This window comes from Stenotrophomonas sp. SMYL89, assembly GCF_036319985.1.
Taxonomy (GTDB): Bacteria; Pseudomonadota; Gammaproteobacteria; order Xanthomonadales; family Xanthomonadaceae; genus Stenotrophomonas; species Stenotrophomonas maltophilia_Q.
Genome location: NZ_JAWIRW010000007.1, coordinates 122217 through 178954 on the forward strand (window position 1 = coordinate 122217; position 56738 = coordinate 178954).

51 protein-coding genes, 1 other RNA gene, 2 pseudogenes and 1 riboswitch (1 of these 55 only partly in view) are annotated in these 56738 nt (G+C 66.1%); of the genes and pseudogenes, 17 read left to right on the plus strand and 37 right to left on the minus strand.

The features are described 5' to 3' along the window. Positions 1-95 precede the first annotated feature (95 nt). Positions 96-2807: a phosphoenolpyruvate carboxylase gene (ppc, locus tag V3B41_RS11095; protein WP_049428884.1), complete on the minus strand. Its 2712-nt coding sequence runs from the start codon at positions 2805-2807 to the stop codon at positions 96-98. A gap of 237 nt (positions 2808-3044) precedes the next feature. Beyond that, positions 3045-5561, minus strand: a complete 2517-nt coding sequence (locus V3B41_RS11100) for a prolyl oligopeptidase family serine peptidase (protein ID WP_329861067.1) — start codon at positions 5559-5561, stop codon at positions 3045-3047. A 120-nt stretch (positions 5562-5681) separates the two neighbouring features. Continuing rightward, positions 5682-5765: riboswitch (S-adenosyl-L-homocysteine riboswitch) on the plus strand. A 36-nt stretch (positions 5766-5801) separates the two neighbouring features. On the opposite strand from V3B41_RS11100, the gene ahcY reads away from it, so the two are divergent. The 3 genes from ahcY (at position 5802) to V3B41_RS11115 (ending at position 8385) form a co-directional block, all read left to right on the plus strand. Next, positions 5802-7247, plus strand: a complete 1446-nt coding sequence (gene ahcY, locus V3B41_RS11105) for an adenosylhomocysteinase (protein WP_197619766.1) — start codon at positions 5802-5804, stop codon at positions 7245-7247. Positions 7248-7420: 173 nt separating this feature from the next. Next, positions 7421-7894, plus strand: coding sequence for a Cys-tRNA(Pro) deacylase (ybaK, locus tag V3B41_RS11110; RefSeq protein WP_049428887.1), 474 nt, complete (start codon positions 7421-7423; stop codon positions 7892-7894). Beyond that, positions 7894-8385, plus strand: coding sequence for a hypothetical protein (locus V3B41_RS11115; RefSeq protein WP_049428888.1), 492 nt, complete (start codon positions 7894-7896; stop codon positions 8383-8385). The genes ybaK and V3B41_RS11115 overlap by 1 nt, the downstream gene beginning before the upstream one ends. 58 nt (positions 8386-8443) lie before the next feature. On the opposite strand, the gene V3B41_RS11120 is transcribed toward V3B41_RS11115, so the two are convergent. Then, complete coding sequence (locus V3B41_RS11120) at positions 8444-9001, minus strand: DUF3228 family protein (protein ID WP_100443767.1); 558 nt, start codon at positions 8999-9001, stop codon at positions 8444-8446. A gap of 136 nt (positions 9002-9137) precedes the next feature. Here V3B41_RS11120 and V3B41_RS11125 point away from each other — a divergent pair, with 136 nt between their 5' ends. After that, on the plus strand, positions 9138-10655 hold the full coding sequence (locus tag V3B41_RS11125) for an amidohydrolase family protein (protein WP_329861073.1): 1518 nt from the start codon (positions 9138-9140) through the stop codon (positions 10653-10655). A gap of 6 nt (positions 10656-10661) precedes the next feature. On the opposite strand, the gene V3B41_RS11130 is transcribed toward V3B41_RS11125, so the two are convergent. The 3 genes from V3B41_RS11130 to V3B41_RS11140 are packed head-to-tail and all read right to left on the minus strand — an operon-like array spanning position 10662 to position 13387. Continuing rightward, positions 10662-11393 (minus strand): LytTR family DNA-binding domain-containing protein, encoded by a 732-nt coding sequence (locus tag V3B41_RS11130; RefSeq protein WP_049428891.1) that lies wholly within the window; start codon positions 11391-11393, stop codon positions 10662-10664. Next, the gene (locus V3B41_RS11135) at positions 11390-12436 is read right to left on the minus strand and encodes a histidine kinase (RefSeq protein WP_049428921.1); all 1047 of its coding nucleotides are present in this window, start codon (positions 12434-12436) and stop codon (positions 11390-11392) included. Before V3B41_RS11135 ends, V3B41_RS11130 begins: the two co-directional genes overlap by 4 nt. A 24-nt stretch (positions 12437-12460) precedes the next feature. Further along, positions 12461-13387, minus strand: coding sequence for an alpha/beta hydrolase (locus tag V3B41_RS11140; protein ID WP_049428892.1), 927 nt, complete (start codon positions 13385-13387; stop codon positions 12461-12463). Between the two features lie 203 nt (positions 13388-13590). Here V3B41_RS11140 and metF point away from each other — a divergent pair, with 203 nt between their 5' ends. Next, positions 13591-14418, plus strand: a complete 828-nt coding sequence (gene metF, locus V3B41_RS11145; RefSeq protein ID WP_106549225.1) for a methylenetetrahydrofolate reductase [NAD(P)H] — start codon at positions 13591-13593, stop codon at positions 14416-14418. A gap of 40 nt (positions 14419-14458) precedes the next feature. Beyond that, a complete protein-coding gene (locus V3B41_RS11150; RefSeq protein ID WP_049428894.1) occupies positions 14459-15043 on the plus strand; it encodes a DUF4124 domain-containing protein in 585 nt (194 codons plus the stop codon). 103 nt (positions 15044-15146) lie between these two features. Here the strand turns inward: V3B41_RS11150 and V3B41_RS11155 are convergent, their stop codons facing one another. The 6 genes from V3B41_RS11155 to V3B41_RS11180 form a co-directional block, all read right to left on the minus strand. Continuing rightward, positions 15147-16103: a Nudix family hydrolase gene (locus tag V3B41_RS11155; protein WP_049428895.1), complete on the minus strand. Its 957-nt coding sequence runs from the start codon at positions 16101-16103 to the stop codon at positions 15147-15149. 97 nt (positions 16104-16200) lie between these two features. Continuing rightward, positions 16201-17025, minus strand: a complete 825-nt coding sequence (locus tag V3B41_RS11160) for a hypothetical protein (RefSeq protein WP_329861078.1) — start codon at positions 17023-17025, stop codon at positions 16201-16203. Next, positions 17022-17672: a HEAT repeat domain-containing protein gene (locus tag V3B41_RS11165; RefSeq protein ID WP_329861080.1), complete on the minus strand. Its 651-nt coding sequence runs from the start codon at positions 17670-17672 to the stop codon at positions 17022-17024. The genes V3B41_RS11160 and V3B41_RS11165 overlap by 4 nt, the downstream gene beginning before the upstream one ends. Before the next feature lie 224 nt (positions 17673-17896). After that, a complete protein-coding gene (locus V3B41_RS11170; RefSeq protein ID WP_329861082.1) occupies positions 17897-18022 on the minus strand; it encodes a hypothetical protein in 126 nt (41 codons plus the stop codon). A 641-nt stretch (positions 18023-18663) separates the two neighbouring features. Next, positions 18664-21396, minus strand: a complete 2733-nt coding sequence (gene secA, locus V3B41_RS11175) for a preprotein translocase subunit SecA (RefSeq protein ID WP_329861084.1) — start codon at positions 21394-21396, stop codon at positions 18664-18666. 250 nt (positions 21397-21646) lie between these two features. Then, positions 21647-22603 (minus strand): M23 family metallopeptidase, encoded by a 957-nt coding sequence (locus V3B41_RS11180; protein WP_005408087.1) that lies wholly within the window; start codon positions 22601-22603, stop codon positions 21647-21649. Between the two features lie 12 nt (positions 22604-22615). On the opposite strand from V3B41_RS11180, the gene V3B41_RS11185 reads away from it, so the two are divergent. After that, positions 22616-23065 (plus strand): DUF721 domain-containing protein, encoded by a 450-nt coding sequence (locus tag V3B41_RS11185; protein ID WP_197619757.1) that lies wholly within the window; start codon positions 22616-22618, stop codon positions 23063-23065. 282 nt (positions 23066-23347) lie between these two features. On the opposite strand, the gene lpxC is transcribed toward V3B41_RS11185, so the two are convergent. From lpxC to mraZ, 15 genes and pseudogenes are all read right to left on the minus strand, one after another. Further along, positions 23348-24259 (minus strand): UDP-3-O-acyl-N-acetylglucosamine deacetylase, encoded by a 912-nt coding sequence (lpxC, locus tag V3B41_RS11190; RefSeq protein WP_004143722.1) that lies wholly within the window; start codon positions 24257-24259, stop codon positions 23348-23350. Positions 24260-24451: 192 nt separating this feature from the next. Then, a complete protein-coding gene (gene ftsZ / locus V3B41_RS11195) occupies positions 24452-25687 on the minus strand; it encodes a cell division protein FtsZ (protein ID WP_049428898.1) in 1236 nt (411 codons plus the stop codon). 161 nt (positions 25688-25848) lie between these two features. Next, entirely contained in the window at positions 25849-27084 is a 1236-nt protein-coding gene (ftsA, locus tag V3B41_RS11200; RefSeq protein WP_005408083.1) for a cell division protein FtsA, read from the minus strand. Between the two features lie 71 nt (positions 27085-27155). After that, positions 27156-27830: pseudogene (locus tag V3B41_RS11205) on the minus strand (cell division protein FtsQ/DivIB); the annotation flags it as partial. Continuing rightward, a complete protein-coding gene (locus V3B41_RS11210) occupies positions 27827-28789 on the minus strand; it encodes a D-alanine--D-alanine ligase (protein WP_049428900.1) in 963 nt (320 codons plus the stop codon). The gene V3B41_RS11210 and the pseudogene V3B41_RS11205, both read right to left, overlap by 4 nt. Next, positions 28786-30222: a UDP-N-acetylmuramate--L-alanine ligase gene (gene murC, locus V3B41_RS11215; RefSeq protein ID WP_049428901.1), complete on the minus strand. Its 1437-nt coding sequence runs from the start codon at positions 30220-30222 to the stop codon at positions 28786-28788. The genes V3B41_RS11210 and murC overlap by 4 nt, the downstream gene beginning before the upstream one ends. Before the next feature lie 40 nt (positions 30223-30262). Then, a complete protein-coding gene (murG, locus tag V3B41_RS11220; RefSeq protein ID WP_049428902.1) occupies positions 30263-31348 on the minus strand; it encodes an undecaprenyldiphospho-muramoylpentapeptide beta-N-acetylglucosaminyltransferase in 1086 nt (361 codons plus the stop codon). Then, positions 31345-32664 (minus strand): putative lipid II flippase FtsW, encoded by a 1320-nt coding sequence (ftsW, locus tag V3B41_RS11225; protein WP_049428903.1) that lies wholly within the window; start codon positions 32662-32664, stop codon positions 31345-31347. The genes murG and ftsW overlap by 4 nt, the downstream gene beginning before the upstream one ends. Before the next feature lies 1 nt (position 32665). Next, on the minus strand, positions 32666-33751 hold the full coding sequence (mraY, locus tag V3B41_RS11230) for a phospho-N-acetylmuramoyl-pentapeptide-transferase (protein WP_049428904.1): 1086 nt from the start codon (positions 33749-33751) through the stop codon (positions 32666-32668). After that, positions 33741-35135, minus strand: a complete 1395-nt coding sequence (gene murF / locus V3B41_RS11235; protein ID WP_049428905.1) for a UDP-N-acetylmuramoyl-tripeptide--D-alanyl-D-alanine ligase — start codon at positions 35133-35135, stop codon at positions 33741-33743. Before murF ends, mraY begins: the two co-directional genes overlap by 11 nt. Continuing rightward, positions 35132-36640, minus strand: a complete 1509-nt coding sequence (locus V3B41_RS11240; protein WP_049428906.1) for a UDP-N-acetylmuramoyl-L-alanyl-D-glutamate--2,6-diaminopimelate ligase — start codon at positions 36638-36640, stop codon at positions 35132-35134. Before V3B41_RS11240 ends, murF begins: the two co-directional genes overlap by 4 nt. Next, positions 36637-38481 carry a penicillin-binding protein 2 gene (locus V3B41_RS11245; protein WP_049428907.1) on the minus strand — a complete coding sequence of 615 codons (1845 nt, stop codon included), beginning with the start codon at positions 38479-38481 and terminating at the stop codon, positions 36637-36639. Before V3B41_RS11245 ends, V3B41_RS11240 begins: the two co-directional genes overlap by 4 nt. Then, complete coding sequence (ftsL, locus tag V3B41_RS11250; RefSeq protein ID WP_005408074.1) at positions 38478-38741, minus strand: cell division protein FtsL; 264 nt, start codon at positions 38739-38741, stop codon at positions 38478-38480. Before ftsL ends, V3B41_RS11245 begins: the two co-directional genes overlap by 4 nt. Further along, positions 38738-39706, minus strand: coding sequence for a 16S rRNA (cytosine(1402)-N(4))-methyltransferase RsmH (gene rsmH / locus V3B41_RS11255; RefSeq protein ID WP_010481940.1), 969 nt, complete (start codon positions 39704-39706; stop codon positions 38738-38740). The genes ftsL and rsmH overlap by 4 nt, the downstream gene beginning before the upstream one ends. 14 nt (positions 39707-39720) lie before the next feature. Then, positions 39721-40167 (minus strand): division/cell wall cluster transcriptional repressor MraZ, encoded by a 447-nt coding sequence (gene mraZ, locus V3B41_RS11260; RefSeq protein ID WP_004143635.1) that lies wholly within the window; start codon positions 40165-40167, stop codon positions 39721-39723. A gap of 323 nt (positions 40168-40490) precedes the next feature. Between mraZ and V3B41_RS11265 the strand changes: the two genes are divergently transcribed. Next, complete coding sequence (locus tag V3B41_RS11265; RefSeq protein WP_329861123.1) at positions 40491-41267, plus strand: NRDE family protein; 777 nt, start codon at positions 40491-40493, stop codon at positions 41265-41267. Between the two features lie 101 nt (positions 41268-41368). Next, complete coding sequence (locus tag V3B41_RS11270; protein ID WP_049428908.1) at positions 41369-41848, plus strand: DM13 domain-containing protein; 480 nt, start codon at positions 41369-41371, stop codon at positions 41846-41848. Between the two features lie 89 nt (positions 41849-41937). On the opposite strand, the gene rnpB is transcribed toward V3B41_RS11270, so the two are convergent. Both rnpB and V3B41_RS11280 read right to left on the minus strand, forming a co-directional pair. Further along, an RNA gene (gene rnpB / locus V3B41_RS11275) (RNase P RNA component class A) lies at positions 41938-42289 on the minus strand. Between the two features lie 13 nt (positions 42290-42302). Beyond that, positions 42303-42461 (minus strand): hypothetical protein, encoded by a 159-nt coding sequence (locus V3B41_RS11280; RefSeq protein WP_157804763.1) that lies wholly within the window; start codon positions 42459-42461, stop codon positions 42303-42305. Between V3B41_RS11280 and V3B41_RS11285 the strand changes: the two genes are divergently transcribed. Both V3B41_RS11285 and V3B41_RS11290 read left to right on the plus strand, forming a co-directional pair. After that, positions 42460-43062 (plus strand): type IV toxin-antitoxin system AbiEi family antitoxin domain-containing protein, encoded by a 603-nt coding sequence (locus V3B41_RS11285; RefSeq protein WP_049428909.1) that lies wholly within the window; start codon positions 42460-42462, stop codon positions 43060-43062. The two genes, V3B41_RS11280 and V3B41_RS11285, sit on opposite strands and share 2 nt — an antisense overlap. 89 nt (positions 43063-43151) lie before the next feature. Beyond that, positions 43152-43829, plus strand: a pseudogene (locus V3B41_RS11290) (nucleotidyl transferase AbiEii/AbiGii toxin family protein); the annotation flags it as partial. A gap of 221 nt (positions 43830-44050) precedes the next feature. Here V3B41_RS11290 and rsmI read toward each other — a convergent pair. Next, positions 44051-44869, minus strand: coding sequence for a 16S rRNA (cytidine(1402)-2'-O)-methyltransferase (gene rsmI, locus V3B41_RS11295; protein WP_005408070.1), 819 nt, complete (start codon positions 44867-44869; stop codon positions 44051-44053). Between the two features lie 81 nt (positions 44870-44950). Here rsmI and V3B41_RS11300 point away from each other — a divergent pair, with 81 nt between their 5' ends. The 5 genes from V3B41_RS11300 to V3B41_RS11320 all read left to right on the plus strand — a co-directional run bounded on the left by V3B41_RS11300 (position 44951) and on the right by V3B41_RS11320 (position 50186). After that, positions 44951-46672 (plus strand): penicillin-binding protein activator, encoded by a 1722-nt coding sequence (locus V3B41_RS11300; RefSeq protein WP_197619745.1) that lies wholly within the window; start codon positions 44951-44953, stop codon positions 46670-46672. Then, positions 46662-47030 (plus strand): YraN family protein, encoded by a 369-nt coding sequence (locus V3B41_RS11305; RefSeq protein WP_180848833.1) that lies wholly within the window; start codon positions 46662-46664, stop codon positions 47028-47030. The genes V3B41_RS11300 and V3B41_RS11305 overlap by 11 nt, the downstream gene beginning before the upstream one ends. A gap of 110 nt (positions 47031-47140) precedes the next feature. Beyond that, on the plus strand, positions 47141-47749 hold the full coding sequence (locus V3B41_RS11310; RefSeq protein WP_049428913.1) for a metal-dependent hydrolase: 609 nt from the start codon (positions 47141-47143) through the stop codon (positions 47747-47749). Then, on the plus strand, positions 47746-49131 hold the full coding sequence (locus V3B41_RS11315) for an FAD-linked oxidase C-terminal domain-containing protein (protein ID WP_329861091.1): 1386 nt from the start codon (positions 47746-47748) through the stop codon (positions 49129-49131). Before V3B41_RS11310 ends, V3B41_RS11315 begins: the two co-directional genes overlap by 4 nt. Before the next feature lie 641 nt (positions 49132-49772). Further along, entirely contained in the window at positions 49773-50186 is a 414-nt protein-coding gene (locus V3B41_RS11320) for a hypothetical protein (protein ID WP_049428915.1), read from the plus strand. A gap of 164 nt (positions 50187-50350) precedes the next feature. On the opposite strand, the gene V3B41_RS11325 is transcribed toward V3B41_RS11320, so the two are convergent. The 3 genes from V3B41_RS11325 to V3B41_RS11335 all read right to left on the minus strand — a co-directional run bounded on the left by V3B41_RS11325 (position 50351) and on the right by V3B41_RS11335 (position 52695). Then, the gene (locus tag V3B41_RS11325) at positions 50351-51286 is read right to left on the minus strand and encodes a fimbrial protein (RefSeq protein WP_295546745.1); all 936 of its coding nucleotides are present in this window, start codon (positions 51284-51286) and stop codon (positions 50351-50353) included. Positions 51287-51536: 250 nt separating this feature from the next. Then, positions 51537-52001: a fimbrial protein gene (locus tag V3B41_RS11330; RefSeq protein ID WP_100443766.1), complete on the minus strand. Its 465-nt coding sequence runs from the start codon at positions 51999-52001 to the stop codon at positions 51537-51539. Between the two features lie 85 nt (positions 52002-52086). Continuing rightward, positions 52087-52695, minus strand: a complete 609-nt coding sequence (locus V3B41_RS11335) for a fimbria/pilus outer membrane usher protein (protein ID WP_238378676.1) — start codon at positions 52693-52695, stop codon at positions 52087-52089. On the opposite strand from V3B41_RS11335, the gene V3B41_RS11340 reads away from it, so the two are divergent. Beyond that, positions 52675-53691, plus strand: coding sequence for an IS30 family transposase (locus tag V3B41_RS11340; protein WP_197650621.1), 1017 nt, complete (start codon positions 52675-52677; stop codon positions 53689-53691). The genes V3B41_RS11335 and V3B41_RS11340 overlap by 21 nt on opposite strands. A gap of 48 nt (positions 53692-53739) precedes the next feature. On the opposite strand, the gene V3B41_RS11345 is transcribed toward V3B41_RS11340, so the two are convergent. From V3B41_RS11345 to V3B41_RS11360, 4 genes are all read right to left on the minus strand, one after another. Continuing rightward, the gene (locus V3B41_RS11345; RefSeq protein ID WP_238378675.1) at positions 53740-54426 is read right to left on the minus strand and encodes an SGNH hydrolase domain-containing protein; all 687 of its coding nucleotides are present in this window, start codon (positions 54424-54426) and stop codon (positions 53740-53742) included. A gap of 171 nt (positions 54427-54597) precedes the next feature. Beyond that, complete coding sequence (locus tag V3B41_RS11350) at positions 54598-55086, minus strand: acyltransferase (RefSeq protein WP_295546771.1); 489 nt, start codon at positions 55084-55086, stop codon at positions 54598-54600. Continuing rightward, positions 55037-55642, minus strand: coding sequence for an acyltransferase (locus tag V3B41_RS11355; protein WP_329861126.1), 606 nt, complete (start codon positions 55640-55642; stop codon positions 55037-55039). The genes V3B41_RS11350 and V3B41_RS11355 overlap by 50 nt, the downstream gene beginning before the upstream one ends. A gap of 217 nt (positions 55643-55859) precedes the next feature. Further along, positions 55860-56738, minus strand: partial view of a fimbrial protein gene (locus V3B41_RS11360; protein ID WP_238378674.1) — the 3' portion only. It continues 252 nt past the right edge of the window; only the last 879 of its 1131 coding nucleotides appear in the window; the start codon falls outside the window, past its right edge; the stop codon is at positions 55860-55862.

Genomic DNA, 56738 nt, shown 5'->3' on the forward strand with positions numbered 1-56738 from the left:
CAGCCGGGGGCGCCGGCCGCCCCCCCCCCCCCCCCCGGGGCCCCCCCCCCCCCCCCCCCGGGGCCCCCCCCCCCCCCGCCACTACCAACGTCAGGTCACCCCGTGTTCTGCACGCCCTGCGAAACGCCGTTCACGCACGCCACCAGCGCGCGCAGCAGGTCATCGTCTTCGCGCCCGCTGGCCCGCCAACGTTGCAGCAGGTCCACCTGCAGCACGCTGATCGGATCGACGTAGGGATTGCGCAGGCGGATCGACAGCGCCAATCGCGCATCGTGGTCCAGCAGCGTCTTCTGGTCCATCAACGCCAGCAGCCAGTGCCGGGTGAGTTCCAGTTCGCGCTGCACCTGCGGGAAGAAGCGCCCGTGCAGTTCACCCGACAACAGCGAGAACTGCTCGGCAATGGTGATATCACCCTTGGACAGCACCATCGCGATGTCGTCCAGGAACGTGCGGAAGAACGGCCAGTCACGCGCCATATCGCGCAGGGTCTGTTCGTGGCCGGCATCAACCGCCGCCTGCAGGCCACTGCCCACGCCGTACCAGCCGGGGATGACCGCGCGCGCCTGGCTCCAGGCAAATACCCAGGGAATCGCGCGCAGGTTGCCCAGCGCCGCGTCCTGGCCGAGCCGGCGCGACGGCCGCGAGCCCAGTGTCATCCGCTCGATCACATCAATCGGCGTGGCGGTGCGGAAGTAGTCCATGAAGCCGGCCTGGCCGACGAAGCCACGGTAGACCTCGCTGCTGGCCGCAGCCACCACGTCCATCACCGGTCGCCACTCATCCTCGCGCGGCTCGGCGGCACGCGGGCGAAGGCTGGCGCGCAGCACTGCACCGGTGGCCTGTTCCAGCGAGCGCAGGGCCAGCGCACGGATACCGTACTTGCGGTGGATCACCTCGCCCTGTTCGGTCACCCGCAGGCGACCATCGATGCTGCCGCGCGGCGATGCATCGACCGCGTGCGTGGTCTTGCCACCACCACGGCTGATCGAGCCGCCACGGCCATGGAAGAAGGTCAATCGGATGCCAGCTTCGGCCGCCACCTCCAGCAGTTCCACCTGCGCACGCTGCAGGCCCCAGCGCGAAGCGGCAATGCCACCATCCTTGCTGCTGTCCGAATAGCCCAGCATCACCATCTGCACTTCGTCGCGTGCTTGCAGGTGCGCGCGATAGATCGGGTCGGCCAGCAGGTCACGCAGGGTCGCGGTGCCGCGCTTGAGGTCATCCACGGTCTCGAACAGTGGGGCGATGTCCAACGGCACCGCCCCACTCTCTTCCACCAGGCCGCCACGGCGTGCCAGCGCAAGCACGGCCAATACATCGCTGCGGTCGTGTGCCATCGAGATGATGTAGCTGCCCAATGCGTCCCCACCATGCCGCGCACGGGCATCGGCCAGTGCGGCGAACACCGCATCCAGCCGCTGGTTGCCCTCGTCGCCGCCGTTGGGCAATGCCGCTTCACCGCTGGCATGCGGGCCCAGCAGCCGCGCACGGCCCACCGCATCCAGCGCCTGCCAGGCCTCCTCGCCGCCCAGCACGGCGGCAAGCGCGCGCGCATGCACGCTCGACTCCTGGCGCACATCCAGCCGTGCCAGATGGAAGCCGAAGGTCTTCACCCGCCACAGCAGGCGCTGCACGGCGAAGCCGCCGGCATGTTCGCCACGGTTCGCACGCAAGCTGTCGAGGATCAGCTGCAGATCCTCGATCAGCTCGTCCGGGCCAGCGTAGTTGCCTTCGCCATCATCCAGCGTGGCCTGAAGGCGCGCGCGCATGCGGTCGTTGAGCAGGCGGTACGGCATGTCGGCATGGCGTGGCCGCGACTGCACCTGCGGCAGCAGCTGCTGGTAATGCGTCACGCGTGCCTGCAGCGCATCACTGACACCCACCCGCTCGGTGGACTGGCTGAGCAGGCTGGCCAGCTGCAGCAGTTCCTTCTGGTAGCGCCCCAGCACGGCCTGCCGCTGCGCATCCAGCGTGTTGCGGATGGTGTGGGCATCCACATTCGGATTGCCGTCCATGTCGCCGCCCACCCACGTACCGAAACGCAGCAGGCGCGGCAACGGCAGTTCTTCCCCATAGGTATCGCGCAGCGCCTGCTGCAGCGATTCGTACAGCACCGGGATCACCCGGTACAGCACCTGCACCAGATAGAACCCGACGTGCTCGCGTTCGTCGTCGACGGTGGGCCGCACCGGCGAGGAATCAGTGGTCTGCCACGAGGCGGTCAGCGCCATGCGGAAGCGCGCGGCATCGGCGGCGGCCTCACCCGGCGTGCGCTGGCCGTCGAGGTTGTCGACCAGGCTGGCCACCATCAACTGCTCTTTCTCCAGCAGCGCGCGGCGCACCGCTTCGGTCGGGTGCGCGGTGAACACCGGTTCGATGTCGATGCGCGGCAACCATTGCGCCAGCTCGTCCAGTCCCACGCCCTGCGCCTTCAGGTGCTGCAGCGCATCCTGCAGGCCATCGGGCTGTGCCCCTGCGGTACCGGCACGCTGGTAGTCGCGGCGGCGGCGGATGCGATGCACGCGCTCGGCGATGTTGACCACCTGGAAGTAGGTGCTGAATGCACGCACCATGGTCTCGGCCTGCTGAGGAGTGCGCCCGGCCAGGCCTTCCGCCAGTTCGGACAGCGGCGCCTGGTTCTCGCGGCGGGCGATGGCGCGGGTGCGCACGTCCTCGACGTCATCAAGAAACGCGGCCGACACCTGTTCGACCAACAGGTCACCGACCAGCGCGCCAAGCCGGCGCACGTCATCGCGAAGGGGAAGATCGGGGGAAGCGAATTCGATGCTGCTGCGGTACTCGTTCATCGGCGACGCACGGGCCTCGGTCAACGGATCCTGACCCCAAGCCTATCCCAGATCGGGCCTCGTGCTGCGATGCAAAAATGGTTTCATCTGCACGTATCCACGGCAGACGCAGCCGAGCATGGGCTCGGCTCTACAACCATCATGGCGCGTGACCCCGTGTAGCGCCCGAGCCCATGCTCGTGCGGCGGCGCAGCCGCACAGGCGGCCCCCGTTGCAGGGGCCGCCCTCATGCAGGTATCAGCGCTTCTTCTTAGCCGTGCCCTGCTCGGCCGGGCCGATGGTCTGCTCCAGCCAGCGCTCGCTTTCGGCCAGCATCGTCATGATCGATTCGCGTGCGCGGTAGGCGTGCGATTCGTTGGGCAGCATCACCAGCCGCGCGGTGCCACCCAGGCCCTTCACCGCGGCAAACATGCGCTCGCTCTGGATCGGGAAGGTGCCGGAGTTGTTGTCGTCCACGCCGTGGATGAAAAGGATCGGATCCTTGATCTTGTCGGCGTAGTTGAACGGGGCCATCTTCTGGTAGACATCCTGCGCCTGCCAGTAGTTGCGTTCCTCGGCCTGGAAACCGAACGGAGTGAGCGTGCGGTTGTAGGCGCCACTGCGCGCGATGCCGGCCTTGAACAGGCGCGTGTGCGCCAGCAGGTTGGCGGTCATGAACGCACCGTAGGAATGGCCACCGATGGCGATGCGCTCGCGATCGGTCACGCCACGGCGCACCACTTCATCCACCGCCGCCTGTGCATTGGCCACCAGCTGTTCGATGTAGGTGTCGTTCGGCTCCTTGTCGCCCTCGCCGATGATCGGCATCGACGGGCTGGCCAGCACCACGTAGCCCTTGGCCAGGAACGCCTGCGGGCCCCAATAGCTGACCGCGTTGAAGCGATACGGCGAATCGGTCACCTGGCTGGCCGCGGCCGCGCTCTTGAACTCGCCCGGGTAGGCCCACATCAGCAGCGGCCGCGGCCCGTCGCGCTTGGGGTCGTAACCCGGAGGCAGCAGCAGGGTCGCGGTCAGGTCGACGCCGTCCTTGCGCTTGTAGCGGATCTGCTCCTTCTGCACGCCCTTCAGCTGCGGCAGCGGATGGGCGAAATGGGTCAGTGCGCGCGGCGCGGTGCTGGCATCGGCCAGCGACTGCACGTAGAAATTGGCCGGCTCGTCCGGGCTCTCACGGCTCAGCAGCAGCGAGCTGCCCTGGTCGTCCAGCAGCGCCACCGGCAGCGAGTAGCTCGGCGCCTGCGAGTGGAACAGGCGGGTGGCCTTGCCACTGGCAATGTCGAAGCGGTCGACGAACGGGCGGTCACCCTCCGGCGAAGCACCGGCACCGGCCAGGTACAGGCTGCTGCCATCCGGGCTGGTCTGCAGCAGCGAGCGGCCGCGCTCGTCGCTGGCCAGCAGCGCCCGACCCGGGTCGGCATAGCGGTCCTGCGCATCGCGGTCCCACAGCAGGCGCGGTTCGGCGCTGGCGTTGTCCGGGGCGATCAGCCAGGTCCTGGTCTTGCGGGTCTTCCACCACGATTCGGTCAGCAGGGCCAGGTCGCCACGGCCCCAGCTGATGCTGGCCAGGCGGCTGCCGAGCTGGGCCAGGGTCACCGGCGGCTTGTCGAACGGCGCGGCCTGCATCAGCACCGCATCGCGCACCTTGGCCTCCTTGTTCGGGTCGCCGCCGTCCTGCGCTTCAGCCCAGACCAGGGTGGCATCGGCATCGCCGCGCCAGCGGATGTCACGCACGCCGGTTACTTCGGCATCGTTGCCGGTTGGCAGGCCTTCCACCAGCGGGCGCACGGCCACGGTGTGCACCAGCTTGCCGCTGGCACGGTCGATCACTTCAATGCGGCGCGGGAAGCTGTCCACCGGCACCACGTAGGAGTACGGGCGCTGCACCGGCTGGCGCAGCACGAAGCGGCCATCCGGCGACACCGAGAAGCCCATGAAGATGCCGGCTGCGCCGATCGCGCGGGTCTTGCCATCCAGAGTGACTTCCATCGGCTGGGTGGTGGCGTAGTAATCGAACTGACGCGCGTCGGCCTCGTTCTTCAGCAGGTCCTGGTAGGTGCGGATCGACACCACGCCGCCGCCCTGGCTGGTCTGCTGCACGGCCGGGCCGGTCGGGATGCCGTCGGCGGCCGGCGCCGCGCCCAGGTTGGCCGGGCGGGTGAACACCACCAGTCCGCGGCTGTCCGGCAGCCACTGGTAGCCGCTGCCGATCACCGTGTTCAGGCCGGCGACCAGGCGGCGCGCACTGCTACCGGCCACATCCACCAGCCACAGTTCATTGGCCCCGCTGGCGGCGTCGACCTGGTTGAAGACCAGCCACTTCTGGTCCGGCGACCACATCACACTGGCGATCGACAGCGTGGCCGGCAGGCCACTGATCTGCCGTTCCTTGCCATCGGCCACGTTCATCAGCCACAGCTTCTCGCCGAAGCTGAAGCGGCTGTCGGAGAACGTGCGCGGGTTGATGCGCAGGCCGGCCAGCTTCAGTTCCGGCTGCGCCACCACCTGGATCGACGGCAGCGACGGCATCTGCATCATCGCGGCCACGTCGCGGCGCGGCGACAGGAACAGCGACGGCGCGCGCGGGGCGTCGACCACCGCCTGCAGTGCGGCCGATGGCAGTTCGTAGCCATTGACGCCCTGCGCCTGCGCCGTAGCTGGCTGCGAGGCGGCCGCCCAGGCCAGCGGGGCCACCGCCAGCAGCCCCATCGACAGGACCAGGCCGGTCCAGCGCCGTGTGCGGCGCGCGTGCATGCTCATCGTTCCACCTGTGTGATGCGTGAAAACACCGACCTTAACAGGCCGTGCACGTGGCCCCATCTGCCGATGGTTGGGTCATGCCGATGTCACGCTGGGGCCGCGATATAATGGGGGTTCTCCCCTGCCGAGGGGCGCTGCGACCGGATCCCACGAGGCCCGGCCAGGCTCGGTAAGGTGGCTTTGTAACAACGGCGCCCGGCTAGATGCGAGCATCCGCTCGCCCACAACCGGAGCACACGAATGAACGCTGTTGCCAAGACCTTCTCCACCGAAGGTGATTACAAGATCCGCGACATCACGCTGGCCGACTGGGGCCGCAAGGAACTGGACATCGCCGAGCACGAAATGCCGGGCCTGATGTCGATCCGTCGCAAGCACGCCGCCAGCCTGCCGCTGAAGGGCGTGCGCGTGACCGGCTCGCTGCACATGACCATCCAGACCGCCGTGCTGATCGAGACCCTGAAGGACATCGGCGCCGACGTGCGCTGGGCCTCGTGCAACATCTTCTCGACCCAGGACCACGCTGCCGCGGCCATCGCCGCCACCGGCACGCCGGTTTTCGCCTGGAAGGGCGAGACCCTGGAAGAGTACTGGGACTGCACCCTGGACGCGCTGACCTTCACCCTGGCCGACGGCACCCTGACCGGCCCGGAGCTGGTGGTCGACGACGGCGGTGACGTGACCCTGCTGATCCACAAGGGCTACGAGCTGGAAAACGGCAGCGACTGGGTCAACAGCGCATCGTCCTCGCACGAAGAACAGGTCATCAAGAACCTGCTCAAGCGCGTCGCCAAGGAACGCCCGGGTTACTGGGGCCGCGTGGTCAAGGACTGGAAGGGCGTCTCCGAAGAGACCACCACCGGCGTGCACCGCCTGTACCAGCTGGCCCAGGCCGGCACCCTGCTGATCCCGGCGATCAACGTCAACGACTCGGTCACCAAGAGCAAGTTCGACAACCTGTACGGCTGCCGCGAGTCGCTGGCCGACGGCCTGAAGCGCGCGATGGACGTGATGCTGGCCGGCAAGGTGGCCGTGGTCTGCGGCTACGGTGACGTGGGCAAGGGCTGCGCCGCCTCGCTGCGTGCCTATGGCGCGCGCGTGATCGTCACCGAGATCGACCCGATCTGCGCCCTGCAGGCGGCGATGGAAGGCTATGAAGTCAACACCATCGAATCGACCCTGGGCCGTGCCGACCTGTACGTCACCACCACCGGCAACAAGGACATCATCCGCATCGAGCACCTCAGCGCGATGAAGGACCAGGCCATCGTCTGCAACATCGGCCACTTCGACAACGAGATCCAGGTCGATGCGCTGGTGTCGTTCACCGGCATCAAGCACGTCAACATCAAGCCGCAGGTGGACAAGTACATCTTCCCGAACGGCAATGCGATCTTCCTGCTGGCCGAAGGCCGCCTGGTGAACCTGGGCTGCGCCACCGGCCACCCGAGCTTCGTGATGTCCAACAGCTTCGCCAACCAGACCCTGGCACAGATCGACCTGTGGGCGAACAAGGACAGCTACGAGAAGAAGGTCTATCTGCTGCCGAAGAAGCTGGACGAAGAAGTGGCCCGCCTGCACCTGGAAAAGATCGGCGTGAAGCTGACCACCCTGAGCCAGGAACAGGCCGACTACATCGGCGTGCCGGTGGAAGGCCCGTTCAAGCCGGACCACTACCGCTACTGATCGTGCCGGGGTCGGATCCCTTTCAGCAGGAAAGGGCTCTGACCCCAGCAACGGATGCACAAGGAACGGGCGCCTTCGGGCGCCCGTTCTGCGTTGGCGTGCCACCGCATATCACCCATCCACCCAGTAGCCTCGGTCAAGGCACCGCGTTCCGCACGCGCTACGATGCGCCCATGACCCCGGCCATCAACCTCCTCAAGCGCGAGAAGATCGCCCACACCGTGCGCAGCTATGTGCACGACGCCCACGCCGAATCGTATGGCGGCGAAGCCGTCGACAAGCTCGGCCTCGACCCGGCCCAGGTGTTCAAGACCCTGCTGGCCAGCACCGAGGCGCACGAACTGCTGGTGGCGATCGTGCCGGTAGCCGGTCAGCTGGACCTGAAGGCATTGGCCGAAGCGGCCGGCTGCAAGAAGTGCGAGATGGCCGCCGCCGATGCCGCACAGCGCGCGACCGGTTACCTGGTCGGTGGCATCAGCCCACTGGGGCAGAAGAAGCGCCTGCGCACGTTCCTGGATGCCAGTGCCGAAGCGCTGCCCGCACTGCATGTCAGCGCCGGACGCCGTGGGCTGGAAGTCGAACTGGCACCCACCGATCTGCTGCGGCTGACCGCCGGCCACTACGCGGCAATCGGAAAGGTGCGTTGATGCGCTGGCCGTGGTCCGCAACGCCGTCGCTCCGGCTTGAGGATGCCCAGGCTGACGTGTTGCTGCAGGACCTGCTGTCGCGCGACGGCAAGCGCATCACCGATGCCGCCCGTACGGTCGCACGGCTGTTCACCGCGTCCTCGCTGGATGCATTGGCCGCGCATACGGACCTGATCGAACAGCACTGCCAAGGTATCGCGCTCGGCGGCATGCTGATCAGCAACCAGGCCCACCTCAAGGCCGCACTGCAACGATTGCGCTACTGGCAGGCACGCGAGGGCTGCCTGTGTGTGCTCAATCCCGGCTACCCGTTCTTCGATCCGCGTCGCCTGATCGAACAAGGGCAGGTGCAGCTGATCTCGTTGCAGGAGGCCGAGGATGGTTGGGGCGATTGCCATACCGTTGCCTGCACCCAGTGCGGCCAGCACTGGCAGGCCATCGACCGCGAGTATCACTACCCGTGGTGGGAGTGGAAGACCAGCGGCCGGTGAAGCAGCCACGCATGGCGTGGCTCTACTGACCCTCCGCGTGGATGTGCATCCCCCGCAATCACGGCCGCCAGTTGGCGTTGCTCTCCCAGAACGCGACCGAGCGCCGGTAGGCCTCGCGGTCCAGCGGCACGCCGGATCCGCCCTCCTCCACGCCCAGCGCGTTACGCATCATCGTGATCGGCGCCATCGGCACCTCTTCCGGTTCCGCGGTGTAGATGCAGCCGACAATGCCCCAGTCGGCTTCGATCGGTGAACCTTCCTTCGCCAGCTGCTCGGCGCTGTACAGGATCACCACCAGATAGTTTGCACGCGGGGACTCCACGCCTTCGAACCAGCGCACCAGCACCGGCAGCTCGTCACGATTGCGCGCCTCGTAGCCACTGCGCAGCTGGTGGCGGTTGGCCTCGGTGATCGGCACCGTCAGGCAGCGCGTGCTGGTCCAGTTCTCGTAGACGAACAGCTTGCAGAAGGGTGCGTAGCCATCGAGCACCTTCAGCGGCGCATGCGCGTTGAGGTGGGCTTCGAACTGCTCGGCAGTGCAGTCCTGGATGGTGTTGCCGCGCGGCACGCGCGGGAACAGGCGGGGACGGGCGAAGTCGGTGAGGACGATGGACATGGCAGGGCGTGATCAGGGGTTCCACCGCACAGGGTAACCGCCACGGAGGCAGGCCGGGCCGGATGCCGATGGTCACTGGCGCCCGCGTCCAGCTTGCAGCACCCTGCGGACGACCCATTACAAGGATCGCCGGCTCATGGATGCAGCACGCGCGTTGCCCCGTTCCGCCCGCCGTCGGCGGTGGCCGATCGTACTGGCCATCCTCCTGCTGGCGCCGCCATTGCTGTTCGCCTCTGCCCTGCTCTGGCCACTGTCGGCACCGCCGCTACCCGAACCCGGCAACAGCCGCGTGATCGTCAACGTACGGGTGGTGGACGTGCACAACGGCATTGCCGGCGAGCCGACCAGCGTCACCCTGCGCAACGGCATCATCACCGCCATCGGCAATGATGCACACGACACGACGCTGCCTATCCTCGATGCCGGCGGCCGCTGGCTGGTGCCGGGCTTCTGGGACATGCATACCCATGCACTGCAGCTGTCACCGCAACTGCAGTTCCCGCTGATGCTGGCCAATGGCATTACCGGCACCCGCGACATGATGGACTGCCCGCAGGCTACCGACCCGCTGATCGCCTGCGTGGCCGACAAGCGCCGCTGGACCGGGCAGGCCATCGCAGGGCAACAGGCCGCACCACGCTTCGTACAGGTCGCCAGCTTCTATTTCGAGGACCCGTCGCTCTCGCCGGAGGCTGCCGCGTTGCGGGCACGCACGTACAGCGCGCGTGGTGTCCACGCGCTGAAGGTCTACAACCGGCTGCGTGCGGATACCTACCAGCGGCTGGCCACCGAAGCACGGCAGCTTCACCGTCCACTGGTTGGTCACCTGCCAAGGGCGGTGCCTCTGGAAGACGCGGTACAGGCAGGCCAGCGCAGCTTCGAACATGCCCATCTGTTCGTGCGGCATTGCTTCGACCATGCAGCCGCCTGGCGTGGTGGCACCCTCGACGGCGACGACCCGACCGCTCTGGCCGAACGGATGGTCAGTGGTCATCAGCCCGCGCTCTGCGACGAAGCGTTCGGCCTGATGCAGGCCAGCGGCGCAGCATTCGTGCCGACCCATGTCACCCGGGAGGAGGATGCGCGCGCACGCGATCCCGCCTTCATCAACGATCCACGCCTGGCCTACCTGGATCCACTGTCACGCTGGGCCTGGCGTGACGACCTGGAGGCAACCGCAAGTCGCTACCCCGGGTTGCGCGGCGAAGACGCGCTGAAGGCCTACTTCGCGCATGGCTTGGCGCTCACCGGCGCCGCGCATCGTGCCGGCGTCACCGTGCTGGTCGGCACCGATACCGGACTGGGCGGCTTCCGCTACCACGATGAACTGCAGTGGCTGCGGCACGCCGGCATGAGCCGGGCTGACGTACTGCGTGCGGCCACGCTGCAGGCCGCGCGCCATCTGCAGCTGCAGGCATCACATGGCAGCGTCGAGGTCGGCAAGGCCGCCGACCTGGTGCTCCTCGATGGCGACCCGCTGCAGGACACCGCAAACACCCGTCGCATCCACGCGGTGCTGCTGGCCGGCCACCTGTACGATCGCCCGCGGCTGGATGCTCTCCTGGCCTATGCGCGTTCACAGGCACGCTCGCCAGCGGTGATGGCGCGCCTGCTGTGGGGCTTCCTCACCAGCCCGGTCAGCGCCGAGCTGTAGCGACCGCTACAACGCCATCCGCTCGCGCAGTTCCCGCGCCTGCCGCCGCGACACGTCCACTTCACTGCCGTCGTCCAGCGTCAGGTCGTAGCCATCGGCAATGCTTGGCGTTACGCCACGAATGCGGCGCAGGTTGACCAAGGTGTTGCGGTTGGCACGGAAGAACAGATCCTGCGGCAGGCGTGCTTCCAGCGCGCTCAGGCTGCGGGTCAGCAAGGCGTTCTGGTCACGGAACCACAGCCGCGTGTAGTTGCCATCCACCACCAGCCGGCGGATCTCAGAGACCGCGACGAACCAGCAGCGTTCGCCCTCGCGCACGAACACCTGGTCCTGCGCGCCCAGCGTGCCGCGCGACTCTGGCGCCTCGGCTGAAGCCACTTCGCGCTGACGTGCCCGCTCCAGCGCCTCGAGCAACCGCGGCGCCTCCACCGGCTTCACCAGGTAGTCCAGCGCGTTGGCCTGGAACGCGCGCACGGCATAGGTGTCGTAAGCGGTGACGAACACCACCGCCGGCACCGTTTCCAGACCGTCCAGCACATCGAAACCGCTGCCGGAGGGCATCTGCACGTCCAGCAGCACCAGGTCCGGCGCCAGCGTGGCGATCGCCTCGCGCGCGGCGGGCACATCGTCGGCTTCGCCCACGCACTGCACCCAGGGCAACGCCGACAACAGCGTGCGAAGCTCCTGCCGCGCCAACCGTGCATCATCGACGATCAACACGCGCAGTACGCGACTCATTGCGGAATCTCCAGCAGGGCCTGCATGCGGTCGCCGACCGGCTGCAGGGTGAAACGGCCACGCGAACCGAGCTGCGCACGCAGATAGGCCAGACCCACACCATGCCCGTGGGTGGGCTCGCTGGCGTTGCCCAGCGGGTTGTCCACCTGAAGGCGCAACACGTCGTCGTCCAACGTGGCCCGGATCTCTATCCCGCCACCGCCGGGACGACTGGCGATGCCGTGCTTGATCGCATTTTCCACCAGCAACTGCAGCGCCATCGCCGGCAACTGCGCCTGCAGGGCGTCGGCATCGATGTGCCGAGCTACCTGCAGGCGCTGCTCGAAGTGGATGCCCTCGATCGCCAGATAGTCATCCACCACCGCCAGTTCTTCGGCCAGCGTGACCTGCTCGCTGCGATTGTGCGCCAGCGCCTGGCGCAGCGTCCGCGACAACCGCGTGACCATGTCGCGCGCACGTTCGGGATCCTCCAGGATCAGCGCGCGCAGATTGTTCAGCGCATTGAACATGAAGTGCGGATTGAGCCGCGCACGCAGCGCATCACGTTCCAGCGCACTGCGTTCGGCTTCGGCACGCAGGCGCGCCAGTTCGGCACCGCGAATGCGGCGAAGGCTGTGCAGGCTCGCCCAGAGTGCGGTCCACAGTGCCAGCATCACCGCCGTGGTGTACCAGTAGAGCAGCAGCGCCTTGGGGCTGAAGTCGGCCACCTGGCGCCCGATGCCTACCCATCCCCAAGCCAGCGCTGCGTGCAGCGCGATGTTCACCAACGCCTGCGCCAGCGCGGCCCCCACGGCCACTGACAGCGCCAGTCGCAGCAGCAACCCGACGGTACCGCGCGACCACCAGCCGGCGCGCAGGGCCAAGGCGCGGATGCCGCCGCTGCACCCGAACAGGGTCACCGCCAGGCCGACCGTGATCAGTACACCGGCACTTCCGGCGTCGGCGAGATAGGCATGCCGCAAGCCAAGGCCCGCAGCGCCGTAGAGCGCCCACACCAGTGCATTGAGCAGCCAGAAGCGTACCGACGAAGAGGAATCCCGCATGTCCATTCCGAGACGTGTTGAAACTCAGGGGTGGCGGTCGAGGAAGGCCTGCACCTGCTCCTGCAGCCAGCGCGGATCATCCCACATCAGGAAGTGGAACCCCTGCGCGCTCATCGCGACCTGCACGCCCTGCAGTTTCGCGTACTGGGCCTGGAATACGGCGCGGGTGCTTTCCTCGGTACCCCCCATCGGCTGGTAGCCGGCCCAGCTGCCCAGCACCAGCGTCGGCGCGCTGATCGAGGCGATGCTGTCACGCAGGTCGGTGGTCATCACCGCGTGCATGGCGTCGGCGGTGGTCTGGCGATCACTGCTCTCGCCCCAGCCGCCCAGCTCGGCCTGCCGCTGCGGATCGCGGGTCATGCCCGGCAGGCCCGCCTTCAACTGTGCCTGCCATTGCGCGGCGTCGGCGGCGAGCATGCCCTTGCGCAGCTGGTCGGCCATCGGCCGCACGCTGTTCGCGGTGGCGTTCGGGTCGCGCGCCGCCGGTAGGAACGGCAATGCATCAACCACCACCAGGGCGCTGACCGCCTTCGGCTGGGCCTGCGCCATCTGCAGGCCCAGCAGGCCGCCCAGGCTGTGCCCGACCACCACCACCGGGCCCAGCTGCCGGTCATGCAGGTAGGCCAGCAGCTGCCCACGCATCGCCGGCAGGAAGTCGGCCGGGCGCGGGTCGGCGGGCGTAGCGCCGGCAAAGCCCGGCAGCTGCGCCAGATGGCACTGCACGTCCTTCAGCGCCAGGCAGGTCTCGCGCCAGACCTCGGCGCTGCTGTTGAGACCGGGAATCATCAGCAGCGGACGGCCCTTGCCGACCACCTCGACCTGCACCTTGCCGGTGCCTGTGGCGGCCGCCGCATGGGCCGAACCGGAGCCAAGCACGGCCATCGCCATGCCGATCATCGCCAACCGGGCCAGCGCCTTCATTGCGTACCATAGTGCCAGGAAGATCTTCATCGTCTGCTCCTTCATCGGGTGGGTGTTGCCGGGATGGGAGCAGCGTGGGCCCGGCCGACACATACCGGTTGCGATTTCGGAGCAGCGGCCGGACGGCGGGGCGAACGGTCGCAGGCTGGGGATGGCGGGCCCTCACACGATCTTCAAACATCCATCTTGATGAAGAGATATACTGTTCCGCACCGACCGCCGCCGCCCGCGCCATGACCGCCATCAGCTTCGAGTTCTATCCGCCCAAGACCGACGAACAGCGCAGCCAGCTGGACCGTGCCGCGGCCAAGCTGAAGGACTACGCCCCCGAGTACGTGTCGTGTACCTTCGGCGCCGGTGGCTCAACCCTGAGCTATACCTCCGAGACCGTGCGCCACCTCAACCAGCACCACGGGTTCGACGCTGCGCCGCACCTGTCCTGCGTCGGTGGCACCCGCCAGGAGATCCGCGAACTGCTCAAGCTGTACCGCGCCATCGGCTGCCGCCGCCTGGTCGCGCTGCGCGGTGACCTGCCCTCGGGCATGGGCTTCCCCGGCGACATGCGCTATGCCGCCGAACTGATCGACTTCATCCGCGCCGAGCACGGCGATGCGTTCCATATCGAAGTGGGCGCGTACCCCGAAACGCATCCGCAGGCCTCCGATGCACTGGCCGACCTGAAGCACTTCAAGGCCAAGATCGATGCCGGTGCCGATGCGGCGATCACCCAGTACTTCTTCAACCCGGATGCCTACTTCCACTTCGTCGATGAAGTGCGCCGGCTCGGCGTGCAGGTGCCGATCACGCCGGGCATCATGCCGATCGCCAACTTCAGCCAGCTGCGCCGCTTCTCCGAACAGTGCGGCGCGGAAATTCCGCGCTGGATCAGCCGCAAGATGCAGGCCTACGGCGATGACGCCGAATCGGTGCGTGCATTCGGCACCGAAGTGGTGGCCCGGCTGTGCCAGCGCCTGATCGAAGGCGGCGCACCCGGCCTGCATTTCTACACCTTGAACTTGGCCAAGCCGACCACTTCAGTGCTGAAACTGCTGCGGGGCTGAAAGCACGCCATGCGGACCTGATCAGCGCTACCCTTTCTGGATGATCCGCCTTTCCCTCCTGCTGGTGCTGTTGCCGCTGTGCGCGATGGCCCCTGTTGCCCATGCGCAGTCCCCGCGCCTGAACCGCTGCACCGATGTGCAGGGCCAGAGCGTCTACACCGACCGCCCCTGTGACAGCGTGGGCGCACGGTCACGGCTGCCGCCGCCCGCCCCCACCGGCAACACCGCACCGCGCGACACATTGGGTGCGCGCTGCCCACGCCGGCTGAGCGAGCTCGTGGACGCATTGCGCAACGGCATCCTCAGCAACGATGTGAACCGGCTCTCTTCGCTGTACCTGTGGGGTGCGGTGTCCGACGCGGGGGCGCAGCGCATTCTCGGCCAACTGGAATCGCTGGCACGGCGGCCGCTGGTGGACGTGGTGCCGGTGTATCCGCGGCAGGACCAGATCGCAGTGCCGGAGGAGGGTCAGAGCCCTGCTGCGCAGGGGTCCGACCCTGAGCCGCCGGCCGCGCGGCATCCGGTCGGCCTGCGCCTGGAGCAGACGTTGCCGGGCAGCGTTGCGCGCGCCTCGACGGTGCTGGGATTGCGGCGGCAGTACGGGTGTTTCTGGATCACGTTGTGATCGGGAGGGGTCGGATCCCTTTCCAGTGGAAAGGGCTCTGACCCCGGATTGCCGCGATGGGGTCAGAGCCCTGCTGCGCAGGGATCCGACCCCGCGTGCCGGTTCACGCCGGCCACAACCCACGAATGGCGGCGATGCCCTGCGCGCCGTGGCGACGTGCTTCGGTGATGTGGCCGCTGCCCATGCCGCCCAGGGCGTAGATCGGCAGCGATACCTGCGCGCGCAGTTCGGCAAAGGCATCCCAACCCAGCGGCGAGGCATCGGGATGGCTGGCGGTGGCCTGCACCGGGCCAAGCACCGCGAAGTCGCAGCCCAGCTGCTGTGCGGCCTGCAGCTGCTGCAGGTCGTGGCAGGATGCGGCCACCAGCTGGCCACCGGGGAGTGGACGCTGCGACAGTTCCAGCAGCTGTTCGCTGCCCAGGTGTACGCCCACGCCCAACGCACGCGCCAGTTCGATATCGCGGTTGAGCAGCCACTGCACGCCGCTGCGGCGATGCACACGCACAGCCTGCTCGACCATCGCCTGCCGCTGCGGATGCGCCGGCGGCAGGCGCAGCTGGATGCGCTGCTGGCCACCCGCTACCGCACGCTGCAGCTGCTCATGCCAGTGCTGCACGCCGCCATCATTGTCGGCAGGCGCCGGGGTGATCAGGTAGCGGTCGGGCTGGCGCAGGGCGGCCACCACCGGCAGATCAGCCGGCGGCATCGAATAGCGGCCCAGCTTGTCCGGTGCCACCCAGGTGATCGCCTGGCCCTCGCGCCCGCGTGGCGTGCCCTTCCAGCTGCGCACATGGCGCACTTCCAGGGTCAGGTGCTTGTCCGGGTAGCGCTGCGGCACGTCCATCAGCCACTCGCCGACATCGGCCTCGATGCCCAGTTCTTCGCGCAGCTCGCGCACCAGCGCCTGTTCGGAGGTCTCCCCGGATTCGCGCTTGCCGCCCGGGAACTCCCACAGGCCGGCCATGTCGCGGTTCTCGGTTCGGCGGTTGAGCAGCACGCGGCCACGCGCGTCGGTGATGACAGCGGCCACGACGTGGATCGATCGGGTGGGGGAAGGCATGGGGGAAGCATGCCGAACAACACCAAATCGATGCAACATCTGCCAAGCGAGAGTTCAATGCCTTCCTGATGAATGAGTTTCGCGATCAAATGGACGGTTAAAGGACCATTGCACGAACATAGATGCTCTCATCCTTCAGGGCCGATAGCCGATACTTCGAATCCATCGCGACAAGCGCTTTGAAAGCCACTGCTCGCTCATACTCGCCACCGGTCGAAGCAATCTCCTCGACATACTTCACACCCTCGCCACCCAGCGCGCAGGCAGCGCGTACCAACAACGATACTGGATTCACGTTTATTACCCTTCGAATCTGGGAGAAGTCACGATCAAATTCGTACTGCCTTCTCCTGATTCCAAATGCGTTAATGTCCTGAAGGACATTGAAACTGATGGATAGAGAACTGGGAGGCATTTGACAGTGGATGTCTTTCCCTCCTTCGTAGAAAACAACCCTCTGCTCCTTCAGCAGCCATCGCTCGTTACCATCGGTGCTAACGCCTTCGCCGGGTAATCCAACAACGCTGGAGTGATCGTAGTGTTTCACTACAGTTTCATAACCCGGCCCGTAATAGCCGAGGGTGAAGAAGGAGAAGTCATGGTCATGAGGGAGCTCGTAGAGGAAAATCTCCTCACCCGGCAGGCCTTGAGGCGCCTCCCAGAGAACCACCCTGAGCGTAAAGTACTTTGAGCGATGCATGACAAATACTTGCGACGAGTAGTCATTCCCCCCGGGATGACAAATCAACACCTTCTGAAGAAAACTGCTAATGAAATCACGATCATCGAAGAGCCCCCGAAGAACTTCGGCGGTAGAATCCAGATCTTCATGAAAAAGTCTGTCACCCATACTTTCCAGGTATCTGACAGCATCGCCAAATCTTACTAAACCAGCCCTCTCGATATCCCAAATCAATGTCATTGGTTCGCCTCACATAGCTTTAGGTTTTGAAGGCAAGCATTTTGGACATGCCTGTGCGGGTCACACTGAGAGCGCTCCCGGAGCAGTTCAAGCATGTTCCTGTATCCCATGCCAAACAAAGACCTAATAGCCTCCATTCGAACAAAGTGGAACTCATGCTCCCGGGCGATTTGGCAGAGCACTTCAATAGAGCCGTCTTGACAGAGCGCTCCCAACGCTCGACAAGCCAGCTGATCACGTGTAGCGGCGACAGACGCTGATGAAACTGCACAAGCCCGTCGCGTTTCAAGGTCAAATGTCCAGATAAGCCGCTGTGATTGGCGCATCGAAACCTGCAGGACGTACGTTCCCTCAGCAGGAGCATCGATCAACAAACATTCAGTGCCCGGCACGATCCTTAATGTATACCCCAAATCACAAGTACTAGCGCCCAGCGAGTGAATCATCGCATCCTTCGCAAACAAATCCATATTGCTCACGCCGCTCAATGAGAATCTCGTATACGTGATCGCACCTCCCGCAAATGGCAGCAATACAGATGAAACTGGTGAAGTGGCTACTTTTGAAATCTTTGATTGACCATTTTTTCCGGGACACAGCCAGCGCAGATGAATGACAACAAACTCATCTTCAAACACGACAACCACGTGCTCATCTCCCGCTCCGCCTCGTACCGGGAGACCATCTCCGCGAGTGAAGTTCCGCAACCAGAGTGCCAACGATGCAGCCAGTCCTCCTGACCTGTAGAAATTCCTCAACCAATCATCGTAAGCATCTAACCTTGAGCTTCTTATCTTTCCAACATTATCCAAAACCGCCCCCGCTTGCTTAAGAGAGGGAGGGACGGCGGTCCCTCCCCCTTTGCCAAATGTCAGGAAGCCGAGTAAACCCAGATCGCCGCAAGTAGCACTACCGCAGGGAGCCCTGCCTGCATATCAATATTCTGCGTGTAGCCAACTTCCTGCTCCATGCCAACAAATTCCTGCTTGATGTTCATTCATTAATTACCGTGTTAGCCATCGAGTCATGGCTTAACCAAACTATTCAGACCACAGCATCCAATCCGTGACATAAATCTCACATTCAAAGGAAACGACGCCAATCTGCACATATTTCAGAATATTCTTAGGTTTTACTGGGCTTTTGCCTACATCCCCATAAACATCCATGCACATTTCGCCAGCACGAATTCAAAACTCCTCACCAGAACTGGGCAATTCCGACAATTAAGGCTGGAGTGGTAGGGGCGTCATACGGCCAATCTGATCCGGCCTTGATCTCCAATTTCAGAGAAATCAATTTTCTTCCTGCGTCCGCCAAGCACATAGCTCCGTCGCTTAAGCCGTCAGGGAAGATTTTTGCAATCGCCTCAAGGCTCTGCAGTCCGGCGCAGCCCACTTTGCGATGGTGGACACAAGTAGCTGTCCGCACTGGGCTCCCGATCAAATGCCGAACTCAATGGACTGCAGATGGCGTCACTACGACTACCCAGAGTGACCGCCCTGCCTAGGCACTCGCCAGCATTTGCCTTGGATAGCTTTGATCCAGGCAACATGAGCCTCTTTCCTAAGATTAGAGAAGAGCAAAAAAATGCCCCGCATTGGGCGGGGCATTGTCAGGACTAGAGCTCGCGACTTTTCAGCTCAACTGGCCGTGGCAGTGCTTGTACTTCTTGCCACTGCCGCACGGGCACGGATCATTGCGGCCGATCTTCGGCTCGTCGCGCTGCAGCTGCGCCACGCCCTGCTGGGCGGCCTGTGCCTGCGCGGCTTCCTCGTCGGCGCTGTAGCCACCCATGTCCTGGTGCTGGAACTGCGACTGGCGCAGGCGAGCTTCCACCTGCTGGCGTTCGGCCGCTTCCAGCGCCTGCACTTCCTCGTCGCTGCGGATGCGCACGCGCGACAGCAGGGTCACCACTTCGCGCTTAACGTTTTCCAGCATGTCCGAGAACAGCTCGAAGGCTTCCTTCTTGTATTCCTGCTTCGGCTGCTTCTGCGCATAACCACGCAGGTAGATACCCTGGCGCAGGTAATCCATGCGGGCCAGGTGCTCCTTCCAGCTCTGGTCCAGCACGGTCAGCATCACGTGCTTCTCCAGCGCACGCATGGTCTCTTCGCCCACGCCGGCTTCCTTCTCGGCGAAGTGCTGGTTCACGCGTTCCTGCACCTTGGCGGCGATGGCTTCGGCGTCCAGTTCCTCGTGTTCCTTGACCAGGCCGGTCAGCGACATCTGCAGGCCGAAGTCCGACTCCAGGGTCGCTTCCAGGCCGCGCAGGTCCCACTGCTCGTCGATCGAGTTCGGCGGCACGAAGCGGGCGACCACATCGAAGATCACGTCATCGCGGATGCCGTCGACGTTGTCCTTCACCGACTCGGCATCCAGCAGTTCGTCGCGCTGGGCGTAGATCACCTTGCGCTGGTCGTTGTTGACGTCGTCGAAGTCCAGCAGGTTCTTGCGGATGTCGAAGTTGTGGGCCTCGACCTTGCGCTGCGATTTCTCGATCATTCGAGTGACCAATCGATCCTCAATGACGTCCTCTTCCTTCATGCCCATCATGCGCATCATCTTCTGCACACGCTCTCCCCCGAACACCCGGAGAAGATTGTCTTCCAATGCAAGGTAGAAGCGCGACGAACCCGGGTCACCCTGGCGGCCCGAACGGCCACGCAGCTGGTTGTCGATACGGCGCGACTCGTGGCGCTCGGTACCGACGATGTGCAGGCCGCCAGCAGCCTTCACCGCATCGTGGCGCTTCTGCCATTCGGCCTTGACCGCGGCCTTCTGCTCGTCGGTCGCGTCCTCGCCCAGGGCGTGGATCTCGGCTTCCAGCGAACCACCCAGCACGATGTCGGTACCACGACCGGCCATGTTGGTGGCGATGGTCACGGCGGCCGGACGACCGGCATTGGCGACAATGGTCGCTTCGCGGTCGTGCTGCTTGGCGTTGAGCACCTCGTGCTTCACGCCGGCCTTGCTCAGGTGCTCGGACAGCATTTCCGAGGTTTCGATCGAGGTGGTACCCACCAGCACCGGCTGGCCGCGCTTGGCGCACTCTTCGATGTCGGCCAGCACCGCGTTGAACTTGCCCTTGCGGTTGAGGAAGACCTGGTCCGGGCTGTCCTTGCGGATGGTCGGGCGGTTGGTCGGGATCACCACCACTTCCAGGCCGTAGATGCTCTGGAATTCGAACGCTTCGGTATCGGCCGTACCGGTCATGCCGGACAGCTTCTTGTACATGCGGAACAGGTTCTGGAAGGTGATGCTGGCCAGCGTCTGGTTCTCGCGCTGGACCGGCACGCCTTCCTTCGCTTCCACCGCCTGGTGCAGGCCGTCGGACCAGCGGCGGCCGGCCAGGGTACGGCCGGTGAATTCGTCGACGATGACCACTTCGCCGTCGCGCACGATGTAGTCCACGTCACGCTGGTAGATGGCGTGCGCGCGCAGCGCGGCATTGAGGTGGTGCACGACGGTCAGGTTCTGCGCCGCGTACAGGCCTTCGGTCTCGCCATCGAGGATGCCGGCTTCGACCAGCAGCTGCTCGGCGTGCTCCATGCCTGCTTCGGACAGGTGCACCTGCTTGCCCTTCTCGTCGACCCAGAAGTCGCCTTCGCCGTCTTCCGCTTCCTGCTTGACCAGGTTCGGCACGACGCGGTTCACACGGATGTACAGCTCCGGGGAGTCATCGGCCGGACCGGAGATGATCAGCGGAGTACGCGCTTCGTCGATCAGGATGGAGTCGACTTCGTCGACGATGGCGTAGTGCAGGCCGCGCTGGTAGCGGTCGGCCTTGGACAGCGCCATGTTGTCGCGCAGGTAGTCGAAACCGAATTCGTTGTTGGTGCCGTAGGTGATGTCGGCGGCATAGGCTTCGCGCTTGTCGCTGTGCGGCATGCCCGGGTACACCACGCCCACGCTCAGGCCCAGCCAGTTGTACAGCTTGCCCATCTGCGCGGCGTCGCGGCGGGCCAGGTAGTCGTTCACGGTGACCACATGCACGCCCTTGCCTTCCAGCGCGTTGAGGTACACCGGCAGGGTCGCCACCAGGGTCTTGCCTTCACCGGTGCGCATTTCTGCGATCTTGCCCAGGTGAAGCACCATGCCGCCGATCAGCTGCACGTCGTAGTGGCGCATGCCCAGCACGCGGCGGCCGGCTTCGCGGCAGACCGCGAAGGCTTCCGGCAGCACCTTGTCCAGGGCTTCACCGTCGGCGATGCGCTGCTTGAACTCCGGCGTCTTGGCCTGAAGCTGCTCGTCGGAAAGCTTCTCGATCTCCGGCTCCAGCGCATTGATCTTGGCGACGATGCGGTTGAGCTGGCGCAGCTGTCGTTCGTTACGACTGCCAAATACGCGGGTAAGCAGGCTGTTGATCATTGAAGGAACCGGGTTGGATGGACACGACGCCCGGCCTCCCCCTTGGGATCCGTCCGCCGCAAACGAAACAGGGCGCCTGGCGCCCTGTCGATGGCAACACCCATTGTAGCTTGGGACGGGCGGCTGAGGTTTCAACCCTTTGGCGATGGGGTCAGGGCCCTTCCGCGCTGCGGAAGGGATCCGACCCCGTGCGGGATCGGGGTCGGATCCCATTCGCCATGGCGAATGGGCTCTGACCCCAGGCCTGGGATCAACCGCGGCTGATGCGCCCGACCGGCGTGTTGCCGCCGTCGCCGAGGAACTTGCGCGGGTTGACCACGTTGCCGTTCTCCCACACCTCGAAGTGCACGTGGGCGCCGGTCGAACGGCCGGTGGAACCGGCCTTGGCCACTTCCTGGCCCGCACGGACCAGGTCACCGGCCTTCACCACCAGGCGCGAATTGTGCGCGTAGCGGGTGACGTAGCCATTACCGTGGTCGACGTCGACCACGTTGCCGTAGCCGCCCTTCACACCGGCGAAGCTGACCACGCCCTCGGCCACGGCCATCACCGGGTCACCGACCTTGGCGTGGAAATCCATGCCCTTGTGGGTGGCGGCACCGCGGCCGAACGGGTCGGCACGGGTGCCGAAGCCGGAGGTCACGTAGCTGTTGCGGATCGGCATGCGCGAGGGCACGGCGTTCTGCTGCAGCTGGTGGTCGAACATCAGCGATTCCATCACCGACAACTGGCGGCCTGAAGCAGCGAAGCGCTGCTCCAGCACCTGTAAGTCGGCGTTGACGTCCTTGACCGGGATGTCGCTGGTCGGGCCGCCGGCATCGCCATCACCGAGGCCGGGGGTCTCGTTGAAGTCGAATTCGCCGTCTTCCAGCTTGCCCATCTGGGTCAGCCGTTCGCCAAGGGCGTTCAGGCGGGTGGCCTGCGCCTGCAGCTCGCCGAGGCGGGCCGCCAGTGCGTTGACCTGGGTCTGCGCATCGCGCTTGACCTTGGCCAGTTCCGCATCCTGGCGCTCGACCTTGGCCTGCAGCCGGGAATCATTCAGCGCGCTGGCGCCAATGCCGCCAGCAAGGCCGATAATGCAGCCTACCCCGAGCACGCTGCCCAGCAGGGCACGGGGGCGGTCCTCGAAATAGAACCGCAAACGCGCGATCGGCGACGACTTGGCCTGTCCTTCACGCGTTTTGATTACGATCTTTTTGAATGCCATCAGTGAGTTTTCATGTCTGAGCCGAAATCCAGCGTTCGCCCCGCGTCAGTGCCGAAGCCGGCGCTGGATGCGGTGATGGCGGACAAAAGCGGGAACCCGCTGCGGCGTGCCTTGTGGCTCGACGCGCTGGACCGTCAGTTGCGCCCCCAGTTGCCGCCAGCTCTGCGCAGCCGTTGCCGGCTGGCCAATGTGGACGGGGAACACCTCGTTTTTCTCGTCGAGTCCCCGGTCTGGCATGCCAAGTTGCGGCTTGCCGAAGCCCAGTTGCTCGACGCGGCCCGTTCCATCGGGCTGAAGGCCACCAGGGTGACCATCAAGACTGCGTCCACCACTCCCTCACGCTCCCCAGCGATCGACAACCGGAATGGCCCCCACGCAGTTTCAGCCGCCACGCACAAAGGGCTACGCGACGCCTTGGCTTGCCTGCAGGACGTTCCTTCGAAGCCGAAGAAGCGGTCCTGACGGCAACGGAGCATCCGGCTCCGCTCCCCGTCGCGCGTGTCACCACGGCGTGAAACATTTCGGGGGCCGGGTCGCATCCTAGCTGCCATCCGGGGGCCTGTCGTTAGATTGTTGTTAAAACAACGTTAAATTCAGGCTTCCGATCCAACAGGTTCACAAAACCGTGATCTCGAACCGACCTTGATGGCCGTCAAGCATGCTGAATGCGATACGGGCCGCGGAAACGACAACGCCGCCCTTCCGGGCGGCGCTTTTGTCTTTAAATTCACCAGCCTGCAGGAATCAGGCGTAGGCCGGCGTGGCGTATTCCACCGGATCCGGCGTCGCCGGCGAGTCGAAGCTGACCCATTCCCAGGCGGTGGCGTCGGCCATCAGTGCCCGCACCAGCTTGTTGTTGAGCGCGTGGCCGGACTTGAAGCCCTCGTAGGCACCCAGCACCTGGCCACCGGCCAGATAGAGGTCGCCGATCGCGTCGAGGATCTTGTGGCGCACGAATTCGTCGGCGTAGCGCAGGCCGTCTTCGTTGAGCACGCGGAACTCGTCCAGCACGATGGCGTTGTCCATCGAACCGCCCAGGCCCAGGTTGCGCTCGCGCATGTATTCCAGGTCGCGCATGAAGCCGAAGGTGCGCGCGCGGGAGATTTCCTTGGTGTAGGCCAGCGTCGAGAACTCGATTTCCTGGCGCGACTGCTTGGCCGGGATCATCGGGTGGTCGAACTGGATGGTGAAGCCCAGCTTGTAGCCCTCATAGGGGGTGAAGCGAGCCACCTTGTCGCCCTCGGTCACTTCCACGGTCTTCAGCACGCGGATGAAGCGCTTGGGCGCATCCTGTTCCACGATGCCCGCCGACTGCAGCAGGAACACGAACGGGCCGGCCGAACCGTCCATGATCGGCAGCTCGGCCGAGGACAGTTCGACGATGATGTTGTCCACACCCAGGCCGGCCAGCGCCGACATCAGGTGTTCGACGGTCTGGATCTTGGCGTCGTTGCAGGTCAGGCCGGTGCACAGGGTCACTTCGGTGACCAGCTCGGCCTTGGCGGGCACTTCCACGACCGGGTCCAGGTCCACGCGGCGGAACACGATGCCATGGTTGACCGGTGCCGGGCGCAGGGTCATGTAGACCTTGTCACCGCTGTGCAGGCCAACGCCAGTGGCGCGGATCGTGTTCTTGAGGGTGCGTTGCTGGATCATGGGGGATGGACCGGAAGTGACACATTAGATTAACACGCACGGTCCCCTACCCCGGCTGAAAGGCAGGCAGGACACACCGGCGCGCCAATGGGACGCACATGAAGCGGGGCGGCCGGGCCCATCCTGGCCCGGCGCCCGCGTTTTCAGGACATGGTGGCGCAACCCGGGGAGGACAACCCCGGGCCGCCCCGCTTAGTCCGCCTGGCGGCGCAGGAACGCCGGGATGTCCAGGTAATCGTTGGGCAGTTCAGCGGCCGCCGGAGCCGAAGCGGCCGGAGCCGACGGCGCAGAAGCGGAAGCGGTGTCGCTGCTGGCACGACGCAGGCCCAGGCCCATGCCGCCCACGGCCTTGGACACGGCGTCGCCGCCGTTGTCGAAGTCGCCGAATTCCGGCTGGCCGGTGGTGGCGTTGCGCACCAGCTTGATCGGCGCACGTTCGCCCGGACGCTGGGTCTTGCTGGCCGACACGCGGTTCAGGCCGGTGGCAACCACGGTCACGCGCACTTCGTCCTGCATGTCCGGGTCGAGCACGGTGCCGACCACGACGGTGGCGTCTTCCGAAGCAAAGCCGTCGATGGTGCGGCCGATCTCGTCGAACTCGGCCATGGTGAAGTCGGCGCCAGCGGTGATGTTGACCAGGATGCCGTTGGCACCGGCCAGGTTCACATCGTCCAGCAGCGGGTTCTGGATGGCCGATTCGGCCGCGGCCTGGGCGCGGTCATCGCCACGGGCGGTGCCGGTACCCATCATCGCCAGGCCCATTTCGGACATGACGGTGCGCACGTCGGCGAAGTCGACGTTGATCAGGCCCGGACGCACGATCAGGTCGGCGATGCCCTGCACGGCGCCCTGCAGCACGTCGTTGGCGGCACGGAAGGCCTGGATCATGGTCGCGTTGCGGCCCAGCACGGTGATCAGCTTCTCGTTCGGGATGGTGATCAGCGAGTCGCAGTGCTGGCTCAGTTCCTCGATGCCCTTCAGCGCCACCTGCATGCGGCGACGGCCTTCGAACGGGAACGGCTTGGTGACCACGGCCACGGTCAGGATGCCCATTTCCTTGGCCAGCTGCGCCACCACCGGTGCAGCACCGGTGCCGGTGCCGCCGCCCATGCCGGCGGTGATGAACACCATGTCCGCACCCTGCAGGGCGTCCATGATGCGCTCACGGTCTTCCAGCGCGGCCTGGCGGCCGACTTCCGGGTTCGCGCCTGCGCCCAGGCCCTTGGTCACGTTGGTACCCAGCTGCAGCTGCAGCTTGGCACCGCAATTCTTGATGGCCTGCGAGTCGGTGTTGGCGGTGATGAATTCCACGCCATCCACTGCCGAGTTGACCATGTGCGCCACGGCATTGCCGCCGCCGCCGCCCACGCCAACCACCTTGATCACCGCATTGGGTGCCATCTTTTCGATCAGTTCAAAATGCGCCATGTCCGTGTCCTCGTTGTATCCGCTTGTCGGTGGCATGGACGGTCGGGCCTCCTGCCTTCGCGTGTCATGTTGCCGATGCGGCTGTGTGGGTTGTGTGTTGCGTTGTTACCGTCTATTGCAGGTACTGCGGCCGGGCATGCCCGGGTGTTGCAGGTTCGGCGTCAGAACTCGCCGCGGAACCAGGTCTTGAGTTTCTTGAACATGCTTCCGGCGCGCCCGGTCGGCAGCGACGGCCGCCGCGGGTGCTCGATCTGGCTGCCCATCAACAGCAGGCCCACGCCGGTGGCATGCACCGGGTTGCCCACCACTTCGCCCAGCCCGGTGACGTGCTGCGGGATGCCCACGCGCACCGGCATCTGCAGCATTTCCTCGGCCAGCTCGACCACGCCTTCCATCTTCGAAGCGCCACCGGTCAGCACCATGCCGGCACGCACCAGTTCCTCGAAGCCGGAGCGGCGCAGTTCGGCCTGCACCATCTCGAAGATTTCCTCGTAACGGCCCTGCACCGCCTGCGCCAGCGAATGGCGCGGCATGCGGCGCGGCGGGCGGTCGCCCACCGACGGCACCTGGATGCTTTCCTCGGCGGTAGCCAGCTGGGCCAGGGCGCAGGCGTAGCGCACCTTGATCTGCTCGGCTTCCGGGGTCGGCGTGCGCAGCATGTGCGCGATGTCGTTGGTCACGTGGTCGCCAGCGATCGGCAGCGAGGCGGTGTGGCAGATCGCGCCCTGCACGAACACGGCGATATCGGTGGTGCCGGCGCCCATGTCGACCAGCACCACGCCCAGCTCGCGCTCGTCGGCGGTCAGCACCGCCACGCTTGAGGCCAGCGAGGACAGCACCAGGTCGTCCACCTGCAGGCCGCAGCGCTGCACGCACTTGCTGATGTTCGCCGCGGCCGACTGTGCGCACACCACCAGGTGCGCATGCACCTCCAGGCGCACGCCGGTCATGCCGACCGGGTTGCGGATGCCTTCCTGCGAGTCGTCCAGCACGTACTCGCGCGGGATCGCATGCAGGATCTTCTGGTCGGCCGGGATCGCCACCGCCTTGGCCGCATCGAGCACGCGATCCAGGTCGCCCCAGGTCACTTCCCCGTCGCGGATCGGCACGATGCCCGGCGAGTTCTTGCACTGCACGTGGTTGCCGGAGATCGAGGCGTACACCGAGCGGATCTCGCAGCCGGCCATCAGCTCGGCTTCTTCCACCGCGCGCTGGATCGACTGCACGGTCGATTCGATGTCCACCACCACGCCGCGCTTCAAACCGCGCGACTCGTGCGAGCCGATGCCGATCACTTCGATCGGGTTGCCCGGCGAATACTCACCCACCAGCGCCACCACCTTGGAGGTGCCGATGTCCAGGCCAACGATCAGCGATTTGTCACCCTTGCGATTCATGTCCTTTCCTGCGTCCTGCTGGCCGGGGTCGCCGGCGTTTTCGCCGGCGTGGCCGGGGTACCCCAGCTCAGCGTGAAACCATTGGTGTAACGGAGGTCGGCGCGCTCGATCGGCGCGTCCTGGCGGTTCAGCTGCGGCAGCACCTTGACGAAGCGCTGCATGCGCGAGCGCGCGTCGTCACGGCCCACCACCACTTCGGTGCCGTTGCTCAGCACCAGCGACCAGCTGCCGCGTGCATCCATCGTCACCCGGCGCACATCGACGCCGGCGGGTGCGAACAATGCACGCGAGTCGCTGTACAGCTTCATCACTTCTTCGGTCTGGCTGTCCGGACCGTCCAGTTCCGGCAGCGCCAGGTCGGCCAGCTTCTTCGGCGTGGGGAACAGCTTGCCCTGCTCGGAGACCAGGCGATCGCTGCCCCAGCGCGCGAATGGCTTGTGCTCGACCAGGGTCACTTCCAGCACATCCGGCCACTGCTTGCGTACCCGCGCGCTTTCCACCCACGGCAGCTTTTCCAGTGCGTCCTGGGCATCCTGCAGCTTGACCGCGAAGAACCCGGCGCGCGCATACGGCAGCAGTACCTGCTGCAGCTGCTCGGCCGGTACACGCTTGAACTCACCATGCACGCGCAGCTTCGCCAGCGGCCAGCGCTCGGCGCCGACCCAGCCATTGACCACGGCCACCACCGGCAGTGCAACCACCGACAGCGCCAACAGCCAGACGAAGATGCGCAGCACCGCGTTCATGCGTGCGAGGCCTCCAGGGTCTGTTCCAGCACGCGCCACACCAGCTCTTCGAAGCTGATGCCGGCCTGGCCGGCCGCCTTGGGTACCAGCGAATGGCTGGTCATGCCCGGCGCGGTGTTCACTTCCAGCAGGAAGAAGCGGCCGCTGCTGCGATCACGCATGACATCCACGCGGCCCCAGCCACGGCAACCGGCAGCGCGGAACGCGGCCAGCGCGATGCGCCGGATTTCTTCTTCGTCCTCACCGTCCAGGCCCGGGCACAGGTACTGGGTGTCCTCGGCGATGTACTTGGCGTTGTAGTCGTACCACTGGCCCTTGGGCACGATGCGGATCGACGGCAGCGCGACGTCGCCGAGGATGGCAACGGTCAGTTCGTCGCCGACCACCATCTGCTCCATCAGCAACTGGCCGTCGTAGCGCGCGGCCAGCGCCACGGCCTCATCCAGACCGGCATCATCGGTCACCCGGCTGATGCCTACGCTTGAACCTTCGTTGGCCGGCTTCACCACCACCGGCAGGCCCAGTTCGGCCGCCAGCCGATGCACGTTGGACGCGTCGACCTTCCGGTACTGCGGGGTCGGCAGGCCCAGCGACAGCCACACCTGCTTGGTGCGGATCTTGTCCATGCTCAGCGCCGAGCCCAGCACGTCCGAACCGGTGTACGGCACGCCGAAGGCGTCCATCAGGCCCTGCACGATGCCGTCCTCACCGCCACCGTTGTGGCCGTGCAGGATGTTGAACACGCGGTCGATGCCGCCAGCGGCCAGCGCCTTGGCCAGCGCCGGGATGCCGTCCACGGCGAACGCATCGATGCCGCGCGACTGCAGCGCTTCCAACACGTTGCGGCCGGAGTCCAACGACACTTCGCGCTCGCTGGAACTGCCGCCCAGCAGCACGGCGACGCGGCCGAACACGGCCGGGTCGGTCACGCGCAGCGGCGGGAAGGTCAGCGTGCTCACGCTTCACCCTCCGCCTTGAAACCTTCCACGGCGATATGGCTCGCGACGGCACCAATATCGCCCGCCCCCATCATCAGCAGCAGGTCACCGTCCTGCAGCACGTCCGGCAGCACGCTGGCCAGTTCGGCAGCCTTGCCCACCACCACCGGCTCGCTGCGGCCGCGCGCGCGGATGGCACGGGCCAGCGCGTGCGAATCGGCACCGGCAATCGGTTCCTCACCGGCCGGGTAGACCTCGCTCAGCACCAGTGCATCGACGCTGGACAGCACGGCGGCGAACTTGTCGAACTGGTCGCGGGTACGGCTGTAGCGGTGCGGCTGGAAGGCCACCACCAGGCGCTTGTCGGCCCAGCCTCCACGGGCGGCGGCGAACACCGCTTCCAGCTCGCTCGGGTGATGACCGTAGTCATCGATGATGCGGACCTTGGCACCGCTGGCGGTGGTTACTTCGCCCAGATCGTTGAAGCGACGGCCGACACCGGCAAATGCTTCCAGCGCGCGTGCGATGGCATCCGGGGCCACGCCCAGCTGCCAGCCCACTGCGGCGGCGGCCAGTGCGTTCAGCACGTTGTGCCTGCCCGGCAGCGCCAGCACCACTTCCTGGCTGGTGCCCTGCGGCAGGCGCAGGGTGAAGCGCATGCGCGAGCCTTCCTGCACCACGTTCTCCGCGCGCACATCCGCCTGCGGGCTCATGCCGTAGCTCATCACGTGGCGCGGGGTCTTGGCGGCCAGTGCGGCCACTTCCGGGTCGTCGATGCACAGCACCGCCAGGCCGTAGAACGGCAGGCGCTGCAGGAACTCGGCGAACGCGGCCTGCACGCGGGCGAAGTCGTTGCCGTAGTTCTCCAGATGATCCGCATCGATGTTGGTGATGATCGACATCAGCGGGTTCAGGCGCAGGAAGCTGCCATCGCTTTCGTCGGCCTCGGCCACCAGCCACTGCCCACCGCCCAGCTTGGCGTTGGCACCGGCGGCCAGCAACTGGCCACCGATCACGAAGGTCGGGTCCAGGCCCCCTTCGCTCAGCACCGCAGCGGTCAGGCTGGTGGTGGTGGTCTTGCCATGGGTACCGGCCACGGCGATGCCACGGCGGAAACGCATCAGCTCGGCCAGCATCGCTGCGCGCGGCATGATCGGAATGCGCTGGCTGCGCGCTTCCATCAGTTCCGGGTTGTCTTCGCGGATGGCGCTGGAGACCACCACGCAGTCGGTGCCCAGCACGTTGGCCGCCGAGTGGCCGCGCATGATGCGCGCACCCAGGCTGGCCAGGCGGCGGGTCGCCACGTTGTCGGCGTTGTCCGAGCCGGACACTTCATAGCCCAGCGTCAGCATCACTTCGGCGATACCGCTCATGCCGGTGCCGCCGATGCCGACGAAATGCACGCGCGGGAATGCGCGCACCAGGTCGTTGGTGTCGTGCAGGCGGCGGATCATGCGCGGCCTCGCGCAGGGCAGGCGCGGTGGCATGCCTTCTTCATACAGCTTCCTCAAGAATGATATCGGCGATGCGCTCGGCGGCATCGACCTTGGCCAGGGCACGCGCGGCTTGCGCCATCTGCATGCGGCGGGCGGGATTTTCGGACAGATCGCGCAGCAGTGCGGCAATGCCGTCGGCCAGCGTTCCGTCCTGCTTCAGCAATACCGCCGCACCGCGCTCGACCAGGTACTCCGCATTGCGGGTCTGGTGATCGTCGACGGCAGCGGGGAATGGCACCAGCACGCTGCCGACACCGACCGCGCACAGCTCGGCCAGCGTGGACGCGCCGGAGCGGCATACGACCAGGTCGGCCCAGGCGAAGGCCTCGGCCATGTCAGCGATGAACGGCGTGATTTCAGCCTGCACGCCGGCCTTGGCATACGCCTCGACCGCCTCGGCATGCATCTTCTCGCCGCTCTGATGGCGCACCTGCACCGGCACGCCGGCGCCCAGCGCGGCAATCGCCTGCGGCACGCCGGCATTGAGTGCACGTGCACCCTGGCTGCCACCCACCACCAGCACGCGCAGCGGGCCGTGGCGGTGGGCGAAGCGTTGTTCCGGCGGTGCGATGGCGGCGATTTCCGCACGCACCGGATTGCCGACGAACTCCTCGCGCGCGGCGAAGGTGCCCGGGAAACCGGTCAGCAGGCGGCGCGCATAGCGCGACAGGATGCGATTGGTCAGGCCCGGTGCGCGGTTCTGCTCATGCACGATCAACGGCAGGCCATGCAGGCGCGTGGCCATGCCACCGGGGCCGGAGGCAAAGCCACCGAAGGCCACTACTGCACGCGGCTGGCGCTTGCGGATGATCATGCCGGCCGCACGCAGCGCACGCATCAGCCGCCACGGCGCAGCCAGCAACGCCAGCTTGCCCTTGCCGCGCAGGCCGGTGATGGCCAGCGTGTCGATCGCGATGTCGTGCTGCGGCACCAGGCGGGTTTCCATCGCGCCTTCGGCGCCCATCCAGGTAACCGGCACGCCACGCTCGCGCAGCACGCGGGCCACGGCCAGGCCGGGGAAGATATGACCGCCGGTACCTCCGGCCAGGATCATCACCGGGCGGGCGCTGGAAGCGCTGCTCATGACAGCCTCCCGAAGGTCGGTTCGATGCGCGACTGCAGGCGGCTGGTGCCACGCGCAGCGTTCGGCGCAGCGGCAGCCACCGGCTCGGCGCTCATCGGGACGCTTGCGGCCACCGGCGCGGCCGGCTCGTCGCTCGGCTCGGCAGCAACGTCTTCGGCGCCACCGATGCGCACGGCCTGGCGGCGCTCGGCGCGCTTGAGTTCATAGGACACGCGCAGCAGCAGGCCCATCGCGACGCAGGTCATCAGCACCGACGAGCCGCCGGAGGAGATCAACGGCAGGGTGAGGCCCTTGGTCGGCAGGATGCCCAGGTTCACGCCGATCGAAACAAAGGTCTGCATGCTGATCCACAGGCCGATGCCGAAGGCGATGTAGCCGGAGAAGTGGCGCTTCATTTCCACGCAGCGCATGCCCAGCCAGAAGGTGCGGCCGACCAGCAGCGCGTACAGGGCCACGATCACGCAGGTGCCCAGGAAGCCGAATTCCTCGGCGGTGACCGAGAAGATGAAGTCGGTGTGCGCTTCGGGCAGGTAGTACAGCTTCTGCACCGAATTGCCCAGGCCGACGCCGGTCCACTCGCCACGGCCCACGGCCATCAGCGCGTTGGACAGCTGGTAGCCGTCGCCCTGCTGGTCGGCCCACGGGTCCAGGAAGGAGGTGATGCGGCGCATGCGGTACGGCTCGATGATCGCCAGCGCGCTCATGCCGACCAGGCCGATGATCACCGGCATCGACATGCGCGGCATGTTCACCCCGCCCAGCACCAGCATGCCGGCGGTGATCGCCAGCAGCAGGGTGGACGAACCGAAGTCGGGCTGCAGCAGCAGCAGTACCACCAGCGCACCGGCCACGCCCAACGGCTTGAGCATCGCCGGCCAGGTCGCGTTGACCTCGTCGCGGAAACGCACCAGGTAGCTGGACAGCCACACGATGTAGAGCACCTTCACCGCTTCGACCGTCTGGAACTTGGAGATGCCCAGGTTGATCCAGCGGCGCGCACCGTTGACGGTGCTGCCCAGGCCGGGCATGAACACTGCCAGCAGCAGCACGAAGCAGCCCAGCAGCAGCATCTGGTTGTACTGCTCGATGGACTTCAGCTCGGTGCGGGCGGCGATGACCGCCAGCACGATACCCACCGCCAGGAAGATCAGATGGCGGTTGAGGTAGTAGAACGGACTGCTCATCAGCGCGATCGAGCTGGACGCCACCATCACCACGCCCACGCCGGTGAGCGCGATGATCGCGCCCAGCAGCCACTTGTCGTAGCTGCCTTCGATGGCTTCAAGGCGCGTTGCCTGGCGGGACAGGTCGTTCATCTCAGCGCACCTTCAACGTGGCCAGGCCGATCAGCACGAGCACGACGGAGATGATCCAGAAGCGCACGATCACGCGCGGCTCCGGCCAGCCCTTCAGTTCGAAATGGTGGTGGATCGGCGCCATGCGGAACACGCGCTTGCCGGTCAGCTTGAACGAGGCGACCTGGATCATCACCGACAGCGTTTCGATGACGAACACGCCGCCCATGATCACCAGCACCAGTTCCTGGCGGGTGATCACCGCGATCGTGCCCAGCACCGCGCCCAGCGCCAGCGCACCGATGTCGCCCATGAAGACCATGGCCGGATAGGTGTTGAACCAGAGGAAGCCCAGGCCCGCACCGGCAATGGCCGCGCAGATGATGACCAGCTCGCCGGCACCCGGAATCTGCGGGATCTGCAGGTAGTTGGCGAACACCGCGTTGCCCGAGGCATAGGCGAACACGCCCAGCGCGCAGGCCACCAGCACGGTGGGCATGATCGCCAGGCCGTCCAGGCCGTCGGTCAGGTTCACCGCGTTGGAGAAGCCGACGATCCAGAAGTAGGCGATAGCCACAAAGCCGATGCCGGCCAGCGGCAGCGCGATCGACTTGAACATCGGGATGTAGAAGGTCAGCGCTGCCGGTACATCTGCCGTGTAGAACAGGAACAGGCCCGCGGCCAGGCCGAAGATCGACTGCAGCAGGTACTTCCAGCGCGACTTCAGGCCGTTCGGATCGCGACGGACGATCTTGATCCAGTCGTCATACCAGCCGATGGCACCGAAGCACAGCATCACCGCCAGCACCAGCCACACGTAGCGGTTGCGCAGGTCGGCCCACATCAGCACCGACAGGGTGATGGTGAGCAGGATCAGCGAACCGCCCATGGTCGGCGTACCGGCCTTGGAGAAATGGGTCTGCGGACCGTCCTTGCGGATCGGCTGGCCGCCCTTGAACTGGGCAAGCTTGCGGATCATCGCCGGGCCGAGCCACAGCGACAGGAACAGCGCCGTCAACGCGGCAAGGATGGCGCGGAACGTCTGGTAGTTGAACAGCCCGAACAGGCTCTCCAACTGCTGCAACCATCGAGCCAGTTCATACAACATGCGGGGATTCCTCTCCTTGCGCCAGCAGCGCTTTGACGATCAGGTCCATGGCACTGCCACGGGAACCCTTGACCAGGCAGCGCACACCAGCGTGCAACTCATCCTGCAGCGCCTGTGACAGCGCACCATGGGTAGCGAAATGGCGACCACCTTCACCGAAGGCGGCCGCAGCGGCGGCACTGAGCGGACCCAGCGCATACAGCCGCTTCAACCCGGCAGCGCGTGCGCGGATGCCCGCCTGCGCATGCAGCGCCTCGGCATCCGGGCCCAGCTCGCGCATGTCGCCCAGCACCAGCCAGCCCTCTTCCGGGGCGGCGGCCAGGGCATCGATGGCCGCAGCCAGCGAGCCGGGATTGGCGTTGTAGCTGTCATCCACCAGCACCGCGCCGTTGCGCAGCTGATGGGCGATCTGGCGGCCCGGCACCGGCTGCGCTTCGGCCAGGCCGGCGGCAATCAGCGCCAGGTCGACGCCCGCGGCCAGCGCCAGGCTGGCCGCGGCCAGCGCGTTGCTGACGTTGTGGCGGCCCGGCAGGCCGAGCACCACGCGGGCTTCGCCGGCTGGCGAAACCAGGGTGAACTGGCTGCCCTGCGCGCCGGCGCGAATGTCGCGCGCGGTCACGTCGGCGGTATGTTCCAGGCCGTAGCGCAGCACGCGGCAACGCGGCGGGGTGCCGACGAAATGCTGTTCGAACCAGCGGCCGTAGGCATCGTCGACATTGATCACCGCCACGCCATCAGCCGGCAGTGCGGCATAGATTGCCCCCTTGGTCACTGCCACGCCGAGCAGGCTGCCCATGCGTTCCAGGTGTGCCGGGGCGATGTTGTTGACCAGCGCATAGCGCGGGCGGGCGATGTCGGTGAGGTAGGCGATGTCGCCCGGCTTGCCGGCGCCCATCTCGTAGACGGCGTAGTCGGCATCTTCCGGCGCATCGATCACCGCCAGCGGCAGGCCGATCTCGTTGTTGCGGTTGCCCGGGTTGGCGTAGACCACCTTGTGCGCGTGCTGTGCCACCTGCTGCAGGATCGACAGCAGCAGGCTCTTCACGCTGGTCTTGCCGTTGCTGCCGGTGATCGCGAACACCTCGGTGCCGCGGTCACGCTGCATGCCGGTGGCGATCTTCGCCAGCGCCAGTTCGCTGTCAGCCACCAGCACCTGCGGCAGTTCGATGGGCAGCAGGCGCTCGACCAGCAGCGCGCTGGCACCACGGGCCAGCGCGTCGGCAGCGAAATCATGGCCATCGAAACGTTCGCCGCGCAGCGCCACGTACAGGCTGCCCGGGCCAAGGCTGCGGGTGTCATGGCTGACCGCATCGATGGCCACGTCGTCGCCGTGGATCTCGCCGCCGGCCCAATGTGCGATCAGCGAAAGCAGGGTGCGCTTCATGCGGCGCCCTCCCCGGCCTGCGAGCTCAGAACACCGGCCTTGGCAGCCAACGCAGCGGCCGCCACTTCGGTGTCGTCGAAGTCATGGCGCACGCCATTGACCTCCTGGTACGGCTCGTGGCCCTTGCCGGCAATCAGGATGATGTCGCCGGCACCGGCGCGCTTCACCGCCAGGCCGATCGCACGCGCGCGGCTGCGCTGCACGGTCACCGCCTCGGCGTTCTGGAAGCCGGCCAGGATGTCGGCCACGATCACGTCGCCATCCTCGCCACGCGGGTTGTCGTCGGTGACGATGACCTGGTTGGCCAGGCGCTCGGCGATCGCAGCCATCTGCGGACGCTTGCCGGTATCACGCTCGCCACCGCAGCCGAACACGCAGAACAGCGTACCCTGCAGATGGCCGTGCAGGCTGTCCAGCGCCTGTTCCAGCGCGTCCGGGGTATGTGCGTAATCGACCACCACGGTCGGCAGGCCGTCTTCGCCGCCGAGGCGGTTCATGCGGCCACGGATCGGCTGCAGCGCCGACAGCACCTCGGCGATGCGCGGCAGCGGCTGGCCCTGCGCATGCAGGGTACCGGCCACCGCCAGCAGGTTGTCCACGTTGAAGCGGCCCAGCAGCGGCGACTGCACCGCCGCACGCTGGCCGTCGATGACCAGTTCGAACGCAATGCCACGGCCATCCAGCTGCAGCGCCTCGGCGCGCACGCTGGCCTCGCCGGCACCACGCGAGCTCAGGCCGATCGGCTGCACGCCCGCCGGCAGGCCGGCGAACAGCTGGCGGCCGAAGGCGTCGTCCAGGTTGATCACCGCCGCCTTCAGGCCCGGGCGATGGAACAGCCGTGCCTTGGCCGCGCCATAGCTGGCCATGTCGCCGTGGTAGTCCAGATGGTCGCGGGTGAGGTTGGTGAACACCGCCACGTCGTAGTGCACGGCATCCACGCGGCCCTGGTCCAGCGCGTGCGAGCTGACTTCCATCGCCACCGCGCGCGCACCGGCGTCGCGCAGCTGCGCCAGCAGCGCATGCATCTGCAGCACCAGTGGCGTGGTGAAGCCGGTCGGTTCAACCGCACCATAAAGTCCGGCGCCCAGCGTGCCGATACTGCCACTGGGCGTACCGAGCAGGTGCCAGGCCTGGGCCAGCAGCTGCACGGTGGAGGTCTTGCCGTTGGTGCCGGTCACGCCGACCATCGCCATCGCCCGCGACGGTGCGCCATGGAACTGGTCGGCCATTGCGCCCATGCGCGCGCGCAGGCCCGGCACCGCAATCGCATCGGCCGGGGCCGGCAGCTCGGCAGGTGCCGGCGGTTCGAACAGGATGACGCCGGCACCAGCCGCGCGGGCCTGCTCGACAAAGCCCAGGCCATGTGCGCCGAAACCGGCGATGGCGACGAAGGCATTGCCGGGGCGCACGGCGCGGCTGTCCAGCACCAGGCCGGTCAGAACGGGATCATGGCCCGCCAGGGCCACGTCCGGAAGCAACTGCGAAAGCAACATCGAAGGACTCATTGCGTGCCTCCCGTAGCGGGCGGCGTCTGGGCATGCGCGCTGGGCAGCGCAGCATCGAATTCAGCGGCGGCATCCACCGGCAACGCGGCTTCGGCCGGCGGCGCAGGCAGGATCGAGGCCGAGTGGCCGACCTTGCCGGACTGCTGCGCGGCCAGCCACGACTGCAGGTCGTCCAGCGGCACGTCCATCAGGCGCAGGGTGCCTTCCATCACGTTGTGGTAGACCGGCGCCGACACCAGGCCGCCGTAGAACTTGCCGGCCTGCGGGTCGTTGATGACGATGACGGTGGCGAAGCGCGGGTTGGTGGCCGGCACCACGCCGGCAAACAGCGCGTTGTAGTGGCCGCGCTCGTAGCCGCCGGGGCCGGTCTTGCGCGCGGTACCGGTCTTGCCGGCCACGCGGTAACCCAGCACCGCTGCCTGCTTGGCGCCACCCTGGGTAACCACCGTTTCCATCATCGCCACCACCTGCCTGGCGACGTTCTCGTCGATGATCTGATGCGCTTCGTTGCGCTGGCCCTTGACAAAGGTCGGCGCGATCAACTTGCCGCCATTGGCCAGCGCCGAGTAGGCGGTGGCGATCTGCAGCGGCGTCACGTTCAGGCCGTAGCCGTAGGACATGGTGGTCTTGGTGGCACCGTCCCAGTTGGCCGGGCGCCGCACCACGCCACCGGATTCACCCGGGAAGCCGCTGTGCGGCACCGAGCCGTAGCCGAAGCGGCGCACGCCGTCGTAGAACACCTGGTCCGGCATCTTCGCCGCAACCTTGGCCGCGCCGATGTTGGAACTGCGGGTGATCACGCCGGTCACGTTCAGCACGCCGTTGTTGCGTGGCACGTCGCGGATGGTGAAGCGGGCTACCTGCATGTAACCCGGGTTGGTATCGATGATGGTGTCCTTGGTCACCGCACCGGCCTGCAGCGCGGTGGCGATGGTCAGCGGCTTCATCGTCGAACCCGGCTCGACCAGGTCGGTCACCGCACGGTTGCGGCGCGCATCGGGCAGCGCGCCGGTCAGCGAATTCGGGTTGTAGGTCGGCAGGTTGACCATGGCCAGGATCTCGCCGGTGGTCACGTCCATGATCACCATCGAACCGCCGGCCGCCTTGTTGGCCACCAGCGCGTTGCGCAGTTCCTTGAACGCCAGGTACTGGATGCGGCGGTCGATGCTGAGGGTCAGGTCCTTACCCGGTTCAGCAGCGCGCAGCAGATCGCTTTCGACGGTCTCGCCCTTGCGATTGCGGATGACCCGCTTGGCGCCGGCCTTGCCGCGCAGCCATTCGTCGAACGCCAGCTCAAGGCCTTCCTGGCCGCGGTCGTCGATGTTGGTGAAGCCCAGCACGTGCGCCATCGCCTCACCCTGTGGGTAGAAGCGGCGGAACTCGCGCTGCGCGGCCACGCCCGGAATCTTCAGCGCGACCACCTTCTCTGCCTCGTCCGGATTGATCCGGCGACGCAGGTACATGAATTCCTTGTCCGACTTCTGCGACAGGCGGCTGCTCAGCTCATCCACCGACATGCCGACCGCCTGGGCCAGCTCCGGAATGCGCTCGGGCGAACGCAGCAGGTCCTGCGGGTTGACCCAGATCGACGCGACCGGGGTGGACACCGCCAGCGGCTCGCCGTTGCGGTCGGTGATCATCCCGCGCGAGGTCTTGATCGGCAGCTCGCGCAGGTAACGGGCCTCGCCCTGGCGCTGGTAGAAGTCGCTGTTGATGATCTGCACGTAGGCGGCACGACCGACCAGCGACACCGAGCACAGGCCAAGCGCCAGCGCGACCCAGCGCAGGCGCTGGCGCAGGTTGAAGGCGTTGCGCGGGCGGTTGCGGCCGGTCTTGCTCATGGCCGCACCACCACGATGTCCCCTGCTTCGGGGAACTTCATGCCGAGCTTTTCGCGGGCGATGCGATCGACGCGGTTGGCTTCGGCCAGCGTGGCCTGTTCCAGCTGCAGGCGGCCGAATTCCAGGTTGATGTCATCGCGCTTGCGTTCGGCGCGCGACAGCTCGATGAACGTCTGCCGATGACGGTGACGCACGAACACGACGCCGATCGCCGAGGCCACGGTCGAGGCCAACAGGATGATCAGCAGCAGCCGGCTCATGCGTCGGCCTCCCGCTTCTGGGCCACGCGCAGCACGGCGCTGCGGGCGCGCGGGTTGGCGGCCAGTTCCTCGTCGGTGGCCTTGATGGCACCGCCGATCAGGTCCAGCGTCGGCACGAACGCGACCGCCTCGGGCAGGCGGCGGTTGGCCGGCGGCGCCTTGGCCAGGCGGTTCATGTACTGCTTGACGATGCGGTCTTCCAGCGAATGGAAGCTGATCACCGCCAGGCGGCCACCGGGCTTGAGCCGCTCCACCGCCGCATCGAGGCCGGCTTCCAGATCGGCCAGCTCGCGGTTGATGTGGATGCGGATGGCCTGGAAGCTGCGCGTGGCCGGATGGATCTTGTCCTTGCCACGTGGCATCACCGAGGCGATCAGCTCGGCCAGCTCGGCAGTACGGGTGAACGGCTGCTTCTCGCGGCGCGCCACGATGGCACGCGCGATGCGGCGGCTCTGGCGTTCTTCGCCATAGGTCCACAGCACGTCAGCGATCTCGCGGTCTTCCACGCGGTTGATCCACTGCGCGGCGCTTTCGCCGCTGTCCGGGTCCATGCGCATGTCCAGCGGGCCGTCCTTGCCGAAGCTGAAGCCACGTTCGGCCACGTCCAGCTGCGGCGACGACACGCCCAGGTCGAAGAGCACGCCGTCCAGGCCTTCAGCCGTCGCATCCCACTGCAGCAGCTGGGCGAAGCTGCCACGGAAGATGGACACGCGCGGGTCCGGCGCGAAATCGCGCTCGGCAACGGCGATGGCTTCCGGATCCTTGTCCATGACCAGCAGGCGCCCCTCGGGACCGAGCTGGGTGAGCACGCCACGTGCATGACCGCCACGACCGAACGTGCCATCCAGATAACGTCCGTTTTCGATCACCCTCAGGCCTTCGATGACCTGGGTGTACAGGACCGGCAGGTGCACCGCCGGCGACTGCGACACCGGAAGGTGACCGGCCTGCGCTTCTGGGCGCATCCGGGCACCCCGGCTCACAACTTCAGGTCGAGCAACCCATCACCCAGATCCTCGTCAGACAACGTCTGCTGGATCAGGGCCCGATGCGCCTGCTCGCTCCACAATTCGAACTTGTCGCCCATACCGAGCAATACCGCCTTCTTCTCAATGCCCACCGCACCGCGGTGGCTGGCGGGGATGCTGATGCGACCGTTGCCGTCCAGCTCCAGATGGGCGGCCGAGCCGACCAGCTTCTGCTGCAACAGGCGTACGACGCGCTGGGTGTTGGGCTTGGACATGACGTCGTCGCGGACCCGCTCCCATTCCGACTCTGCATACAGCCACAGGCAGCCGGCTTCGAACGGGTTGTAAGTCAGCACGAGACGGTTGTTGCTGGCGCGCGCGACGAGGTCGCGGTAAGCGGTGGGAACCGCCATGCGCCCTTTATCGTCAACTGTGATGGCCGTCTCGCCCTGGAACACGACGCGTGCACCTATCCTTCGCCCGGTGAAACATTGAACCACGAAAACCCACAAAACACCCGGATTTCCCTCTGATGCCCACCTTAGCAGCGGCCGAAGGGTTGTCAACAACTTTTCAGCGGGGAAATCGCCAGCCGCATCAATGGCTTGCAACAACCTTTAGAGAATTGTTCAAGGCTTATCCACAAGTTGCTGATCCGTCTCAATTTTTGAGATTGAACGGAAGTTCAGGGCTGTGGACAGGGCGTGAAACATCTCCCGCGCATTCATCCGGAACCGGGCGGAAACGCCGCCGGACTGCGCAAACGATGCACAATGAGGCCATGTGCCTGCTCGCTCTTGGCTGGATGCACCACCCGCGCTGGCGGCTGGTGATGACCGGCAACCGTGATGAGTTCCACGCCCGCCCGACCGCCGCGCTGGCCCCCTGGCAGGATGAGACCTCCGTCATCGGGGGGCGCGACCTGCGCTCCGGCGGTGGCTGGGCCGGCGTTGGTGCCGGCGGCCGCATGGCCGTGGTCACCAATGTCCGCGATCCGCTGGCCGCACAGACCGGCCCGTCCCGGGGGGCGCTGGTGGCCGACTTCCTGCGCGGCCGCGACCCGGCCGCCGTGCATATCGACCGGCTGGCCATCGTGGCGGGCGCATATGCGCCCTTCAACCTGCTGCTGGCCGATGGCGACAGCCTGGAGTACCTGGGCAACCACCCGGCCGAACGCCAGCGCCCGGGCCCCGGCGTGCACGGCATGTCCAACGGCGCACTGGACGCGCCGTGGCCGAAGACCCGCCGGCTGATGGCTGCGCTTTCCGCCTGGCTGAAGGAAGACGGGGTCAGATCCCTTTCCCAAGAGGAAAGGGATCTGACCCCGCTCTGGAATGCTCTGGCCGATGAACACCGCCCGGCCGACAGCGACCTGCCCGACACCGGCATCGGCCTGGAGCGCGAGCGCTGGCTGAGCCCGGCCTTCATCCGTGGCGACGACTACGGCACCCGCGCCAGCACGGTGCTGTTGATCGACGCCCATGGCCACGGCCAGATCCACGAGCGCCGCTTCGGCCCGCAGGGTGTCGCCCTCGGCCAGAGCCAGGTCGATTTCTGAGCCTGTACCTGTTTTCTGTGTCTATAAATGTCTGCACGCACGTCACACGATGACCCGGCGCGATCCTGCCGCGCGCCCCACCGATCCACAGGGAGTCATCGATGCGCCGTGTCTTCGTACTTGCCGTCACCCACCTGCTCGCCCTCGGCCTGGGCTTCGGCCTGGGCATCTACCTGCTGCCGATCCTGATCGCCCCAGACGACCCGCCGGTCGCGCAGGTGCAGGCGGCGATGGGCGACGCCCGTTACCACACCACCTTCCGTCGCGACCTCAAGGGCAGCGACGCCGTGCACTGGGCCGACGGCAAGGTCAGTGTCAGCGCGCGCCAGGTCGCGTTCGACGGCAAGATGGGCCCGGGGCCGGACTACAAGGTCTACCTGGTGCGCGACTTCGTCGACAACAAGGCCGACTTCCTGAAGATCAAGGCGCAGGCCCAGCGCATCGGCGAGGTGAAGACCTTCAACCGGTTCCTGGTGGAGGTGCCTGAGAGCGTCAACGTGGACGACTACACCACCGTGGTTGTGTGGTGCGAAAGGTTCGAGCAGTTCATTTCCGCAGGGCAGTACCGCACGCCGGGTTGAACAACATCCCAAGCATCTGGGCGGAGAGCAGCCGAGCATGGCTCGGCTCTACTGTAGAGCCGAGCCATGCTCGGCTTACCGTAAGAAAGAGGCGGAGCCGGCCGATAAGCCGGGTTCTGTCGTGGACAGTCATTCCTCTAGGCGTTACGTCACCGCAACGCTCAAGCAACCTACCCGGATCCAACGCGGGCCGCGCCAAAGGATCCCTATTTGGTCTTGCTCCAGGTGGGGTTTGCCGTGCCGGTCTGTTGCCAGACTCGCGGTGCGCTCTTACCGCACCATTTCACCCTTACCGGCCTTCCGAAGAAGACGTAGGCGGTATCTTTCTGTTGCACTTTCCGTCGGCTTGCGCCGCCCAGGCGTTACCTGGCACCTTGCCCTATGGAGCCCGGACTTTCCTCGGCACCCCCGAAGGGATGACGCGACTGTCTGGCCGGCTCCGCCAGCGCGCATTCTAGCGCACGCGGGTGGTTCCTGCCGCGTTGATCGCGGCGCGTCGTTCATCCATCCACGCGTGGCGTGGATCTACCTCGCCGGAAATGGCCCGGCACCAGATGTTCCATTTTGCCGGTTGATATTGAAAACAACCTGCATTATGGAACAATGCCGCCATGGGAAATGCTGAGGCCAGGGCACGAAAGCTACTGCAGCGCGCAGGCACGCTGCGCGCGCGCGAACTGGTGGCTGCCGGAATCGCCCGTGCGCAACTGGCGCGCCTGGTCGACGCCGGCGCACTCATCCGGATGTCCCGCGGCGTCTACGCATTGCCAGGAAAAGCCCGCGGCGACACCGACGATGGACTGCGGATCATTGCCGAACGCCTGCCGCACCCCCGTCTGTGTCTGTTGAGTGCGCTGCGCCTACATGGGCTGACCACCCAGGCGCCGTTCGAGATCTGGGCAGCCATTGGCAACAGTGACCGCGCGCCCCGCATCGACTGGCCGCCGCTCCGGGTGGTCCGCATGTCGCCAACGACACTCAATGCAGGACTGGAAGAACGTCGCGTGGGCACGCGCTGCATCTACGTCAGCAACGTTGCCAAAACCGTCGCCGACTGCTTCAAGTACCGCAATCTCGTTGGCCTCGATGTCGCTATCGAGGCGTTGCGTGACGCGCTTCGCAGCCGCGCCACGACCCCAAACGCACTGATGGAGTATGCGCGGATCTGCCGCGTTGCCAGACTGATGAGACCGTACCTCGATGCCCTGGCGTGACCCACTCCCTGCCGCTCCCCCAGCGCGTTGCTTCCATCCGGCAACGGCTGCTCGATCTCGCACGCAGCCGCAACGAAGACTTCCAGTTCGTGCTGGACAGATTCGCCGTTGAACGCCTGCTCTACCGGCTCTCGACCTCATCCTTCCGCGACCAGTTCCTGCTGAAGGGCGCCCTGCTGTTCGTGGCCTGGTTCGATGCACCACACCGGCCCACACGGGATGCCGATTTCCTCAGATTCGGCAGTGCTGAGCCCGACCATCTTCTGGACATCGCACGCGCGCTCTGTGCAATGGCAAGCGACGACGGCCTGCGTTTCGATCCAGCCAGCATCACCATCGAAGCTACCCGCGAAGACGCTGCATATGAGGGGCTGCGCCTGCGCCTGATCGCCTATTTGGGCCGAGCGCGCTGCCATGTGCAGTGGGATGTGGGGTTTGGCGACGCGGTCACCGCCCCACCTCCGGAAATTGCCTATCCGGTGATGCTGGATGGCTTTCCGCCACCTTGCCTGCGCGTCTACCCACGCGAGACGGTGTTCGCCGAAAAGCTGGAGGCCATTGCCGCCCTCGGCATTGCCAACAGCAGGATGAAAGACTTCTTCGACCTGCTGGCACTGGCGCGCGAGGACGCCATGGATCGCCCCGGCCTTGCAGCCGCCATTGCTGCGACCTTTGACCGACGCGGCACCCCTGCACCGACGCCGCTGCCGTACGGGCTGACCCAGGCGTTCGCCAGGGATGCCCAGAAGCGGGCTCAGTGGCGCGCGTTCCTGCGCAGGAATCGCCTGCGTGCCGCTGAGCTTTCCTCCGTGGTTGCCGAGATTGCCATTATCTGCGTGCCCTGGACGGCATCGCACCGGGCTGAGGCCGGACGGCGCACCCCGGGGTGCGGATCCGGGTGGGGTTCATTCATCCACGCATGGCGTGGATCTACCGATGCCGCGCCGATTCCGCCTTGGTGGGTGCGGACCTTGGTCCGCACGATCCATCAACTCCCGTACAACGCCTTGCGCGGCGCACCGGTCAACTCGGCCGCCAGCTTCGCCGCGGTCGACGGCGGCAGATGCTCGCTCAGCTTGGCGTACACACGGCGGCCATGCGCCAGTTGCGCTTCCTCATCATCGCCGGCGCCCTGCACCATCACCACGAACTCGCCCTTGCGCTGGTTCTCGTCGGCTTCCACCTTGGCCAGCAGGCCGGCCAGGTCGCCATCAAGCACGGTCTCGAACAGCTTGGTCAGCTCGCGTGCCAGCACCGCCGGGCGCTCGCCGCCGAAGATCGCCGCCATGTCCGCCAGCGATTCGGCGATGCGGTGCGAGGATTCGTAGAACACCATCGTGCGCACTTCGCCGGCCAGCGCCTGCAGGCGGTCGCGGCGGCCGCTGGCCTTGGCCGGCAGGAAGCCTTCGAAGCTGAAGCGATCGCTGGGCAGACCGGCCACGCTCAGCGCGGCGATGGCAGCGCAGGCCCCGGGAATCGGGCTGACCTTGATGCCAGCCGCACGGGCAGCACGCACCAGGCGGAAGCCGGGGTCGCTGACCAGCGGGGTGCCCGCATCGCTCACCAGCGCCAGCGACTCACCCGCCTGCAGGCGCGACACCAGGCGCTGCGACAGGGCCTCTTCATTGTGTTCGTGCAGGGCCACCAGCGGCTGCTGGATGCCGAAATGGGACAGCAGCTGGCCGCTGCGGCGGGTGTCCTCGGCACAGATGGCCGCCACCGAGCGCAGCACCTCCTGCGCGCGCGGGCTCAGATCGGCCAGGTTGCCGATCGGGGTGGCGACGACGTACAGGGTTGGGACACTCATTTCAGCGGTACTCACGGGGCAAGGGTAGAATCGTAGCGTGTACCCGGCCAAGGCCGCTGCCCTCATCGCATGGACCCGATCATGAACAAGCCCGCCGCACGGATCTCCGCCCTGTCGTTGTCGCTGATGCTGCTGGCCGGCTGTGCCACCACCAGCCTGACCAGCGCGCCCGAATCGCCGGCCCAGAGCCAGGCGCTGGCGCTGATCGAACAGGGCAAGCCGCGCGACGCCGCACTGCAGCTGGAAGGCCTGGCCGCCACCCTGCGCGGCGGTGCCCGCGCCAACGCCCTGGCCGATGCAGCCTGGGCCTGGAACCTGGCCGGCGACAGCGCCCGCGCGCGCAGCCTGCTGGGCCAGCTCACCGCCCGCCAGCTGACCGGCGCCAGCCTGCAGCGCTACCAGCTGACCGGCGCCGAGCTGGCACTGGCCGACAAGCAGCCGGCACAGGCCCTGGCCCTGCTGAAGGACAGTGGCGACAACGTACTGCCGGCCCTGCGCACGCGCTGGCACCTGGCCCGCGCCACTGCCCTGCAGGGCACCGGCGATGCCTTCGGTGCCGCCACCGAGCGCGCACGCGCCCACGCCAGCCTGACCGGCAGCGCACGCAGCGAGAACCAGGCCGCCATTGCCGGCCTGCTCGGTACGCTTGACGATGCCACCCTGCGCAGCCGTGCCGCCGCCCTGCCGGCCAACGACCCGTTGTACAACTTCGCCGGCCGCGCGCTGATCGCGCGTGGCCTGCCTCTGCCGCGCCCGTTCGACCGCGACGGCGCCGCCCAGTTCGATACCAGCAAGCGCCCGCCGGCCATGAGCGACGGTTACCGTCCGCCGGCCAAGCTGGCCGTGCTGCTGCCGCTCAGCGGCCGCCTGGCCACCGCCGCGCAGCCGGTGCGCGATGGCCTGCTGGCCGCCTACTACGGCGAGACCCGCCGCCGCCCGGACATCAACTTCATCGACACCGCCGGTACCCCGGCCGGTGCGCTGGCCGCGTATGACAAGGCCGTCGCCTCCGGTGCCGACTTCGTGGTCGGCCCGCTGGGCCGCGACGAAGTGGACGCCGTGTACGGCCGCCAGCAGCTGCAGGTGCCGGTGCTGGCCCTGAACCGTGGCAAGGATGCGCCGCCAGCCGGCAGCGCCGGCTTCTCGCTGGCACCGGAAGACGACGGCATCGTCGCTGCCGAGTACCTGCGTGGCCGCGAGCGCGGCAAGGCGCTGGTGATCAACAGTGCCGACGACACCGGCCGCCGTGCCGCTGCGGCCTTCGCCCAGCGCTTCGCCCAGCGTGGCGGCCAGGTGGTGGCCACCGTCGGCGTCAGCGACGCGGTTGGCGATGTCGGCGCGCAGGTGCGCAATGCCGGCCAGGTCGATGCCGTGTTCCTCGCCGTGCGCGCCCCGCAGGCCCGCCTGCTGGCGCCGCAGCTGGCGCTGGCAGGTGCCGGTGGCGCCACCCGCGTCGGCACCTCGCAGCTGACCGTCGGTAGCGGCAAGGTGGAAGAAGACGTGGCGCTGGACGGCATCGTCTACCCGAACGAAGCCTGGAACGTGCGCAGCGTGTCCGGCCTGCCCTCGGCCAGCCAGGTGGCCAGCACCCTGCCCAGCGCACGCGGTGCCGCCGGCCGCCTGTTCGCCTTCGGCGCCGATGCCTGGAAGATCACCGCCTACCTGGACAAGCTGTCCAACGAAGGCGGCCTGGACGGCGCCACCGGCACCCTGTTCCTGGACAGCAACGGCAACATCCTGCGCCAGCCGGCCTGGTCCACCTTCAATGGCGGCCGGCCGATGCCGATCGTCGGTGGTCGCTGAGCGCAGCCAACGGGGCTCGGCGGTGGAAGCCGCCGCCGAGCAGCATCTGCAACAGGCCGGACTGCAGCCGCGTGCGCGCAACGTGCGTTATCGCGGCGGTGAACTGGACCTGGTGATGGACGATGCCGGCACCGTGGTGTTCGTGGAAGTGCGTTACCGCGCGCGATCCGACTTCGGTGGCGGCGCTGCCTCGGTGGACGTGCGCAAGTGTCGACGCCTGGCCCATGCCGCGTTGTTGTATCTGCAGGACAACCCTGCACTGGCCAATGCGCCCTGTCGTTTCGACGTGGTGGAAGCCACGGGTGAACCGCCGCAGTTGCATTGGCTGCGGGATGCGTTCCGGTTGGATGATTGCTGATGGGTACCGTCCGCTTTGGTAGAGGCCAACCTTGGTCGGTGCTTCTGTGCCAACCAAGGTTGGCACCTGCCAGCGCGCAACCTGGCCGGCACGACCATGGTGCGTGACTGATGCCGTCCATCATCACCCATGCCGCTGTGCCGCTGGCGCTGTGGTGCGCCGCCGATCGTGGCCGCATTCCTGCGTGGCTGCTGGCTGCCGGTGTGGTCGCCGCGATGCTGCCCGATGCCGATGTACTGGCCTTTGCACTGCACATTCCCTATGCCGATGCGTTCGGCCATCGCGGTGCAAGCCATTCGTTGTTGTTTGCCGGGGTTCTGGCGGTGTTGGCCGCGGTGTGGGCGTTCTTTGGTAGCGGCCGACCTTGGTCGGCGGTTTCGTGCCAACCAAGGTTGGCACCTACCACGGCGCGGCCAACGGTGGCGTCCACCGTGCAGGCGGCGGCATTCGTCTTCATCTGCGCCGCCAGCCATCCCCTGCTCGACGCCATGACCTCCGGCGGCCTTGGCGTTGCCCTGGCCTGGCCGTGGAGCGAACACCGCTTCTTCGCCCCGTGGCGGCCGATCCGCGTTTCACCGTTCGCCCCGCAGTTCTTCAGCGCGCGCGGCATCGCCACCCTTCTCTCTGAACTGCGCTGGGTGTGGCTGCCGCTGGCCGGCGCCGTTGTTGCCTGGAAACTGATCCAACCCGCCCCTGCTGTCCCGCGAGATCCGTCATGAGTACTGCCCTGCCCGCTGCCCTGGTTGCCGAACTGTCTGCCCTGCTGGGCGCGGAGGGCTGGCGCATGGATGACAACGCGCTGGAGGCGAACGCGCAGGACAACTCGTGGCGCCACCAGCGCCCCGCTGCCGTCGCGCTGCCCGCCAGCATCGAACAGGTACAGGCACTGGTGCGCGCCTGCCGTGCACATCGCGTGGCGCTGATCGCGCGCGGCGCGGGCACCGGCACCACCGGTGCTGCGGTGCCATTGCCCGGCAGCATCGTGCTGTCGTTCACTCGCATGGATCGCATCATCGACATCCGTGCCGGTGATCGCTGCGCCGTGGTGCAGCCGGGTGCGTTGAACGGAACCCTGCAGCAGGCACTGGCGCCGCACGGCCTGTTCTGGGCGCCGGACCCGTCCAGCGCGGAGATCTGCAGCGTGGGCGGCAACCTGGCCTGCAACGCCGGTGGCCCGCGCGCGGTGAAGTACGGCACCAGCCGCGACAACGTGCTGGGCCTGGTGGCAGTGACCGGCACCGGCGAGGTGATCCGCTGCGGCGGCGCCTACACCAAGGATTCCACCGGCTACGACCTCACCCACCTGCTGGTGGGCAGCGAAGGCACACTGGCGCTGATCGTGGAAGCCACCCTCAAGCTCACCCCGCTGCCGGTCAGCCAGGCCGGCCTGCGCGTGCTGTACCGCGATGCCGATGCGGCCGCCGCCGCGGTGTCACGCCTGATGTCGCAGCCAGTGGTGCCCACGCGACTGGAATTCATGGACGCCCGCAGCCTGGAGCTGCTGCGCCTCAACGGTGCCGAAGTACCCGAGGCTGGCGCGATGCTGCTCGTGGAAGCCGATGGCGACCACGACACCCTGCCCTACCTGCTGCAGGCACTGGCCAGCGCCACCGAGGGCGACGGCATGATCGAGCTGGACGTGGCGATGGAAGGCCGCGCACGCGACCAGCTGTGGGCCGCACGCAAGGCGCTGTCGCCGGCACTGCGCACCGTGGCACCCGGCAAGATCAATGAAGACGTAGTGGTGCCGGTGTCGCGCATTCCGGAACTGGTGGCCGGCGTGCAGGCATTGGCACGCGACTACACGCTCACCATCGTCACCTTCGGTCATGCCGGCAACGGCAACCTGCACGTCAACATCCTCTACCACCCGAACGATGCCGACGAGAACGCACGCGCGCATGCCGCGCTGCCGAAGATCTTCGAACTGACGCTGTCGCTGGGCGGCACGCTCTCTGGCGAACACGGCATTGGCTTGGCCAAGCGCGATTTCATGGCGCAGGCGTTCAGCCCGGCCACGCTGGCGGCGATGCGCGCGATCAAGTCCGCGCTGGACCCGGATGGGATTCTCAACCCGGGCAAGGTGCTGCCGCCGGTGTGAGGCCAACAGTTGCACCCACCGCGCTGTAGAGCCGAGCCCATGCTCGGCTGCTCTCCGTTCTGATCACGATGCACCCGCGCTTCGCGCAGTAAGCCGAGCATCGGCTCGGCTCTACAAGGGGCTTCCGCGCAGCCTCCATTGCACGTTCCGCCTTCTGTAGAGCCGAGCCATGCTCGGCTGCTTTCCGGTCAGATCACGAAGAACGCTGCGCTTCGCGCTGTGAGCCGAGCATCGGCTCGGCTCCACAAGGACGCTGCGCGAATGCTGACGCATTCGCCTCACAATGCGCGACCACACTGCGCCTGCATGCAGATTGCAACAATTTTGAATTTGAAACTTTCCTCATTGGTACAGCAGCACCTACGTGCGCAAGATGTAGATGCCACCGACGACGGGTGGCACGGGCTTCCAATCCCGTTTGATTAGTGTCGTTTACGCTTGCCTGCCGGCGTCACCGCCTTCCCTCGTGCCTGGGTGGCGTCGGCAGGCATTCTGTCCGCGGATCTTTGGCGGGCGGTGCGTGGGGGCCTCGTGCCCGCCGGCATTTGGCGACACTAATCACCGGTATTGGAACCACGCACCGTCCGCCACCCTCGCTGTTAAGCGGGGTGGCCCCTTGCTTCGCACACAAGGACGCCGCCATGACCACTTCCCACTATCCCCACCTGTTTGCCACCTTGGGCGAGGCCGCCACGCGCCTGCCTGACGACCTGGCGCGCACGCTCGAAAGCACCTTCGCCGCACTGCAGGAAGGCGAAGAGCCCGGCACCATCACGCTGCTGCACTGCCTGCAGCACATCCGCCAGGGCGACGCCGCCGATGGACAGCCGTGGCCTGGCAAAGGCCGCACGCCGGGGCAGCGGCTGGCACTGGCGCGCATCGACCGCGCCAATGCCGGGCTGACGTTTCTGTTGGAGTTGCTGCACGCTACAGAACGCGTGCGCGTGGATGGTGAGGTCAGCCAGCAGGTAGGCGATGACGCGCGCGAGGGATTGCTGCTGGCGTGCCGTGGGCTGGCCGAATATGTGGATGCGCAGCTGCACGCTGCATTGTAGAGCCGAGCCATGCCCGGCTGCTTTCCTGCCTGTCGTCTCGCGATGAAGCAGCGCTACGCGCGCAGCCGAGCATGGCTCGGCTCTACGTCGGCTGCACCAGCGCGCTATTTCCGCGGGGTCAATCGGCAGCTGGCGCAGGTGCGAAGGCACCAAGCGACTTCCGCTCAATAATAGTTGGCCACCAGCACCGCCTGGCCAATGATCTCGCCGGCCAGCAACGGCTCACCTGCCAGGCGGATATAGCGCGCAGTGAACGGGATGCGTTCACTGGCGCCGGTGGAATCGGTATGCGCCCACACCCGTCCCATCGGCAACGGCAGACCGTTGTGCAGCACCTGCAGGCCCACACCCTGCGCACTGGAACCGGCCGCGGGCGCCAGAATGTCGCTCATGTTGCTGCGATCGGTGGCATCGTAGATTTCCAACGACACCGGACGGCCGGGAACACCGCAGTCCATCTGCACAGTAAAGTCCTTCGCGCCACCGCTACCAGTGGCGTCCAGCGCATCGGCGCTGATGGGGTCGAGCACGGGGCTGGCATCCATCAACGCGCAGGTGGTGCCCTGGAATTCATAGCCCAACTCGAAATGGAACTCGGCCGAGCCGGAGCCGAGCACCTGTACCGAGCCAAGTCGGCGCTGTGTCTGCGGTCGCATTGGGCCACCGCGGGAATAGAAGTACAGCTCGGCTTCCATGTAGTTTCCAGCAGCCTCGAATGACCAGGAATTATCACGCAATGCATCGATCGCACCGCCAACACCTTCAGCGCCATTGTCTGGAGAGTTGCTGAAGTACACGACAACCAGCGGAGAGTCCGGGCTCAGTTCGTATGCAGGTTCATCGTTAATGTCTCTCACGTAGGTCAATCCACTCAGCGCTGCGCGCAAGGTGGCCGACTCTTCAGCGTCGCACTGATAGTTGATGGCGGAGCTGTGCGCCACATGCAGCAAAACATCTGGCTCAGGCACGAAGCGCACCGGCACGGTCTGTGCGTAGGTGACGCTTGGAACATTGGGCACGCACGCCGCATGCGCGGCAAAGCCGAACGACGTCAGTCCGGCCAGCGTCAGTGCGCGCGCGACGTTGGGAACAACGTACATGATGGCTCCGGGGTGAAAGGTCGAAGCAATGCATGGTGCAGTTCAAACGGGCGCAGGACCATGCAACTTGTTGCGAAGTACGGCGAGCGGCGATTCGTGGCATTCGCGGGTCGCGCGCATACGCGCGCGTGGTGAGAGATGTGCAGCTTCACGTCGCTTGTGGAGGCGAGCCTTCGAGACATCACGGCCCCTGCGCGCCTCAGCCGAGCATGGCTCGACTCTACAACAACGCAGCCGCGCAAGCTCGACTCTACTCGTAGTCGGCAGTGACGGTGATTTCCGAGCGCACTTCACCTGCCTGCAGGCCGGTCAACGCGGTTGCGTAGTAGCCCGCGCGCAGCGGGAAGCTCGCCGTTGCACCGGTCACCGGCACCTCGATACCGGTATCCCCGTTCTTCAGATAGGTCGTTCCCGTGGCACCCGCCAGCAAGGCCACGCTCACACCCACTGCGGGGTCGGTGCTGGCCGTGTTCTGCCAGCGCTCGGCATCACCTGTGGCCGCCGTGCCGCTGAAGGACAGCACCGCCTTGCTCACGCCTACGCAACCGGTGAAGTTGAGCACGCCAGCCTTCAATCCGTTGTCGCCCACCACCAGTTCATCGGCCTTGATCGGATCAAGGGCGATCGGCGGTGCCGCCAGGGTGCAGGTGCCAGGCAGCACACGGCCGCTGATGGTGAGGGTGGCGGTGTCGGCCAGGGCGACGGAAGGAAACATGCCAGCGCAGGCTACCAAGGCGCAGACGAGAAACGAGGATTTCATGGAATTCTCCTGATTGGGGATGAACGACCGTAATGGATGCTCACAACGACGCGCTGGCCGCCGCCAGACGCTGTGGAACGCACACTCCCACGCTCCACGACAGCCCATAGGCGTCCGGAGCGTCAGGCATGCGGTACTCGATGCGGCAGCGCGCCGCGCCTTCGGGATCGATAATCAAGGCACCTGCATCCTGCGCGCCACGCAGCTGGATCACCCCGCCCTGCCCCACTGCGCCCAGCGGCAGGCCATCTTCGCTATGCACCTGCGCGGCAAACGGCAACGGCTGGCCCAGCGCGTCGGTGGCATCGATGAACAGGGTGCGCTCGCGGCGTACTTCAAACGGCACGCGCACGATGCCACCGGCGGTCGGTGCCACGCGCTGCGAGGTCTGCAGCAGTTCAACCTCCATCGGCAGGCCGGCCGGATCCAGATCCAGCGTGTTCCAGCGGTACGGGCTGATGTGCGGCACCAGTGCATAGCCATTGCCGGCCACGCGCACGCCCGTGCTGCTGCCCACGCGTGCCCCCTGCGCGCCCGGTGCCTGTACCAGCGCGAAGCCATCGCCGACCGGTGCCCCCAGATTGATGCCACCGCCATGCAACACCCCGCAACCGCGTAGGGTGCCCGCATGGGAAAGCATTACAGTCATTTGAGTTCCGAGGAACGTGCCGTGCTGCAGATCGAAGTCAGCAACGGGTCCAGCATTCATTCCATTGCCAGGCGTCTCAGTCGCAGCGCTTCCACCCTGTCGCGGGAACTGGGCCGGCAGGAGCACCCGGGATACGTTGCCAGGCTCGCAGGGCAGCGTTACCAGCTGCGCCGAAAGCGCAGCGTTCGCAGGCGAAAGCTGGTGGAGAGCAGCGCACTTTTCCAGAGTGTTCGTGACGATCTGGTCTTCTATCGCTGGTCGCCTCAGCAGATTGCTGCCAAGCTTCGGGTCATGCATCCGGATGACCCGAGCAAGCGCGTGAGCCACGAGACGATCTACGCTGCCATCTACGCGCACCCGCGCGGTGGTTTGAAGAAAGAGCTTGTGGAAGCGTTGCGCCAGCACAAGCCAACGCGTGGTCTGCGTCGCACCAGTGCCGCCAAGCGCACATGGGTGCCTGAGGAGCTTCGCATCGCCCACAGGCCGGAAGAAGTGGCTGAGCGTTTGATACCGGGGCATTGGGAAGGCGACCTGATAAAGGGCGCGTTCAACCGCTCCTGCGTGGGCACGCTGGTGGAGCGCAAGACGCGCTTCGTCCTGCTGTGCAGGATGGATGGCTGCACTGCAGAGGACGCGCTGGAAGGCTTTACGCGGCAGATGAAGAAGCTGCCTCACTTTCTGCTTGGAAGTCTGACCTACGACCGCGGCACCGAGATGACCTGCTACAAGGAGCTCATGCGACGGCTGAACATCGATCTCTGGTTCGCCGACCCACATGCGCCGTGGCAACGCGGCAGCAACGAGAACACCAATGGCCTGCTGCGCCAGTTCATGCCCAAGGGCGCTGACCTGTCCAAGGCCAGCCAGGAATATCTCAACAACGTTGCCGACCTGATGAACGCACGTCCGCGACAGACGCTTGGCTGGAAGACGCCGAATCAAGCGGTGGAAGAGGAATTCGCAAAGTTCAATTCAAGTGTTGCGCTTGCAAGTTGAGACCGCCGTTTCAAGAGCAGCCGAGCATGGCTCGGCTCTACAGGAAGATCAGTCGAGCAAGCTCGACTCTACGGTGTCGATCAGCAGCTGACGGAAGTGCGGCAGCAACACGCGGTTGCCGTGTCCGCTCAAATGGTCGTTGTCGAAGAACAGCGGCTGGCCATCTTCCACTGCCAGGCAAACCTCGGGCCCGCACAGCAGCGGCAGCGGGTCCCACACGGCCAGCGACGGGTAGCGCGCGGCAAGATCGACCAGCAATGCCATCTGCGGTGCACGCAGCCTCTCCAGGTCGGCGCGGCGCATCTGCAATCCACCGGCACACGCCGGGTTCATGCGGTTGAACCAGTCCGAGCACCGATAGGCGCCGGCCTTGAACAGCGGCATCGGTGCGTCGATCACCACCTGCACGCCCAGCACCTGCAGCCGCTGCAGCACGCGCTCGGCTTCCTCGCGTGCGGCCTGGGCGTCGGCCGGCGTCTGCTGGGTCAGCAAGGTGCGGTAGACCGTCTCATCGTCCTGCTGCGACCAATCGATGCCCCGCAGTTCGGGCGTGCGCAATGCCGCCAGCAGCACGATGTCACCCGGGCGCGCCTCGCGCTCGATCTGCGAAAGCGCCTGCTCGATAAAGCCCTGGCAGGCGGCCGGGCTGGCCCGCAGCAGGTTCACGAAGCTGCAGCCGCCCTGATCGCTCTGATGCAATTCCATGCCGGTCTGGCGCGCCACCATGCTGGTCATGGTGCGATATGCAGCGGCGTGCGAATCGCCGGCAACGAACAGGCGACGTCCGTCCAGGTTCGGTGCCGCGACCGGCTCCAGCGGCCGCCAGGCCGGGTAGCGGCGCGCCTACCAGGCATGGCTGTCACGGGTCACACTCAGCGAGATGCGCTCCTGATGTTCCACGCTGGCCTACGTGGCCACGCCACACAGCGCCACCAGAAGCCCCGCCGATGCCAGCGTCTTCATCGGCGCCCAACGCAGCAATGGCCCGGCGTTCCGCAGCGGCTGCTCGACCAAGTGATAAGACGCAGCCGACACCGCCAGCAGCAGCACTGGGTACAGCCACAATGCCGCGCCCTGCAGCCCATAAGTCCAACGCAGCAGCACCAGCAGCGGCCAGTGCCACAGATACAGCGAGTACGACAGGCGGCCCAGATACACCAGCGGCGACCAGCCCAGAACCCGGGCGATACCACCATCTGCCTGTCGGGAAACGCCTGCCAACAGCAGCAGCGTGCCGACCACGGTGGCCAGCACGCCCGGCATCGGCATGGGCAGATGCCGGGCCATCCATCCGCCGGCCACCAGCAACGCCAGACCTGCAGTCGCCACGAGATGCGCATATCGGCTATCCACGCGCGTCCGCGTCCATTGGTACAGCAGCGCGCCGGCCGCCAGTTCCCAGAACCAGGTAGAACGCCGATGTCGGTGCCACCTGCGCCTGCCAGCCCGCCCATAGCACCGACAGCCCGGTGAGTACCGGCAACAACGCAGGTGTCCGCCACCAGTACCCGCGGCCGCGCAGCCACACCATGAACACCAGCGGGAAGACCAGATAGAACTGCTCTTCCACACCCAATGTCCACGTATGCAGGAACGGATTCAGTTCTGCGCCGGGGGAGAAATAGTCATCGTCCTGGCCGGCCAGGACAATGTTGCTGAGCCCGGCCAACGCGGCCCAGCCGGTCTGGTCGAACTGCTCGTTGCGCCATGCGCGCGGAATGAACAGGGCCGACAGCACGAAGGTGGCCAGCAGCATCAGCAGCAGCACCGGCAACAGCCGCAGCGCGCGACGTCGATAGAAATCCAGCAGCAGACGGGCCGTGGGCTGGGAGCCACGCGACGCCAGCGCCTGACTGATCCCGAAGCCGGAAATGACGAAGAACATGTCCACGCCGGTGAAGCCACCGGGCAGCCACGCAGCATCGATATGAAAAACAATGACGGCCAGCACGGCCAATGCGCTCCCGCCATCGATGGCGGGAGCGTGTGGACGAATGAAGGCAGACATACGGAGAAGGCAATCGGCGACAAGGGAGGGGCCAGCATTGCTATCCCCAACCCTGAGCTCAATGGACGATTACGTCAGCGATGAGAGTTACTCAGGGGAGATCCAGAATCAATGCCCTGACAGACCGTTACCAGTTGGTAGTACGTCAAACAGATGAAGGTCAGTTGTAGTCCAGGCTCAGCGTTGCCTGCCCCTTGATCTCACCAGGCTCCAATGCTTCTGCATTGCGCACGTAACGCGCGCTGAAGGGAATGTTCTGCATACCCACCCGTGACGGACCATGATCCCAGGTCTCGCCAAACCTCACCGCATTACCACCCCGCAACAGCTCCAGGTCCACCCCCCGCGCATCGGAGTCCGACGTCGGTGTCAACCGGCTGCCCACGTTACCGGAATCGAGCGCGTCCACAATCTGCAACGTGACATTGGCACCTGCCGTCAGACAATTCATCTGCATGTTGAAGGTCTTCTCGCCGATCGGGCGCCCTACCGCAGGCAGCGCATCAGCGGAAACATTGTCAAGTACCACCGAGTTGTCACCGATCGTACACGTCGGCGAACGCATCTGTATGCCCAGACTGACCGGAACGGTTACCGACAGCCCAGGCGCCTGCTGCAAGGTAATCTCTATCGTGCCCAGATTTCCATAGGGAGCGCCACTGGTTGGTCCGCCCCTAGCGAAAAGCCTAGTGTACAGCCTGAAATCGAGGCCGAACGAGCCGGACCTGGTGGTGTACTGCGTTGTGTTGGGCCCCATCGAAAGCGGGAGTCGGCCAGTTGGGGAGCCACTGTTCTCAATGATCGCAACGATGCCCACCAGCGGTGATCCCGGGTGCAACTCGTACGCGGGAACCGACAGACCAAACAATTCAACGTCCCGGACATAGGTAAGCCCAGGCAGATTCGCCTGGATGTTCACGTCATACGTCGCTGCTCTGCAGCCGGTGAATAAGCCGTTACGGCCTGTGTGGACATTGGTCAAGAAGGCATCCGGCTCGCTGACGTAGTTCACCGTGACGTCTTCATCAATGGGAATCTC

Bases quoted from the DNA above. Each gene is read 5' to 3' on its own strand.
- V3B41_RS11335 (WP_238378676.1), bottom strand. From the start codon at position 52,695: ATGACTGTAATGCTTTCCCATGCGGGCACCCTACGCGGTTGCGGGGTG.
- ppc (WP_049428884.1), bottom strand. From the start codon at position 2,807: ATGAACGAGTACCGCAGCAGCATCGAATTCGCTTCCCCCGATCTTCCC.
- V3B41_RS11100 (WP_329861067.1), bottom strand. From the start codon at position 5,561: ATGAGCATGCACGCGCGCCGCACACGGCGCTGGACCGGCCTGGTCCTG.
- ybaK (WP_049428887.1), top strand. From the start codon at position 7,421: ATGACCCCGGCCATCAACCTCCTCAAGCGCGAGAAGATCGCCCACACC.
- murG (WP_049428902.1), bottom strand. From the start codon at position 31,348: ATGAGCAGCGCTTCCAGCGCCCGCCCGGTGATGATCCTGGCCGGAGGT.
- metF (WP_106549225.1), top strand. From the start codon at position 13,591: ATGACCGCCATCAGCTTCGAGTTCTATCCGCCCAAGACCGACGAACAG.
- V3B41_RS11320 (WP_049428915.1), top strand. From the start codon at position 49,773: ATGACCACTTCCCACTATCCCCACCTGTTTGCCACCTTGGGCGAGGCC.
- V3B41_RS11150 (WP_049428894.1), top strand. From the start codon at position 14,459: ATGATCCGCCTTTCCCTCCTGCTGGTGCTGTTGCCGCTGTGCGCGATG.
- V3B41_RS11245 (WP_049428907.1), bottom strand. From the start codon at position 38,481: ATGAGCAAGACCGGCCGCAACCGCCCGCGCAACGCCTTCAACCTGCGC.
- ftsA (WP_005408083.1), bottom strand. From the start codon at position 27,084: ATGAATCGCAAGGGTGACAAATCGCTGATCGTTGGCCTGGACATCGGC.
- V3B41_RS11135 (WP_049428921.1), bottom strand. From the start codon at position 12,436: ATGCGGGATTCCTCTTCGTCGGTACGCTTCTGGCTGCTCAATGCACTG.
- V3B41_RS11115 (WP_049428888.1), top strand. From the start codon at position 7,894: ATGCGCTGGCCGTGGTCCGCAACGCCGTCGCTCCGGCTTGAGGATGCC.
- ftsZ (WP_049428898.1), bottom strand. From the start codon at position 25,687: ATGGCGCATTTTGAACTGATCGAAAAGATGGCACCCAATGCGGTGATC.
- rsmH (WP_010481940.1), bottom strand. From the start codon at position 39,706: ATGCGCCCAGAAGCGCAGGCCGGTCACCTTCCGGTGTCGCAGTCGCCG.
- V3B41_RS11160 (WP_329861078.1), bottom strand. From the start codon at position 17,025: ATGACATTGATTTGGGATATCGAGAGGGCTGGTTTAGTAAGATTTGGC.
- V3B41_RS11340 (WP_197650621.1), top strand. From the start codon at position 52,675: ATGGGAAAGCATTACAGTCATTTGAGTTCCGAGGAACGTGCCGTGCTG.
- V3B41_RS11270 (WP_049428908.1), top strand. From the start codon at position 41,369: ATGCGCCGTGTCTTCGTACTTGCCGTCACCCACCTGCTCGCCCTCGGC.
- murF (WP_049428905.1), bottom strand. From the start codon at position 35,135: ATGAAGCGCACCCTGCTTTCGCTGATCGCACATTGGGCCGGCGGCGAG.
- V3B41_RS11345 (WP_238378675.1), bottom strand. From the start codon at position 54,426: ATGACCAGCATGGTGGCGCGCCAGACCGGCATGGAATTGCATCAGAGC.
- ahcY (WP_197619766.1), top strand. From the start codon at position 5,802: ATGAACGCTGTTGCCAAGACCTTCTCCACCGAAGGTGATTACAAGATC.
- V3B41_RS11125 (WP_329861073.1), top strand. From the start codon at position 9,138: ATGGATGCAGCACGCGCGTTGCCCCGTTCCGCCCGCCGTCGGCGGTGG.
- lpxC (WP_004143722.1), bottom strand. From the start codon at position 24,259: ATGATCCAGCAACGCACCCTCAAGAACACGATCCGCGCCACTGGCGTT.
- V3B41_RS11185 (WP_197619757.1), top strand. From the start codon at position 22,616: ATGTCTGAGCCGAAATCCAGCGTTCGCCCCGCGTCAGTGCCGAAGCCG.
- V3B41_RS11265 (WP_329861123.1), top strand. From the start codon at position 40,491: ATGTGCCTGCTCGCTCTTGGCTGGATGCACCACCCGCGCTGGCGGCTG.
- murC (WP_049428901.1), bottom strand. From the start codon at position 30,222: ATGATCCGCCGCCTGCACGACACCAACGACCTGGTGCGCGCATTCCCG.
- mraY (WP_049428904.1), bottom strand. From the start codon at position 33,751: ATGTTGTATGAACTGGCTCGATGGTTGCAGCAGTTGGAGAGCCTGTTC.
- V3B41_RS11240 (WP_049428906.1), bottom strand. From the start codon at position 36,640: ATGAGTCCTTCGATGTTGCTTTCGCAGTTGCTTCCGGACGTGGCCCTG.
- ftsL (WP_005408074.1), bottom strand. From the start codon at position 38,741: ATGAGCCGGCTGCTGCTGATCATCCTGTTGGCCTCGACCGTGGCCTCG.
- ftsW (WP_049428903.1), bottom strand. From the start codon at position 32,664: ATGAACGACCTGTCCCGCCAGGCAACGCGCCTTGAAGCCATCGAAGGC.
- V3B41_RS11325 (WP_295546745.1), bottom strand. From the start codon at position 51,286: ATGTACGTTGTTCCCAACGTCGCGCGCGCACTGACGCTGGCCGGACTG.
- V3B41_RS11130 (WP_049428891.1), bottom strand. From the start codon at position 11,393: ATGAGTCGCGTACTGCGCGTGTTGATCGTCGATGATGCACGGTTGGCG.
- V3B41_RS11285 (WP_049428909.1), top strand. From the start codon at position 42,460: ATGGGAAATGCTGAGGCCAGGGCACGAAAGCTACTGCAGCGCGCAGGC.
- V3B41_RS11300 (WP_197619745.1), top strand. From the start codon at position 44,951: ATGAACAAGCCCGCCGCACGGATCTCCGCCCTGTCGTTGTCGCTGATG.
- V3B41_RS11310 (WP_049428913.1), top strand. From the start codon at position 47,141: ATGCCGTCCATCATCACCCATGCCGCTGTGCCGCTGGCGCTGTGGTGC.
- V3B41_RS11155 (WP_049428895.1), bottom strand. From the start codon at position 16,103: ATGCCTTCCCCCACCCGATCGATCCACGTCGTGGCCGCTGTCATCACC.
- V3B41_RS11120 (WP_100443767.1), bottom strand. From the start codon at position 9,001: ATGTCCATCGTCCTCACCGACTTCGCCCGTCCCCGCCTGTTCCCGCGC.
- V3B41_RS11140 (WP_049428892.1), bottom strand. From the start codon at position 13,387: ATGAAGATCTTCCTGGCACTATGGTACGCAATGAAGGCGCTGGCCCGG.
- V3B41_RS11180 (WP_005408087.1), bottom strand. From the start codon at position 22,603: ATGGCATTCAAAAAGATCGTAATCAAAACGCGTGAAGGACAGGCCAAG.
- V3B41_RS11330 (WP_100443766.1), bottom strand. From the start codon at position 52,001: ATGTTTCCTTCCGTCGCCCTGGCCGACACCGCCACCCTCACCATCAGC.
- V3B41_RS11280 (WP_157804763.1), bottom strand. From the start codon at position 42,461: ATGGCGGCATTGTTCCATAATGCAGGTTGTTTTCAATATCAACCGGCA.
- secA (WP_329861084.1), bottom strand. From the start codon at position 21,396: ATGATCAACAGCCTGCTTACCCGCGTATTTGGCAGTCGTAACGAACGA.
- rsmI (WP_005408070.1), bottom strand. From the start codon at position 44,869: ATGAGTGTCCCAACCCTGTACGTCGTCGCCACCCCGATCGGCAACCTG.
- V3B41_RS11315 (WP_329861091.1), top strand. From the start codon at position 47,746: ATGAGTACTGCCCTGCCCGCTGCCCTGGTTGCCGAACTGTCTGCCCTG.
- V3B41_RS11170 (WP_329861082.1), bottom strand. From the start codon at position 18,022: ATGAACATCAAGCAGGAATTTGTTGGCATGGAGCAGGAAGTTGGCTAC.